Below are 57,671 nucleotides of genomic sequence, written 5' to 3'. Positions count from 1 at the left end.
CGAATTGCCGCTTGCCGCGCTTCGCCTGGAGCCTGCGATCGTCTCTCATCTGAGCAAATTAGGCTTGGAAACGATCGCCGATCTTGAAGCCATGCCGCGCGCCTCGCTTGCGCTGCGGTTCGGGTCGGCGCCCGGCCTAAGGCTCGATCAGGTCTATGGCCGCGTGTCCGAACCTTTCGAGCCGGTCGCCCCGCCCGAAACGATTGAGGTGGAGCGCCGCTTTGCCGAACCGATCGGCGCGCCCGAGACCCTTGCCCGCTACACGCACAAGCTGGTGGACGCCCTATGTCAGCAACTGGAGGAAGCGGGCGTAGGGGCGCGACGGCTGGACCTGCGCTTTCACCGCGTTGACAACCGGATCGAGGCGATTCGTGCCGGGCTTGCCAAGCCAAGTCGGGACAGGAAGCAGATGGGACGACTGCTCTGCGATCGGATCGAGACGGTCGATCCTGGCTTCGGGGTCGAGAAGATGGTGCTGGCAGCGCCTTTGGTCGAGCCGCTTGGGCTCCGCACCATCTCGCATCTGGGCGAGACGCCCACGCCTGATGTGGCAGCGCTCGTCGATATATTGGGGAACAGGGTAGGGGAGGAGCGGCTCTATCGGGTTGCCGCGCGCGAAAGCGATATTCCCGAGCGCTCCGTTACCCGTATTGCCCCCATGGCGGATCCGACCTTGCTACGCTGGCCCGAGCGCTGGCCGCGCCCAGCGCGCCTCTTCAAACGTCCTCAACCCATCGATACCATGGCCCTGTTGCCCGACCACCCACCAGTTCACTTCGTGTGGCGCGGCATGCGCCGGAAGGTGAAGCGCGCGGACGGGCCCGAGCGCATCTATGGCGAATGGCATGTGAGCGATGAGGAGTGGCTGAGCGTCCGCGATTATTTCCTCATCGAGGACGAGACCGGCGCGCGCTACTGGCTGTTCCGTCAGGGCGATGGCATGGACAGAGCGACCGGTAGCCAGGGCTGGTTTCTGCACGGGTTGTTCGCCTGACAAAGAACGGCGGCGATGCCCCGAGCGGCGCGCTGCCGCATGATTGCGCTGTGCGGACCAAGCAGTCATAGGCTGGTTCGCATGGACGAAAAAACAAATTCGACGATTCTACGTGTCATCGAACGCGCGCCGCAATGGCTTAGGCACGATCTGGAAGCAAAAGAGGCTGGCGTGCGGGCACGGGCCGAAGAGACGCTGGCTGCGATGATTACCGATGCTCTGGCGTCAAACGCCCCGTCGTCAGACTGAATCTATGGGGCATCCCCAGCGGCTGGAATGCTACGCGACTGATTTCGCACCGTTCTGGGTAAAGAAGGTCTTGAACGAGGCCACGAGCCGCCTAAGTTAGCAATGTCGCTCTTCCCCCTTTGAGCGACACCTCTCTGAACCTTGGCCCCGCCGTGGAGTTCGCTGAGGCGGGGTTTTCTTTGCCTACCGTGGGTTGCGCAGAGTTTGGCCTTAGGTGATGACGCGCCGTAGAGGGAGGTAGCGACGTCCCGCCGCTATCGGGGTTCACAGATCGTCGTTCGCCCATGGCGATATCGCCTGGGGTTGCCGGCAGCTCATTTTCTACGTTATCTGGCCATCCATTAGCAGGCCTCAGCCTGGGGGCGGCACACGTTTCGAATCGTGGCAGCCCTAAAACTGGCCTTACTGATAGCCGCCTTCCTGCTCGCGATTTTCAGCTGCGTCTCGCTGCGCGTCCTCGAGATTGTCGGCATCCTTGCCTTCATCGTCGGCATCCACATCAACATCGACGTCTTCGTCAGTGCCATCGGCTTGGTCGGTCCCGGGCAGATCATTCATCGATGTACCCTTCATGTCAGCCTGATCATTTTCACCAGGATAGTCGTTGGGGGTCATGGCTCTCTCCTATTAGGCGTGAAGCCAAGCCAACAGGTCAGATGTCCGCATGTTCCCATCATTTCGTATCCGTACGGTCTTTGGAGGGGCGACTGCCTCCTAGATTAGTGCGATGTCATGCCGCTGCACTTTGGCTGGTTTTTCGGCAGCCAGGCGGAGCGCGACATAGCCGGCAATGCCCGCCAGAAGAGAGTCCAGGATGATGGCGAGCGCCGCCACTTCCCGCGTGGCTTCGTCGTCAAAGGCAAGGCTCGAGATAAAGAGCGAGATGGTAAAGCCGATGCCCGCCGTGCAACCGATGGCTGCGATCATCGGCCAGGTGACGTTTTTGGGCGCCTCGGCAATCCCGAAGCGTGTCGCAATCCAGCTGAAGCCGAGAAATCCGACCGGTTTGCCGACGACCAGGCCAGCAAGGATTGCTGGCGCCACCGCCGAGCCGAGCGCAGCGGTGATGAGGTCGCCGCTCATATGCACACGGACATTGGAAAGCGCGAACAGGGGCAACACGATATAGCTGATCCACGGCGTCAACAGGGTGATGAGCCTTTCTCCCGTCTCATGGGTGGCGCCGGTCATTTCATGCAAATAGCCGAGCCGCTCCTCCGCCTTTTGCTCGGCGGCAGAACTTTCCTCCTCGTCATCGCTCTCTTCCGCATGGTCGTGCGCAGCCTGGAATTCATCGACCTTCTGCTGAACCTTGTCGGCAAATTATGCGCGGCGGAGCCGGGGGTGAACCGGCACCAGGAAACCAATGAGAACCCCGGCGATGGTCGTATGGAGGCCCGACTGGAATATCCCGGCCCAGAGCATAAGTGCGAGCAGGACATAGGGCAGGGAGGCGCCCCATTTCAGCCGACGGAGCAGGTAAATGCCGGCAAAGGCAGCGCATCCGACCAATAGGCCCGTAACTTGAATGCCCTGGCTGTAGGCAATCGCGATGACCAGCAGCCCGCCGATGTCGTCAATGGCTGCAAACGCCAGGAACAGCGCCCGGACGCCTGGCGGCAAGGATTTTGCGAAAATCCCGATGAGGGCGAGACCGAAAGCAGTGTCCATCGTGATCACGGTTCCCCAACCTGTCGCAACCTCAGTGCCTCCGGCGATCAGCAGATAGAGGAGCACGGGGACCAGCATGCCGCCTATTGCCCCGGCAATGGGGAAGGCAGCAGTTCGCCAGCGCGAGAGTTCGCCGCGGACCAGCTCTCTTTTTACGTCCGTGCCGATGATGACGAAAAAGAGAGGAAGCAGCGCATGATCGATCCATTCAGCAAGACTATGCCTGACCGAGAGATCGCCCAGAATGATGGTGAGCGGCATATCCCAGAGCCGCTCATAATCCTGTTGGAGGGGGCTGTTTATGCAGACCAGAGCGATGATTGTCGCGAGGAGCAGTGGGCCACCAATGACGTCGCGTCCGGCGAAAAAGGGTGCGATCCGATCGAGAAAGTCGGTTCGGGCTGAGGCATGATGCGCACGTGCCCTGATCGCACCCTTTTGTCGCGGAGAGACATCCATAGCAGACAAGCGAAGCGGGGAAGCGCGAGTTCCGGATTGACACCGCCGGAAACAAAATGCCCCGCCAGCGGGGGAGCTGACGGGGCTTGATGCACCGGGCCTTCATACGGGGGGCAAGTAATGTGACCCGGTATTGGCTCAACGGCTTTTGATCCGATCGGTTCCTCGCACCGGCAGATTGACTTGAAAGAGGAAACGAACAAATAGAGAACAAATGCGTTCGGTCAAAATGAGAGTCAGCAGGTGCCATCGTGCGATATGCTGAACTGCAATGCGCTTCGCATTTCTCGTTCCTGCGCGGAGCATCGAGCTGCGAGGAATTGTTCGGCGAAGGGCACGCCTTTGGTCTGGACGCCCTCGCTATTACGGACCGCAATAGTCTGGCGGGCATCGTCCGGGCGCATGAAGCCGCCAAGGTCACCGGCGTCCGGATGATCGTTGGCTGCCGCCTGGATCTGGTCGAAGGGCATTCTCTCCTCGTCTATCCCATGGATCGGTCTGGCTATGCGCGGCTTTGTCGGTTGCTCAGCCGTGGCAAGAAGCGCGGAGGCAAGGGGAAATGCATCATTGGCTGGGATGATGTGGCGGACCATGCCGAGGGCTTGCTTGCCATCCTGCTGCCGGGCGAGGTGCCAGAGGTAGAAGCTGTGCTGCCGCGCTTTGTCGGGATTTTCTCGAGGCGTGCCTATCTTGCACTGACCCTGCGGCGGCGGCCGGGCGATCAGATGCGGCTCCACAATCTTTCCAATCTCGCGGCACGGCACCATGTGCCGACCGTCATAACTGGGGATGTCCTTTATCATCATCCTCATCGCCGCGTGCTGCAGGAGGTCATGACCTGCACCCGTCATCGCTGCACGATTGACGAACTGGGTGCTCGTCGCGAACTTTATGCCGACCGCTATCTGATGCCCGCTGCCGAAATGTACCGGCTCTACGGCCGCTATCCCCAGGCGCTCGCCCGAACGCTGGAGATCGCCGAGCGCTGCCGCTTCTCACTCGATGAACTCAAATATCAATATCCCCAGGAGGTGAGCGTTGCGGGCATGACGCCGCAGGCCACGCTCGAGAAACTAAGTTGGGAAGCGGCAAAGACGCGTTATCCCGGCGGTGTGCCGAACAAGGTATCCCGGCTGATTGCCCATGAACTGCTGCTCATCGGGGAGCTTGGCTATGCGCCCTATTTTCTGACCGTAAATGCCATCGTCCGCTTCGCGCGGAGCCGGGACATTCTGTGCCAGGGTCGGGGGTCGGCCGCCAACAGCGCAGTTTGCTATGTACTCGGCATTACATCGATCGACCCCGAGCGCTCGGACCTGCTGTTCGAGCGGTTCGTCAGCCAGGAGCGCAAAGAGCCGCCCGATATCGACGTCGATTTCGAGCATGAGCGGCGCGAGATCGTCATGCAGTGGGTTTTCGATACCTATGGCCGTGATCATGCGGCGCTCTGCTCGACGGTCATTCGCTACAAGGCCAAGGGTGCCATCCGCGACGTCGGAAAGGCCCTGGGACTGTCGGAAGATCTGATCACCGCGCTTTCCAGCCAGATCTGGGGCTGGAGCGAGGAAGGGGTGCAGGAGAAGCATGTCGATGAGCTTGGCCTTAATCTCACCGATCGCCGCCTTCGGCTTGCCATCGATCTCGCCCGTGAGCTGATCGGGACGCCACGCCACCTTTCCCAACATCCTGGCGGCTTCGTGCTCACGCATGATCGTCTCGATGAACTGGTGCCGATTGAGCCGGCGGCGATGGCCGATCGCCAGGTGATCGAGTGGGACAAGGATGATATCGACGCGCTCAAGTTCATGAAGGTTGATTGCCTCGCGCTGGGCATGCTGACTGCGATGAAGCGCGGGTTCGATTTTCTGGAAGCTCATAAGGGAATAGAGATGGACCTGGCTACCATCCCACCAGAGGATCCGCGCACCTATGCCATGATCCGCGCGGCCGACACGCTGGGCACCTTTCAGATCGAAAGCCGCGCGCAGATGGCGATGCTTCCGCACATCAAGCCGCGCACATTCTATGATCTGGTGATCGAGGTGGCGATCGTGCGGCCTGGCCCGATCCAGGGCGACATGGTCCACCCCTATCTTCGCAGGCGGGCGGGCAAGGAGAAGGTCGAATATCCCAAGCCTGAACTGGAAAAGGTGCTGGGCAAGACGCTGGGCGTGCCGCTGTTTCAGGAGCAGGCCATGCGGGTCGCGATCGAATGTGCAGGCTTCACCGCGTCGGAGGCGGACCAGCTGCGCCGAGCGATGGCGACGTTCAAGTTCACCGGCGGGGTTTCGAAATTCAAGGATAAGCTGGTGAGCGGCATGGTGGAGCGCGGCTACACTTCCGAGTTCGCAGAGAAGACCTTCGGTCAGCTTGAGGGATTTGGCAGCTACGGCTTTCCCGAAAGCCATGCCGCCTCCTTCGCGCTGATCGCCTATGCCTCGGCCTGGATGAAATGCTGGCACCCTGAAATCTTCTGCGCCAGCCTGTTGAACGCGCAGCCCATGGGCTTTTATGCGCCTGCCCAGATCGTGGCGGACGCGCGGGCGCATCGGGTCGAGATCCGGCCCGTCTGCATCAACGCTTCGCGCTGGGACTGTACGCTCGAAGATGCAGGCGACGATCGGTTCGCGGTACGGCTCGGCATGCGGATGGTGACAGGGCTCAAGGAAGCGGACGCGGCGCACATCGTCTTGGCGCGGGCCGATGCGCCTTTTGTCTCTATTGAAGAGCTCTGGCGCCGGGCAGGCGTAGGGGTCGGTTCGCTCAACCGGCTGGCGGAGGCCGACGCTTATCGTGCGTCCATGCGCTTGCGGCGTCGCGAAGCGCTTTGGGCGATCAAGGCTCTGAGGAATGAGCAACTGCCCTTGTTTGCCGCGGCTGATGCGCGGGAGAATGGATTTGTAGAAGAGATTGTCGAGCAGCCGGTCGCGTTGCGGCCGATGAGCGAGGGGAGGGAGGTGGTCGAGGATTATGGCCATGTCGGGCTGACCCTGCGCCAGCATCCTGTCTCCTTCCTCCGCGACGATCTTTTGCAGCAAAAGATGATGCCCTGCAGCGCGCTCGATACGACGAGGGATGGACGCTATATCTGGCTCGCAGGACTCGTGCTGGTGCGGCAGCGTCCCGGATCGGCCAAGGGCGTCATGTTCATCACCATCGAGGATGAAAGCGGGATCGCCAACCTCATTCTCTGGCCAAGCATGTTCGAGCAGAACCGGCGGATCGTCATGGGCGCGCGGATGCTGGGGCTCTACGGTCAGGTGCAGCGCGAAGGCGAAGTCGTGCATGTGATCGTGAAGAAGCTCATCGATCTGTCGTCGCTGCTGGGATCGCTGGGACAGAGAGGCGAGGCATTCCCGCTATCGCGCGGGCGCGGGGACGGCGCTAAAAATGGTGGCGGTCCTGACCCTAGAGGCATGCCCAGTGGACGGGACATTCTCATAGCTGATCTCCATATCGATGGGATGAAGGAAGCCCGGCTAGGCAAAAGCGGGGACTTTTCATTGATCGGACTGGGTCCACCTGTACATCGCAAGGCATTGAAGTAGCGCAGATGCACTTGCGAGCCTTCGAATGGACAAATGCCGGATAAATTCCGAACAAAGCCGCGCTATCCCAACTGTCAAAATGGGAGCGATAATATTTGACCTGTTGAACATTTCACTCAACATTGGCTGAGTCGGAATATGCATGGATGCTTTGAGGCTTATTCAGGGAGGACCTGATGACCTCATATCAGGGCGACGCCTCTGAAGAAGGTGCGTCGATATTGGCCGAGGTCAAGTCGATCTCAGGTCGCCGTATTGAAGAACGTCGCAGGCGCCATCGCATGACCCAACGGCAACTGGCCGCCGATGTCGGGATCGGCGTGCGATGGTTGCGCGAAATTGAATCGGGTAACCCGAAGTCCCGGTTTGATGATCACATTGCGTGCGCGCACGCCCTCGGGTTGTCCGCCGCGCATCTTCTCATCCCCATGCTGTTCTTGGAGCATCATATGCACTTTCCGCGACATTTCTTCGTTGACGACATGCATGAGATCGAACGCCTCTGTATCGAATTTATCTCAAATCTGAACCTAAGGACCTTTCTCCAGCCTGGGGCTGGAGCGCGAGGACGATCCGGTTCCGGGCCGGCCGGATGAGTAGCGGGCATGGCACCCGAAGCACTGACGGCCGACCGGCTCCACCGCGACATCAAGGCGCTTATCCTACGCGGCTATTTCGGGGCAGGTTTGCCACTCACGGTTCACGCCATGGCAGAGGCGTTTGGCACGAGCATCTCGCCCGTCCGGGATGCACTCAATCGACTGGTGGGCCAAAGATTGGTCGAGATGCAGGGCGGCGGCGGCTTTGCGATACCGGCCATCACCGCGCGGAATACCTTTGATCTTTATGCCCTACATGCCGAACTGATCCGGGCGGCGGTCAAAGATGCGGAGAGTTTTGCAGCAGTGGGGCAGCCGTCTGCGCAGATTGTTGCGCGCGAGCCAGATCACCATAATGTCGCGGATGCCACGGCAAGCTTTTTCATCCGGTTGGCCGGCTGCTCTTCCAACATGGAATTGCAAGACGCGATCATGGGGCTAGGCGAACGACTCGCCGTCCGCCGCTTATGTGAAGGCGCAGCAAAGCGCCATGCCGCAGAGCTTGTCGCACTATGGAATCTGACTGAGAAAGGAAATAAAAGCGCTATACGAGGTGCCATGTGGCAATATCATCGCCGACGTTTACTGCGTGCGCCGGAGATTGCTGATGCCGCATCGAAATGGATATCGTCAGAATTTGACCCAGAAATCCTCTGATCCTGTCACATGGATTTGGGATTGAATTGAGCCGTAGGGCGCATCAAGCTTATAAGCTCCCAATTTGAGGACTTATAAGTTCGGATATAAGCTGGTCCATCTTTACAATCGACCGTGCCGCCAATCCCGGTGGTAGTTCGATGGAGATGAAGATGCAGAATATCCATGACAATGACGAGGTGATCGTCGATCTGGGTATCGCTTCGGTGGAAACGCAAGGTTCCGTCCGGGGCGATGTCGACCAGATCGGCCTGCAGCTGCTCGCAATGGGCATCGCCGACGACTGACCCTCGGGGCGCGCGCCATCACGTGGCGCGCGCCTTTCCGAGCGGGTGGCACCATATCATCGAGAGCTTCGCTATGGGATATCGGATTAGGCAGGGACTTGCCTTCTGTATCACGGGGGGTCGTTCGATCTTCCTGGATGTCGAGGCTGATCGATATTTTGGCCTCCAGCACGACTGGGACCTCGCCTTTCAGGCCCTGGTGGCTGATGGGTCGACAGGTCCTCAGCTTAGCGCACTTGTTAATGCCGGCATTCTGGTTGAGGCGGAACTCCAAGCTGAATTCATTGCGCCAGTAATAGTGGTAGCGAACCAGGAAATGGTCTCAGGCGCGCTGAAGCCAAGCCTGCGCCTCATAGCTAAATTCGTTATAGCGCAAATTCGCGCTGCGAGCGCGCTTCGCACCAAAGCGCTGGCCGAGGTACTGCAAGGGATCGACCAACGCGCTGCTGCTACGAGGGACGCTGCTGCGCCTGAAGCCGAACCGCGCTGGCAGCCATTGGTTGCCGCCTTCTTCGCATCGTCGCATTTGCGACCCAGAAGCGGTCATTGCCTCACAAACTCGATCGCGTTCATGCGTGTTGCCGGGTCATTGGGCTACAAGCCGCAGCTCATCTTGGGCGTTTGCGCCGCGCCTTTCTCAGCCCATTGCTGGGTTCAGGCCGGCGACTATGTTCTTAATGACCGGATAGAGAATATCCGCACGTTCGAGCCGATCCTCGCCCTATGACGCTCTTGCGCTATCTCATCCTGGTCGATCGATCCGGGGCGTCGCTGCCGCAGCTAGCCTCCAGGCTGCAGGAGACATTTCCTTTCCACGTCTCATTGGCCGAACATCATTGTCTGATCCTCATGAACGTCGAGGGCGAGGCGCTTCGGCTTCCCGGCGGAAAGGGCGTGGCGATCGGAACCGTTTTCCCGCGCCATGGTGCAGCGAAGCGGATCGATCACAACGACCATCAGTGGACAGAAGAGCTGGACGGTCCGGAGCCACTCAAAACCTTGCGCGACCACTATTGGGGCGGCTTCATCGCAGTGTTGGCGCGGAACGAGGGGCTCGAGCTGATCCGCGATCCAGGCGGCGCGATGCCATGCTATTTCATGGCGACATCGACGGGATGGGCTATAGCTTCTGATGCAGAGGCGCTTGTTCGCGTGGGTCTCTTGCGGCCACGCATCGCCTGGACGGAAATGCCGCGCTATCTCACTGCCAAGGATCTTCCGTCCACACGGACCGCGATTGAAGGCTTGCACGAATTGTTGGCCGGGACCTCTATCAAGCTTGGAGCGCGGCCAAGCGATCCGATGTGCTTTTGGTCCCCTTGGGACTATATTGGCGAACCCGACTGGTGGGATGGCGTAGACATGGCGGACCGGCTGAGGCGCGCGGTGGATCACTGCACTGCGTCGTGGGCATCCATTACGCAGCAGGTAATTTCCACCCTTTCGGGCGGCCTGGACTCTTCCGTCGTCGTCGCGGCCCTAGCGAGGGCCAACGTCGATCAGCAATGCATAACCCTTGTCACACAAGACAGGCTCGGAGACGAGCGAGACTATGCGCGCGCTATGTCAGCGCATGTCGGTGTGGCCTTGCACGAGCCCTATTTTGATTTGGCAGACGCCGATCTATCACAATCCGTATCCCGACATTTTCCAAAGCCGATCGGCACGATCCACGAAACGGCCTATCATGCCGCTGTTGTCCGCGCCGCCGACGGCATCGGAGCGGACGCTGTATTTACCGGCAATGGCGGCGACAGCATATTTTACAACAGCGCGTCCCTCCGGCCCCTCTTCGATGTCCTCTATGGCCAGGGTCCAGGGCTGCAAGCTTTGCGGACATTCGGGAATATATGCGATGTTACCCAGACGAGCCGGGCCTCCGCATTGCGCGAAACAGTGAAGTTTCTTGCCGTGGTGCGTCGCCCTTATGTCTGGCCTCAGGACATTTCGATGCTCAACGCCGATCTGGCAGCGGACGTCACAGCGCGCCGGGCGGCGCATGACTGGCTCGACAGTCAGCCAAGGGGCAGACCTGGCAAGGTCGGCCATGTCGCGCACCTCCTTAAGGTGCAAAATCATCTAGAGGGCTATATGCGGCCGTTCGGTCTGCCCATGATAAATCCCCTCATGTCGCAACCCGTGGTCGAGCTCGCGCTCAGCATTCCAACCTGGAGAATGCTGGAAGGCGGACGCGATCGGGCGGTAGTCCGCAGGGCTTATGCGGACGCGCTGCCCCCGGTTGTGCGCGACCGTCGTCGCAAAGGCAGTCCGAGTGGATTTGCCATGGCAGTGGTCGCAAGCAAGGAGAGTGAGGTGAGAGAGAGGCTTCTGGACGGCGCCCTCGTACGTCGGGGGTTTGTCGATCCAGAGCTTATCGAAGCGGCTATCCCCAAAGGCCCGGTCACAGGGCGGGCCTATGTCCGCCTGCTCATGCTCCTCGATCTTGAAGCGTGGATCTCGCATTGGCAGGGATTGGGAGGCTGAGGGCAGTCCCTCAGCCTCCATTCGCCCGACGCGACACCGAGGCTTGCTCTTTCAACTTCTTCCAGCCTTGTTGCATTTGCGCCCATCGATCGACCTCGGCAGCCTCCGGATCGCCGGATGCCGGCTTTTTTCCTCGAAGCCAGAAATCGAACCAAGAAAGATTGCGCTGGTAGACGCTGGCCCGGTGCGCTGGATGCCGTTTGATATGGAGCTCATTAGGGTAGACAAAGAGATCAACCGGGCTGCCGATCGCGCGCAACGCACGAACAGCTTCGAGTGCCACCAGATATTCTCCATCCGCCGCTTGCACGAGAAGGGGAAAGGCAACACGGCCGGCGTTGCGGGATAGCGAAATATCCGCCCACATGGCTGATTTATCGTCTGGTGACTTGGGCCACCCAAAACGCTCGTAGGTGGCCTGGATCGACGGGCCAAGCAGCCAGGTCTGGGAGGGTTCCCAGCAGCATCCGCTGACAGCAGCAGCGCTGAAGAGGCTGCTGTGCAGTGCCGCATATTGAACGGTTGTAGATCCATCGCTCAGGCCAGTAATCCCGATCTGTTCTGGGTGAGCCAAGCCGGCATCGATGAGTTGCCTCACCTTGATTTCGATTGCCGACATGATGCTGCGACGTTCGAGAAAGCCTTCATTCTGTCGGCGCTGCCGCTCTGTAGCCGAGAGGCCTTTTCCGAACAGCGGCGACCGGGGCCGCTGAATGCTGAGGACAAGATAGCCCGCGCGCGCGAACAGCTGAATGGGATATTCGTCACCCGTACCGCCCCTCAGAAATCCCCGGCTTTCATATTGGACGACTATCAGCGGATAGCGGTGTTTCGGCCTGTAATCGGGAGGGTAGACAAGATCTCCGAAACATTCGACCCCCTGGTCATTCTTCCAACGCAGCCGCTCCGTTCGGCCGAGGGCCAAGCGCTGAAAGGAAGGGTTGGGATCAAAAACCGTCCAGCTCTTCCCGGAACTGAGTGCAATACGGTCAAGATGGCGCGGCTGCCTCGAACTCTCTCGGCCGCATAGCACATCCTCGCCTATCGGTCCGCAGTTCAGGAGCAGGTCCGGGGTGGAATAACGCCGCCGGGGTTCCTTGCTACCGGCAGACCATTCGTAGATCGCCATTTCGTTGCTGGCCCAGCCCTCCCGACGCACGAACCGGACATCTCCGCTGGCGGAGAGCCATGGCTTGCCGTCGATAGCGGAGCATAGCAGGCTTTCACAGCGCTGCACCTTGCCGGCAACATCAATGGCAATTCGCTCGATGCCGGATTCATCTTCGACGGTCAGTGCACGGCCACCCGTAGGATCTCTGCCCTTTACGTCATCTGTCAGAAGCTGCTTTCGTTCAGCCTCGCTCGCGACGTGAATTACCCCTTCCTTCATACGGATTGTCCGATAATGATAGAGCGGCACACCAGCAGGAAAGGGAAGGCTGGATGCAAATGGGAAATAGCGATCGTCGAACCGGAAGCCTGACTTCGCCTCGTTCCTGATCGCCGATTGCTGCCGCCTGTCGTCTCTCGCTTGATAGACGATGCTATCGCCGTCAGGGGCGAAACGGAAATTCACGACGTCTTCCGCCGCGCTGCTTAATGGCCGGGCTATTTTTGACCTTTTTTCCCACACCCAAAGACCAAGGTGCCCCTCGACCGATTTGAGATAGGCGAGCCACTGGCCGTCAGATGACCAGCGCGGGGTAATCAGCTTCGTTACTCCCGTCGGAAAGCCGCTCTTCCCGTAAAACTCGTCGAAGCGAAAAAAAGAAGCGCCTCGACCTGCGTCGATGATGGTCGGAGTGCCATCTGGCTCAATGAGGATAATACCCGTGCAATAATCGTCGTCGGTCACGCTCGCCCGGCGTATGCTGACCGCGATCATGGTCCGGTCGGGCGACACCGCATAGAAGGGCCCGGATTCCATTTGGGAAATGGGACCGATGTCGAGCAGCTCGATAAGGTCTCGACCCTCAATGGGCCGACGTATGGATGACGGATCGCGCGGCTTCAGAAATTCAGCGCAATCCTGCTTCGCAGGTGCGGCCGGGACTGCGGCCGCACCTGCCCCGGCAATGCTCAGGACAAGGGAAATGAGCATTACCAAGCCTTGGACACGGTCAGACTGACGAGGCGACCTATCGCGGAATAGTTGGTGGCGTCATAGGTCGGGTTGGTCGCACTCGAAGCGATCCTTGATGGCTTCTCATTAAGGAGATTCTGTGCCGCAAGCAGGAAGGACCAGCCGCTGCCAAGGCCACTGCCGTGGGGTTGCCAACTGACCGTTGCATCCGCACTGTGGAAGCCGGAGACTTTGTAGACAGTCGTGGTCCGATTGTCGTCGGTGCCGCCGGTATAATTATAGGCCAGTGTTGCACCAACGCTGCCACGCCGCCAACTGGCGCTTGCACGTGCCCGCCAATGTGGCGGATTGAAGATTGTGCCCGCCCGAATGATGGTCGGCTGTCCTGCACTCAGCTTCTGATCGCTTTTGAGATAACTAGCATTTGCTTCGAGATTGAACGCGCTGCCGCCCGCCGAAAATTCATAAGAGGCCGCAGCATCGACGCCCCGGATATGCTGCTCGGCGGCGTTCTGAAGCTGGTTGAAGATGATAGCGGCGAGGTTTGCCGGGTCGTATGCGCCGGCGGTCTGGTTCTGGACGCCCAAGGGCAAGGAAGCGGTCGCCGCCAGCACCTGTTCAAGCGTGGGATTAAGCAGAATTAGGTCGGCATATTCCGGCCTGAATGCCTGTGTACTGTCCGCAATTGGCCGGATGACACGGTTCTTGTAGCGGACGTTGAAATAGCTGCCTTCGATCCGCAGGCCCGGGATGCTATGCGGTTTGACCTCGGCGGTCAGCGTCAGGGTGGTCGCCTTTTCAGGCTCCAGATCCCGACTGCCGCCGCTGATCTGCAAAACGTTTTGGCCGGTGGGCGGCGCGGGCAGGTAGAAGTCGGGGGCGAGCAGAGCGCCTTGCCGGACGGTGTTTTGCTGGCTGAGGGTAGGGGCTTTGAAGGATTTCCCCCAGGTCGCCTTCAGAATGAGATCACGGATCGGTTGATAGTTGACGCCGATCTTCGGCGTCGCAAGGCCACCGACCTCGTCATAGCGCTCATAACGCACTGCACCTGACAGCTGCAGCGAATTGATGAAGGCTATATCGTTGCCATCTGCGATCACAGGCAGAAATATCTCGCCATAGGCATAGGTGGCAGTCTGGGCGTCGGTATAGCGCAGCAGGGATGTGGTCGCTGCGGTGGTGACGCGCTGGATCGAGGCTTCTAGTCCATTGGATCTAAGCCCCGCCCCAAGTGCGAGGCGGGCGTCGCCGCCTGGCAGAGCAAAAAGCGGCCCTTCGCCGCTGATTTCAGTCGACCAAAGGTCATTCTTATAGCCTACATGGTTGACGGCAGCGCGCGAGCCCCCTGAGTAAATCTCGGCAACGATACGACTGTCGCTGATGGCGCGTGTGGCCCGCGCATCGACATTCCAGCCTCCGGGCAGCTTGAACTTTACCGCAGGGCTGATCGAGTAGCCCTCAATATCGGGGCGGCTGATCGTCCCGAGCTGCGTCACATCGCCCGTCGCGGTGAAGGGCAGGGCGGCAACCGACTTATGCCGATTATAATGCGCGTCGATCTCGAATTGGACTACATCGCCCAACGCCTGATGCGCAGCAAGGACCGCGCTGACCTGACGCTGCGAGGGCAGGAGAGTCATGCTGCGCTGACGCGAACGCATATAGGAGCGCTGCGAAGCCATGATGTCTGTCGCTTTATTATAGTCGCCCGCGATCATGAACCCGCCACCGGACCAACGGCGTCCCGTAACGGCACTGAACTGATGCTGCACGTCGCCGCCGTCGGTTGCGGCACCGAAGCGCGCTGTGGTCAAAAGGCCGTCATAATCGCGCCGGAGCAGGATGTTGGCGACGCCGCCCACGGCGTCTGAACCGTACAACGCGGACGATCCGTCAGCGACGACCTCGACACGTTCGACGGCGGCCAGCGGGATGGCGGAAATGTCGATCCCCTGGCTTACTGCATCATAGGCGACCCGATGGCCATTGAGCAAAGTCAGCGTCGCATCGGCACCGAGGCCCCGAAGGTTAAGGGCTGACGATGAGGTTGTGTTTTCGGATCCGGTCTGCAGGCTGGAGATGACACCAGGATTTTGGCCGCCGCTGAAATTCTGCGGAATATTGCGGACGTAGGATCCAAGGTCGCTATGTCCTAGTTCACGAATTTTCTCGCGGGAGGTGGCGATGACGGGAGAGGTCGGTTGCGCGCCCCGTATGCGCGAGCCTGTTACGAACAGCTGATTGTCCGCCGCGCCGTCTATCTCTTCCGAGCGCGACGGTGCAACTCGCCCCCGCAGGATGATGGTTTGCCCCCTGACCTCGGCCTCGAGACCCGATCGCGCCAGAAGGGCAGAGACGGCTTCTTCCAGAGTGAATTCGCCCTTGAGTGCTGGCGAACGGCGGCCATCCAGGGTTTTCGGGTCTGCGACCAGTTGATAGTCGTTAGCCTGGGCGATTGCGCGCAGGCCTTCGCCCAGCGACTGCGCGGGCAACTCGTAGTGGCGCTTTGCATCCTGCGCCGCCGCTGGCATCGCAGCCGCGCCTATGCACAGTGCGGCGCTGCCGAAAAGTGCGTTCCTAGCCAAACCCATGTCTGCCCCCATCTTTCAAGCCGCCTCTTTTTGAGGTTCGGTCGGGAAAGACAGGGCATGAGGGATTTGAAGCTAACGGCGCGAGATTATTTTTTAGAGGCGAGGATCAGCCTGTGCTTTTGCGACCGATCGATGGGAAGATTAAGATAGCCGCTGATCGCTTCGGCGACCCGCTCGATATCCCTGATGTCGATCTCCCCGAAAATCTCTCGCTCGCCAAGGCTGATCGGGGCGAGTTCGATCTTTGTATCGCTATAGCTGTTCGCTTCCGCGATCACTTCCCTAATCGGCACATTGTCGAAGCTCTTCACGCCGCTCATCCACTGCTGGTCTGACCTGCGCGCAGGCATGACAACAGATTGCGGCCTTTGTCCATGGCGCAGCGCCAGGATCTGACCGGGCTTGAGTGCAATGGTCTTTGGCGGCAGTGCGGCGTTGGCCAAAACCTGGACCACGACGCCGCCTTCTATGAGATGCACCGCGACAGTGTTGCGAAACAGAACATCAAAGACGGTGCCGGTGGCCCGCACCTGAATGCCGCCCGCCCGAACATAGAAGGGGCGTCCGCTGTCATGAGCGACGATGAAGCGGGCCCGGCCGCGCTTGAGGCTGATAGTCCTGCTATCGGCTGCCATGGATACCCCGAGGACCGTGTCGGTATCGAGGATCGCGCGGCTTCCGTCAGCAAGGTGGACAGTTCGCACCTCGCCCAGCCTTGTGACAAAGGTCGACGTGGGCCTGGCTTCGGCCAGCGGCGGGGCGACTTTCGATGGGCTCCGCAAGACCATGGAGGCCGAAGCCAGGAGGCCCAGGATGGATGCCGCGGCCAGTACCAGCGTCGGCTTGGTCCACCAGGGGCGTTGCCGCTGGCGAGAGGGTTGTGCGTGGGTTTGGAAGCTCGCAGCCGCATGTCCGGCGGCCTGAACGTCGTCCATGAAGTCGGTGTAGAGGGCCTGCCGGGTCGGTTTCTCAGCGATCCAGTCTGCAAGGGCCTCGGCATGGAGGTCGGGCTCGTCCAGCATGCGCAGCACCCAGATCTCGGCGGCCTGCTTGTCCTGCGGCGTGATTTGCTCGTTGACGTCAGTCATTGTCCGCCTCCTTGTGGGCGGTGATCAGGCGAATGGCCTTCAGCATATGTTTCTGAATGACCCAAAGGGGCTCCTCGAGATCATTCGCGATCTGACGGTAGCTAAAGCCTTCGACCCGATTGAGAAGAAAAATTTCCAGCGTTCTCGGCGGGAGTTGTTGGAGGATCGCCGTCCAATGGGCAAGTTCCTGGCGTGCTTGCAACTCGCGGTGGGGGTCGAGGTGGGAGGTGCCATGATAGCCCTCGTCCAGTTCGGTCGATCGGCGCGATAGCTGCGTTGAGCCTCGCGCTGCATGATTACGTAAGAGATTGGTGGCTATTCGTGTCAGATAGGCGCGGGGGCTGTGCAGGTCTGGGTGAGGGGCCGCGCGCACGAAACGCGTCAACGTTTCCTGGCTAAGGTCGTCGGCGTCCGCCGTGTTGCCAAGCTGTCGGTTGAAGAAGCGCAACAGGCGCGGTTTTTCACGTCGGTAGAAATCGGAGAAACTGAAGCGCTCGCCGCTGTCGTTGCTCGTGATTTGAAGATCGATCCTTCGACCTTCGCGCTCGCCTTGGCCCATTCGTCGCACCTATGTCCACTCGGGGCGACGGCCAAAGCCGGATGTTGGAAACCTGTCTTGCGGCAGGCGCATGCGCCTTTACCGTTGCCGGCTGGACATGCGCGCATGCCACCCGGCCCCAGTGAAACTGTGACCGAGCTGCAAGAAAGAGGTTTCCACGCCCCACTTCCGGGCTTTTTCCGAAAGCGGTCCCAATGTGCCGGAATGTCTGGTGAGCGCAACCCTAAAGAGTGGATCTGTGACGTTTTGGGAAATCGAGCTGAGAGAATTGAGGGGAAAGAGAGAAGGTGGGCGGCTGCCCGCTGTGCGGTCATCGCGCTCTTGCCTGCGCGGCGTGCCGCCGCGCAGGCCGGGCTCGGCTGCGCCGATCCCCGCCCTTGGGGCTGCGATCGCTGCCGCAAGGATGGGCTGGTGATGGGGGTGTGGAATGGGTGGGAGACATGATGCTGAGAGTGGTTCAGGCACATGCTGCTGGATCGGGCATCACGGCGGCGACACCTCTATCAACTGCGCCATCCGGACGTGCCGAAGGGGAGGGGAGGATTGGAAAGGGATAAAAATCTCTTTCGAGGAATATCCGTCATGTCCATCTTCCACCATGCCAGCCGGTTTCTCGCTTATGCCCTTGTTGAGTTACGAAACCTGGCTGGCGACGAGCGCTGTGCCGCGCGGATCGACCGATATCTTGCGCGATGCGGTACGGGCGACATAGCCGAACCGATCGGTCTGGGAGGCGGCGAGGCAGGCGCGCGGGTAAGGGAAGCCTCGGCGCAGATGCCGCCGTTGACGCGGGCTGTCCTTGCGGTAGTGGTTGGCCGCAGAATGACCGTGGCGCAGGTGTCGCGCGGGTTTGGCATAAGTGAAAAGCGGGTCTGCTGGCATTTTCGTCGCGCGATCTCGATAGTGGCGGAACATCGAGATATGAGCTGAGCCTGCTCTTGGAGGCGCTGTGGCGGACCAACCGCACAGCAATGAGCGCGGCCCAGGCTGTATTCTATTTCGGGTGGAAGGGCGGGTCGGCCAGTCTGACTTTCGGCAAGGACTGGGACTTTGCGCTCGGTCCGCTTCAGAGCACATAGCCCAAGAAAGCTGACGCTCCCGATATACAGATTGCCGTCAGTGCTTTGGCTGCAATGCGCCCCATTTTCGGTCATTCGAGCCACTGCGATCCGATCCCGAAAGCTGACGGAGCCGCTTAGCCACGGATGTCGCTTCAAGAGGGTAACGGGCGCCCTTCGCAATGAGCAATGAGCGGGGCCCCTGAAACGTGGATGATGATGCTCTAGCCAGTCGCTCGAGCCGCAGTCATCGGTTCCCGCAACTCGACAGAAGACTGCGCAAGGTCATCGTCGGTTACCATTGATCGCCCTGAACCCTGGTCGGTAGCTGCCGGATCTTTTGGAGCTAGATGCGCGGGAGAAGGATTTCCGCAGGCGCGGCAAACTTGATGCCGTGGCGCTGTTAGTCGCGTCCCTTCAATCCGATCAGGAAATGCTCGGCAGCGCTGTCCGCATCCACGCCATCCGCAACCATCGCTTCGGCAATGACCTGAAGGCGATCGACATCGAGCAGTTCAGATAGGCTCGCCCGATTCACGGTATAGGTCCGCTGGCTCACCATGTCGCCAAAGGAGAAGGATGTTCCTTCGCCCGTGAAGGTGCGCATCAGCCAGGGTGCGAAGCCCGGCTCGTCGAAATGCTCTGAGATCCAGTCGTGCACGGTCTCGACGCTCGTCAGCCGCGCCCATGCCCACATCATACCGGCCGCGTCGTCGAACTCCTGCAAGGCGCCCGACTGCGCATCGCGCGCAAGCCTTGCGGCAAGTCGCTGTTCGAGATCGACGACCGCCTCGAGCGACAGGCCGCGCTCATCCTCCGGCTTCGCCTCCTTGTCTCCGGCCCGGCCATGTTCAACACTCATCGAAGTGACCATATAGGTCGCGAAGTTGAGCGAAGGGCCATCGATCGCCTCCCCCAGCAAAGCCGCCCGCTGATCGGGGCTGAGCTTCTCAAGCACCGGCTCAATTGCGAAAGAGATCGCCCAGCGCACCGGCAGATCCTCGGGCGTGCGCCAACCATCAACGGGATTGAAGAACAGGTCGGCCGCCGCCAGCAGCGCGCGCGCCGTCCGCTTGGCTTGTGATTCAGGCACATCCCCTGCCTGCGCCATCAGGGTGTTGAGCAGAACACTCGCGCGAGTGCCGCCGGTCCGGCGCTCGGCGGCGACATAGGTCTTGATCATGTCCCGCGTCTTCCCAGGATCGTCATATGTCGCGCGCAGAGCGTCGAGTTCCGCACTCGCGATGATGCCGTCACCCAGGCCGAGGTTGAAATAGACCGGGAACCGCCGCTTGGAAGAGGCTCGGCGATCCCGCTCGATCTTGCGCCAGTCACCGCCGTGCCACGTATTTGCGAAAATGGCGTCGAGACTGGGGAACACATAGGGCAGCGCGCGCTTGACGCGCGCCCGGCGGCTTCCGTCGACCGTCGCCAGCAACTGGTCGCCGAATGCCTGCCGGTCTTCCTGCCGCCCTTGCTGAGGCTCGGCACCGGTCAACTCATCGGGATGGTTCCGGATGAAATGATACAGCGCCGGCTCGAACAGCCGCATCGTCTCGATCGCGACGAAGTCCGACACATCGACTTCCCCTTTGACGGCCGGCCACGCCATAGCGATCGCATTAGCCAAGCGCCCGACATCGCGCGCCGTGCGCAGCCAGGGTGCCACCGCACCGTGGAGAATATTGCCCCATCGCACGACATCCGGCACCGGCTCGTCGCCCACGATGGCACTGAGACGCTGCAGGAAAAGGCGATTTAGATCGGTCTGCGCTACCGGCGGCAGGTCGAACGAGGCTTGGACGATCTTCTCAAGCCATTCCGGCCCATCCGGGTCCGACGGCCGCTCGAGCGCCCGCACCGCAATGTCGCGATCGAACACCAGCAGATAGGTAACTCGCGGCAGGTCGGCGACCGACTTCACCAGCCTAAAGATCTGACGGACCTCATCAGCGACCAGACGATCAACGTCGTCGATGATGACCACGATATTGCGCTTCTCTGCCCGCAGCGCGTCGGCAAGCGTGTCACGGACATCCTCGAGGCTGCGCTCCTCGGGAATTTCCTCACCCGCAGCCTTAATCGCATCAGCCACCGGCTTGGCGAGGCCGCCGACCGGCGTGAAGGCAAGGGCCGCCGAGACCAAATCTGTCGCGCCCGTCACTTTCCTGGCGATCAGGCGAAGCCCATCGCGCACGCCCCTCGAGAGCTTTTGGCCGATCGATGCGTTCAGCTCACCGAAAAATGCCCGCGTCAGGTCCTTCTGTTCGGAAAACCACCAAGGGTTGAACCGCACGATAATCGTTTTCGCGTCCTGATCGAGCGCGCCTTCGCCCTTCTCGAGCGCGTCGACCACCATGTTGACCGCCGACGTCTTGCCGCTGCCCCATTTGCCATGGATTGCAATCACAAGCCCGTCATCGCCGGCCCGCGACATAAGCCCCGCGGCAATGGCCTCGGCAAAGTTGCAATAACCGAGTTCATCTTCGACCAGCCGCGTTCGCGGCCGATCGGCCGTCATCGAAACCGCAGGCTTATGATCGTCGGAAGCGGCTCCGGTCATGATCTGCAAGTGTCCCCCGAATATTGGTGATGATCATTGCCGAGATAGTTTCGGACGAGCTCCCCACAAGAGCGACAATCTAATAGCGCGCTCTCCGCGCGGGCTGTTTGTACGAGGTCGCGATGCTATGTCACAAAGATGCAAATCGATCCAAACTATATGGCACTCTCCGACGCCCTGTTCGGCTATGCGCTCTCGCGCACCGCCGAACTTGGCAGTCCGGGAAAGAAGCTCGCCCACTACACGAGCGCCGAAAACGCGCTGAACATCCTGACCGGCAAGAAGATTTGGCTGCGCAGCGCCGCGGTCATGAACGATCATTCCGAAATCGAGCATGGCCGCGCTATCCTGGCAGCCTGCCTCGACACCGACCTAGGCCAGCGCTTCTGGACCGTGCTGGACAGAGGGCACGCTGGCTTGGCGAAGCGCGTCCGCGACCGCGTGGCTGCGTCGCGGCAACGGCCGCGGGATCGCATCTTCATGGTGTCGCTCAGCGAGCATGACGAAACCGATCGGCTCGGTCGCCTATCGATGTGGCGGGCATATGGTGGGCCGACGGCGGGAGCGGCGATCATCTTCAACACCGAAATTTTCGATGATGCCCAGATCAACCTGATGTCGTTCGCAAGCCCCGTCCTCTATGGCGGCACTCAGGTGTTCGCGCCGCAATTCGAAGCGGTGATCGCAAAGCTGGAGGCGGGACCGCATCTTCTGAACGGCGTCTCGGCCGACGTCGCGTTCAACGCCGTCGCTTCGGCACTCGATTTTGCGATCCTGTCGACCAAGCATGTTGGCTTCGGCGAGGAACGCGAATGGCGCGTCATCCACCTTCCGTTCGATTACGCCTCGGCCTCGGTCACCGAAAGACTGGTCACCATCCGTGGCACCCCGCAGCTCATCTACGAGCTGCCGCTGGTCAACCAGCCGGGGATGAACATGCCCAAATTGACCTTGGACCGTCTGATACACACAATCATCATCGGCCCCGCGCTGCACGCCGAGACATGCCGTTGTGCGCTGGTGGAAGCTTTACGCATGAACGGGGTCCAGCAACCAGAGAACCGCGTCGTTGTCAGCGATATTCCTCTGCGCCAATGGGGGTAATGTCCCTTCGTCACTGGTGGGCCACCATAACATCCTTTTCGAGCGATTGGTTTACCGGACTGACAAACCCCCTTTTGGAATTCCCCCGTGAGAACGTGAGGACCAGTTGAGGACATCGAGCACAGGGGAAACCATGTGAAGACAGTGCGCTTCGCCATAACGCACGGATTCCCGGTGCAGATGGAGGGAGGGGGACGCATGAGCATGCGATTCAGGGTCATAGATTGGCTGGAAACGGTCGAACTCACTATATGAGTTTGCCGTAAATCATGCAATGAGAGGGGCTGTTTCCTGGACTCGGTCGGCGACTTCGCAGCGCTTTTGTCTATGATGGCCAGGATAGTCGATGTCGGTCCCCCTCCACCAGGGACCATGATGGCGGAGACTGCAGGCCGGGTGTCCAAAGCCCGGCCCCGGCCGCCCAAGCAGGAGATATTTGATGGCAACCTCACCCCAGACCCGCAAAGCAATCGCCGACAGCGAGAATGCGCTTCGCGACACGCTCTGGACCGACGCCGCCGACCGGCTCTGGGCGCACAAGACAAGTGGCGGGTTCGTTATCACTCCCAAGACCATGCCCTATGTCTGCCGCATACTTGACGAGATGTCGAAGGACCATCCGCTCGCCTCCACCTATGAAGCGCTCTGGTCCTACACCTGGGCGAACAACGCCTTCCTGCGGTTCAATAAGCCCGATGACCTCACCTTCGCCGCCGGCTTCAGCGGCCAACGAGGTCGGCGGACCCTGCTGGAGCGCATGCGCCGGCTCCAGCTGCTCGGTTTCATCGAGACCCAGCCCAACGGCAACGAGACGTTTGGCTTCATCTTTCTCCCAAACCCGCACGCCGTGCTGTTCAGGCATCAGGCGGGCCAGGGTACACCCTTGCCCGACCCGGCACCTAAGGGCCTCAGCACCCATATCTTGCCGGCCAGTTGGAACGCGTTCGTGGCGCGCGCGCTCGATCTCGGCTGCAAGGATGTGAAGCTGCTGCTCAATCCACCGCCGCCAGCACCGGTATCAGCGGCCGCACCTGCCGTGCCGGCGGCACTGACATCTCCCAAAGTCCTGCGCCGTCGTCCCAAAGCTGCAACCAAGGCCTGACCATTATGGCGGTATCGAAGGTTCTGACGCCCGCGGGGCAGATCAAGGGAGCGATTCTCACGCTCAAGGACAGTGGCGACAATGGGTTCGAAGGCCTGATGGCGGCGCTGCTCGGCGCCGTGACCCACTTGCCGTTCCGGCTGGCCGTTTCGGGAAGCCAGGACGGCCAGGATGGTCGCGGTGACGGGGTTGACGGATCGATTGCGTTCGAGGCCAAACTCTACACGTCGAAGCTCACCAAATCAGTGGTCAACAACAAGGCGACCGAGGTGCTTGCCAGCGCCGATCCGCCCGATCTCTGGATCCTCGGCGCGACCGTCGGCGCGTCCGCTCAGATTGTCACGACCCTGCGCGCCGCCTTCGCCAAGGTCGAGACCAGTCTGCTGGTGCTCGACTGGCCGGCCAACACATCGCTGCCACCGCTAGCCTTGCTGTGCGCCATGGCACCGGACACCTGCGCCGATTTCATCGACCGTCATAGTCAGACTGGCATCGACCGGGCCGCATTGCTGGCTGCGCTCAAGGCGCTGGCAGCAGCGCCGGGTTTTGCCGCGCGTGCCACCGACCTCCGCAATAGGCTGGCCGATCCGTTGCTCGGTCTCGCAACGGCCCGCGCCGCCAATCATGCTACCTATGGGCGGCTCTTCGCGAGGACAGACGAGGCCCGGCATCGTTTCGGACAACCACTGGCGCCTGCGGCCAGCCACGCTCTTGCACCGATAGATCGAGCGCGACGCGTCGAGCTCGATACAATTCTGACAGCGCCGCCGGTCCCGGGGATCATCGCTGTGACCGGCGACCAGGGCTGCGGCAAATCCTGGCTCGTTGCGCAAGCCTGGCTCGCTCTGGCGGATGCCCCGTTCCTGATCTTTCTAACGGCGGCCGAAGCGGTCGCCGCAATGACCTGCGCGCCCCAGGAACTTGTCGCACGCCAGTTGATCGAGCATTCGGACGGGGTGCCAACAAGCGCGAGCCTCGATCGCTGGGCAAAGCGCCTTGCACGATGGCGCGCACGGCCCGCGACCGCGCCACGGCTGCTGCTGGTGATCGACGGGCTGAACGAGCGCGCGCGGACCGACTGGGCACCTTGGCTGTCGCGCCTGACTGGCTACGTCGCAACGATCGGCGGATGCGTGATCGTCACCAGCCGGGCGCGCTATTTCAAGCGGATCGACGACCGTTTCACCGTACCGCGGCGCACGATCACGCTTGGTGACTTTACCGATGCCGAACTCAATGCTGCACTCGCCGCGCATGGGATCGCACCCACACAAATCGCCAAGCGGGTCCGGTCATCGCTGCGCAATCCGCGTATCCTGGGGATCGCGCTCGAGCTCCTCGGCACGGCGCAGATCGGCGTCGCCGAGGAACTCAGCATCGAACGGCTGTTGTTCGAGCATGTCCGCACTCATGCCAGCGACCCCGCCGACGGCGAGACGCCCTGGCAGTTCAAGACCCTGCTCGCCGATCACGCCCGGCTGATCCGCGAACGGATCGAGGGTCAGGTCACCGACGACCGGCTGATCTTCGCCCATTATGACTTCGCAGATGCGCCGCGCTTCGATCTGCCGCGCGACCTCTTGCCAGTGGTCGAGGAGCGTTTCTTTGTCGGGGTCGAGGGCGATAGCGCCCTCTACCAGCTGACCGAGGACGGCCTCGTCTATGCGCTCGCCATCGCGACGATCCGCGAGCTTCAGAAGGCCGAGCGCAATGCCCGGTCAGTCACCGAGCGCCTCGCCGAAATAATCGAGCCGGTCGCCGCGCTCGACCTCGTGACCCATGTCCTGTTCGCCGCAGCGCTCATCGCCAGCGTCGACGCCGAAGTCAGTCCGGCAATCGGTGCCGCCTTGCTGGCGCGTCACGCGATGCAACAAAATGCCGATGAGGACAGCTATCCCGCTTATTGTGGCATTGTCCGCAACATTCCGGCGGCGGCGCTCGATGCGCTGTTCGCGCTGGCCATCGGCGAGCCCCATGTCCAGCACAAAGAATGGCTGGTCGATGCGCTGCGCCGTGCGCGCGCCGACCGGGCAGCCTGGGGGATCATCGCGGCGCGGCTCGATGCATGGCTGCGCATCTATTCGCTCAACGCTGCGCATGGCCTTATGCCGGGCGAACGCGATGCCACGAAGCGCGCCGAAGCAAAGGCGGAGACCGAAACCAAGATCGCGACCCGGCTTGGCGACATGACGCCGTGCGAGCGCGCGATCCTCGCGCGGATGACCCGCGACGATCGCGTCGATGGAACCGCGCTTAGCGAGGATATCTTCGCGATCCTGGCCGGCATGCCGCTGCTCGATTTCGCCGACGGGCTGATGTGCTGGGCGTTCGCCCGCTCGATCAACGGTGGCTATCATGTGCCGTGGAAGGACTTCGCCTTCGTCGTCCAGCATAACCGGATCGACTGGTTCGAAACGCGCGAGGCGCTGCTCGCGGCCGCCGCCTGCTTCACCGCCGCCGATGCCTCGCGTACCGGCCAATGGGCGCTGGTCTCGATCCTGCGGGCCACCGGCGATGCCGACGATGGCAGCCGTGCGGAGATCATCGCCAATGCGCTGATGCCCGAATGGGAGCATTTTCAGGGCTGGCGGCTGGTCGAGCGCTATTGTGCGACCGATCCGTGTGATCCAGCCTCCGAACGACCCGACATGATCGATGACACCGCCGAGCGCATGGGGGCGCTCGATCCCAAGGCCCTGGTCAGGAACCGCTGGACCGGCGAGCATGAGCACTTCCTGAGCGACGCCGCACCGGGTCTCGCACGCTTCGCACCCGATAACGTCGTCGCGATCAACCGGGCCGTGGTCAGCGACATGCTCGAGCGCCCGAGCAATATCGCGACGCTCGGCGTTCCGTTGCTTGGCAGTGCCACCGTGCTTATCGAGCCGGATACAGTCGAGGCAATGGCCGCGCGTGCCGCCGCGCTGTCCCATCCCAAGGAGCCGGTAGGGGATGCCGACACCAAGGACTGGGTCGTTTCGCAATATCTTCTGGTCACCGCCTTCGCCCATCTCGACGGCGACGCCCAGGTCCAGGCGCTCATCGATCTGCCCGAACACGGACCGCCGCTGGTCCAGCTCGACAGCGTGTTTCATCCGGCGAGCGCCGACATGGTCGATCGGCTGGTCGACCACGCGACTGCCTCGAGCGAGGAGCATCGGCTGCTGATGGCGCTGGCGTTCGTGCGCGGGTCGGACTCACCGATCAGCCGGGAGACACTCGCGAAAATCCGGTTGTTGACCGATCATCCCAAAGGGTCGGTTCGCGGTCTCGCGCTCCAGATATCGGCGGAGCATCCCGACGACGCACAGCTTATCGCCTTCGTGGCGAGCGGCTGGAGTGCCGCGACCCATCACCCGCGCGAGCATTTCTACGAACGCTGGCATGGCTCGTCGATGATCATCGCCGCGGCGAAGCGGGGCCTGTTGAGCGGAGCCGAAGCCGTCGCGCGTATCAGCCCCGATCGCTATGGCGCGGCAGCGGAAAAGCTTGGTGCCGCCGCCGTCGGTACGTCACTCGCCAGCCTGATCGGTCAGGCCACCGCGCGCGTGCTCGAAGCGGTGATGCCGTTCCGGCCACCGCGCGTTTCGTTGAGTGACACTGCCGATGCCGACGCCGTCGCCCGCTTCTCGCTCGAGGATGACGACGCCGATTTGCCGGATGACCAGCGCTTCGCCCGGATCAACGAAAGCGACGAGGCGTTCGCCGCGCGCCAGAAGGCCGGGTGGGATCGCTTCCAGGCGTTCGAAGCTACGCTCACCAAAAGCGGTGCCGAGCTGATCCTGCGCGATATCGGCTCGAATGCGATGCGCGCGATCGCCGAAACCGACCTCGCCGCGCTTCAGGCCATTGCCAGGCAGTTGCTCGATGTCCCGACCAGCCGGTTGCCGCGCATCGCCAATCTCGCCTCTCGCGTCGCCCGGGCGCTGTCCACCGCAGACCCGGATCTCGCCGTCGCGCTGTTCCGCCGTTGCGCTGGCCACGAGGCCTTTGTCCGCATCACGCGTTCGGCGGGTTCGATCCCGCTGATGACCTGGGATATCTGGCACAGCGAGGATTCTGGCGCGATGGAGGCGTTGCGTCGCGACCGGCTCGCGCGCTGTTCGAGTGACCACGCGCTGGCAAGTGAAGTGCTCGCCGCCTGCCATGCCGGACGGCAATCCTGGCTGGAAGATTATGCAACGCGCGAGATCGCGACCGGCCATCCCGTCGCCACCTCTCGGGCGCTGACGATCCTTGGCTTCGCCGATGAGAGCGAGACCGCCGGCGCGACGATCGCGCGGTTCGACAATCATGGCGGAATGGTCGGGCGGGCCGCCGAGGCAGCGCGGTTCGCCTATGATCGCAACCGCTGGTCACGCATCTGGTATCAGCGCCTCGCCGAGACCGGCGACCGCGTCGACTTCTGGCGTTATGGCACCTTGCTCGCCAAGATCGCCGATGCCCGCATGGTGTTGTGGACCGGAGACTATGTGGAAGGCCCGCTGCTCGACCGGTTCGGCTATTCGCTCAACCGGCCGATCGAACGCCGCATCGAGGCGTGGAAGAAAAAGCGCGACGGCAAATTGTTCGGCCAGGACCAGCCACGAGATGTCTATCTCGAACCCGCGCCCGACGGCTTCGATCTGAGCGAGGAATGATTTGCGGTCCTGCGAAATGGTCGGAGCTGGGCGTCGCTATTCGGCGAAGCTTTCGGTGGATGAATAGAGATACTGCCAGGCGTTCTTGATCGTCATGCGATTGATGCCGGCGATCTCGTCCGCGTCCGGCTTGCGAGTCACCGGTCCGAAATTCCGGTGCGCGGGGTCGTTCGACAGAAACAGGCAATGGCGGCTCGACAGCGGCAGCAGCATCGTCGGCTTGTTGGTGAAGTCGATCAACGGATTGCTGGAGGTCAGGAACCGTTGGTCGCTGCCCGGCGGGATCACGTTGAGCGCATAATAGAGCGGAACATAGCTCTCCCAATTGTCGAGTGCGGTCTTCAGCCGGACCACAAGCCAATAATCCTCGCTCCAATGGCCGACCTTGTCGGGATGGACCGTCTCCAGCTCGCGCCGCAATCGAGGCTGGTTATGGTGCATGAACGAAATCGCCATGGCGAGCTTGCGGATATCGGCCGGGAACTGACCCTCGAGAATCTCCGTGATGACCTTCGACGCCATACCATCGATCACCGCGATCTGCTTCTCCGCCCAGTCCGGCGCATAGCCGGGCGGTGGATTGCGCAAGCTGTTCCAGCGCTTCTTGAACCCGAAGCGCTCATGATTGCCCTTGGTGATCTTCCCCGTCTCGCTGTCGAGCCGCCACAGCGCGCCGGCCTCGGTCTCGAACCGCTTGAGATAATAGCGCGGCGTATAATGGTGCCGCTTCGAGACCGTCATGGCATCGCCTCCGGTTCATCGGCAGGGGCTTCCGGCGCCGCCGACTTCCGTTCGCACTCGCGTGGTCCGTCCCACTTCGGCTTGTCGGGACGCGGGCCGAAAATCAACTGACCGAACGCATAATAGCCGCCTTCGGGCGCCGGCACGCGGTCGAGCTGTGCCACCGGCGACAGCGCAGCGGTGCCCGCGATCAGCGACGCTTCGCGCGTATCGGACGCGAAGATCGTGTGGTAGCCGAAGCGGCAGATCAGCCGGTTGATCCTGGCAACCGCCTTGCGGTCGGTGATCGTGCGGTGGCCGATGTCCGGCCGGCGCGGACGGCTGCGACCGCGCAGGACCATCCGGGTCGTCACCGGAAACAGCAGCTCGATCCGGCCGGCTTCCTGCGCAATATTATAGGGTCGCATCGCCGGCGTCGGGACGCGCGGGTCATAATAGATCACCGGATTGTCGCTGGTGAGGAACGCGTGATCGGACGCGTTGTGCAGCACATCGAAGCTGAGCGTGGCGAACAGCTTGCCCATGTCGTTGAGCGCGTGCGCCATCATCTCGAGCGATTTTTGCGGGTCGATGGTGACCTGGATCTTCTCCATCAGGTCCGGGAAGCCCTCGGGGAGCGGCGGCAGCTTCCCGGCGGCGTGCATGAGCAGCGCCTGTGTGTGCACCGAGTGGCCGAGGTGCAGCTCGGCGGGATCGCGGAACGCCGGCACCCGCACGCGCATGAGGCCGAGGAAGGTGATGATATGCGGCGCGGCTTCAAACATCGCCTCGCGGTTGGCGAGGGCTGTGACGATTGTCGGCCACTTCGTCTCGATCTCGCTGAAGATCGCCTCGAGTCGATCGTCGTCGCGCGTACCCTCATCGTCGAACTGCGAATAATAATAGCGCTCGAAGCCGGTCGACTCCGGGCGCTGCCGGAAGGGCCGGGCAGAATCGTCCTTGCGGAAGACCTGCAGCTGCCCCGAGCCATCGCAGAAATTTTTCAGATAAGTGACCGGGACATAATGGTGACGTTTCGGCATCGAGAAGAACATAATCAAAACATCGGCGCGCTGCGAGGCTGATTCTGGCCGCGTCAATCATTTCGTATCAAATTGAACGGCTTAGGCGCTGCGGAAAAGGCGGCGTGCGCATCTATAACGGCGCGGCACGCTGGGCGATCCGGCTCGATGCCGGTGACCTCATTTCAGACCGACTATAAGGCGTGGCTGGCGGCCGATCCGCCGCACTACATCGTACTGCTGCGCGCGCAGGTTGCCTTGGCTTGGCTCGATCGCGGCCGGGCTTTGCGCGGTCTGGTCGAGAAAGATGTAACGGAGGAAGACATGCCTGAATCCGAAGATCGGGCACCGCAGATTATCGGCTGTGGCTAGACGAGCGCAACTGGGAAGTCTTCAAAACGATAGACACTGATAACAAGCTCGGCATCGGCGGCAACGGTCAGAAAAAAGTTGGGTGGACCTCGTTTGAGATCGCCGGGAAGTGACATCGCCGTGCCTCGCGTTGCGGTCACAGTGGGACCTGTATCCTTACGTTGTCGATCGAAGCCGCCATTCGGCGTGCGGCCTCGTTTTGGGCATCCAGAATGAGAAAGCAGACCGACCGCAGCTGGGAACGGAAAATCGATGGCTGAAGGGCAGCAAAGGGTCGTTCAAGTAGGCGCTTCCATGCTCAATAAACGCTATTCGACCTGCCTTATGGTGATGATGTTGCCGCTAGAAAGCGGTAAAAAAGAATCTATGACGGAAAATGCTCTGCCGCGTCTCTTTGACCTGAGAGAGGAGAAAGAACACGGAACGCGAGGCATTGGCGCGATGGGTTGGGCGAGAGATATTGCCCCATGAACGCGACCTGCGCATCTGGTTGCGGCGACAGGTCGTTGCCGCCGCAGATGTGGAGGATGTTGTGCAGGAATGCTATTGCCGCCTCGCCCAGTTGCACGACGTGTCCCACATCACCGCGCCCCGTGCCTATCTTTTCATCATGGCGCGCAATATCGTGCGTCGTCAGCGCGAGCGGGCGCGGGTCGTGCGGATCGATCCTCTTGCCGCGACGATGGAGGCTGAGGCCGATTTTCTGACGCCCGAGCGCGTGGCGCAGGCGAGGCAGGAGTTGGGCCGGGTGCAGGCGGCGCTCGCTACGCTCTCCGATCGCGCGCGCAGCATCTTCATCATGCGCCGGATCGAGGGGAAGAGCCAGAAGGCGATTGCGCAGGCATTGGGCATAAGCGAGACGATTGTGGAGAATGAGGCGAGCCGGGGTCTGCGCACGCTTCTGAGGCACATGACGCAGGCGGATACGGAACAGGGTCAACCCGAAGCAACGGGAGGCGCGCATGTCAGGCAGCGTTGAGGATATGGCGGCGCGCTGGGCCATGCGCTATCCGCTCGATCCCGATCAGCAGGCAGCGTTCGACGCTTGGCTGGCGCTGGACCCGCGACACGCAGGCGCGCTGCTGCGAGCGCAGGCCGCTCTTTCCTGTATGGACGACGCGCTGGTCGCTGATGCCGATCACTCTTCCAACGCCCCCTTCTGGACCCGCCGCACATGGCTAGCGGCCGGGCTGGGAGGCAGCATTGCGGCTGTGCTTGCGGGCGGCCTTGGCCTGTCCCGATGGATGGGGCAGCATGTTGCGACCGAACGGGGTGAAATCCGCCGCTTGCCGCTTGGCGACGGATCGGTGGCGACGATCGACAGCGACAGCGATTTGCACGTCGCGCTGGGTGACGAAGCGCGCCGCATCACGCTCGCTAGGGGGCAGGCCTGGTTTCAGGTCTCCAAGGATCGCCGTCGCCCCTTCATCGTCGATGCAGGTCTGGCACAGGCGCGCGCGATCGGCACTGCCTTTTCCGTCAGCCGCACCGACAAGGGCGTACAGATTGCCGTCACCGAAGGCACCGTCGCGACATGGGCGAAGGATGGTGGCGGGTCGATGACAATCCTCAAGGCAGGCGATTTCGCTACCTTCGAGGCCGGCGCACTGGTGCCCGTCACCGGCAATGCGCCACAGGCGATCGAGCGCGGGCTCGCATGGCGCATGGGGGAAATCGCGCTGGAAGGCGACACACTGCGTGACGCCGTGGTCCGCTTTAACCGCTACAATGCGCAGCAGCTCGTCATCGTCGATGAAAGCCTCGCCAACGAAAAGTTGATCGGCCTGTTTCGCATCGACAATCCGGCGGGGTTTGCCCGCACGCTGGCCGCCTCGCTCGATGTGACGGTCACGGTCACACCCGACGCCATCCGCCTGTCTCGCAAAAAAATCGATACGATCTGACGGAAAGTCCATCTGCCCGGCTCTTGGTTCATAAGAGCGCACCAGCAAGCAGGGCGCCACGACAGGGGAGGACATATGAAGACCGCGCTCGCCCATCTTCTTGGCACCGGGGCTGCGATCATCTGTTGCATCGGTACGCCCGCCGACGCCGCTGCGCAGATCCGCCGTTTCGACATTGCGCCCCAATCAGCCCGCACCGGCATCCCCCTTTTCGCTAAGCAGGCGCGAATCGAGATATTGGTAACGGGCGCTGCGGCGGAAGGCGTCAGCCTGCGCCGTCTTCAGGGCACCATGGATGTGACGCAGGCGCTTCGTCATCTACTGACCGGCACCGACCTCGTCATCACGAAGGCGGGGACCGCCATCGTCCTGAAGCGCGAGCGGCCGGCGACCCCCAGTGCCGCCGCCTTCATGGTCGCGGCTCCTGCCTTCGCCCCCGCGACGCAAGAAGGCGATGCACCTGCCGCCACCGTCGCCGAACCCGCCACGCAGGACATCATCGTCACCGGTATCCGCGCCTCGCTCCAGGAATCTATCAACGTCAAACGTGCCGCTGGGAACATCGTCGACGTCATCACCGCGCAGGACATCGGCAAGCTGCCCGACCAGAATGTGGCTGAATCGATGAGCCGCATTACCGGCGTCCAGATCACCCGCCGCGAAGGCGACGGTTCCAACTTTACCGTGCGCGGAATTTCCCAAAACCGGCTGGAAATCAACGGGCGTACTTTTCTAGGGCCGGGGGCTGGCGGCAGCGCATCGCTCGAATCGATCAGCCCGGAAATCATCGGCAGCATCGTCGTGTCGAAATCGCCGACTGCCGATATGCCCGAGGGCGCGCTCGGTGCGACCGTCAACCTCAAGACCAAGCGGCCGCTCGACCTGGACGACCTTGTCAGCGGCCGGTTGCAAGGCGCCTATACTGATCAGGCCGATCATCTGGGCTATCGCGGATCGGCGCTGATCTCGAAAAATTTCGACGACCGGCTCGGTGTCCTGGCCAGCGTCGCCTATTCCAACACGCATACGCGCGGCCAGTCCTTCGATTCAGGCGGCTGGACCCGCACCGACGCGATCGATGGCAATGGCGACGGCATCAACGACCCCGGCCTTTTCCGGCCCAACCGCTTCATGGCGCGCATCTACGACCGCAAGGAACAGCGGCTGACGCTCAACAGCGCGATCCAGTTTCGCCCGGCGGACGATTGGGAGATCATCCTCGACGGCACCTATTCGCGGCTGAAGCGCGAGCGCAACAGCGCTAACTATCAGGTGCTGTTCAACAATAATGACGTCAACGCCGTCGCGGACAAAAATGGCACGGTCGTCAGCGGCACCTTCACCGGCGTCACGCTGCGCCCGCTCATCTATGATGAGCCGACGGAGTTCCGCTCCACCAACATTGGCTTCTCGACCAAATATGACGGCGATATCGTCAAGATGTCTGCCGATGCGTCCTACAGCAAGGGAAAGGGAACGGACGGCGGGCCGGGTGCGTCCTTCACCTATGTTGTCGTGCCGCGCACCGGCAATACCACCGACGCCAGCTATGATTTCTCGCGGGGCGGCCCTGTGCCCGACCTGTCTCTTCAAACCGATTTCGACCGCGACGACCCGTCGCAATATCAGCTCGCCTCGATCTTCGAGAATGATTTCCGCACCGACAATAGTGGCTATGACGCCCGGCTCGACTTCGACATCCGAACCGATTGGGGACCGCTCAGCTCCATCCAGGTCGGCTCACGCTATGAGAATATCAAATTTTATTCGGAATCGCCGCAAAACGTTCCATCGGCTGCCAGCTTGCTGGCGCGAGGGGACAAGAATGGGGACGGCATCATCACCGTCGATGAAATGCCGGGCCTCAATTATGACAACAGCATGGGCAGTTTCTTCCCCGGCGTCTCCGGCAATTTCCCGCGCGACATTTTGACCGGCACCGTGGACAAAGAAGCAGCGCGCGACGCCTTTGGCCTGCCGATCCCGCGCGCAGACACGATAGCGCTTGGCCGTGTTTCCATCCGCGACGTCAATCAGGACACGCTGGCCTTCTACGTTCGCGCTAATTTCAAGAGCGATATCGGCGCCATGCCCGTCTCCGGCAATGCTGGGGTGCGCTATATCTCGATCGAGCGCACATCGGCGGGCTTCCTCTCCGACACGCAGCCTACGGCCAGCAAGTCCCGCTTCGACTATTTCCTGCCGAGCGCCAACCTCTCGGTCGAACTTACACCCAGCCTCATTTTCCGCGCGGCCGCGGCGAAGGTCGTCGCCCGCCCCAGCCTCAGCGATGTGGGCGTCAGCTTCGTACCGCTCATCGTCTCGCGCACCGGTTCGCGCGGCAACCCCAATCTGCGTCCATTCGAAGCGACCCAATATGACGCGACGCTCGAATGGTATTTCGCCCCTTCGAGCGCGCTGACCGTTGCGGGTTTCTACAAGGACGTGGATTCCTTCACGATCAACACCACCCGCGCCGAGTTCGTCCCTGGACTCTCTACCGGGGCTGACGACCTGTTTCAGATCACCCAGCCGACCAACGGCCGGTCGGGCACGATTAAGGGCGTGGAGCTCGCCTATCAGCAATCGCTGCGTTTCCTGCCAGCCCCCTTCAACAATCTCGGCATCCAGACCAACTATACCTATGTCGACAGCAAGACCCCGCTGGTGGACGAAGCGACCCAGCTTGCGTTGCCGCTGCCGGGCCTGTCGAAGCATAGCTACAACCTCATCGGCTTTTATGAGGACAAGACGCTGTCGGTTCGCGTCGCCTATATTCACCGCAGCAAATATCTTCAGGGTCAGGGAAGCGCGGCATCGGGCGGCAGTTCCTACATGCAGGCGCGCGGCCAGCTCGACGCATCGGCGCAAATCAACCTGACCAGCAATATCCGACTGACAGCGGAGGCGATCAACCTCACCCGATCGATCGAGCGGCAATATCTGCAAGACCCCGCGCGCCTGTTGAGTTCGCTGCGCGAAGATCGCCGCTTCTTCTTCGGCGTGGCGGCGACCTTCTGATGCGGACCCGCTTCAAGCATCTGCTGCTCGCCGCCGCCGCGCTCCTCTCCGGCGGCGCCAGCGCCGATACGAAAGGCGCCGCATCCCGATCGGCGGATATCGTCATCTATGGCTGCACATCGGCGGGCGTCATCGCCGCGATCGAGGCGCGACGGCATGATCGCAGCGTGCTGCTCGTCTGTCGCGACGCCTATGTCGGGGGCATGACGACCAATGGCCTCAGCTGGTCGGACACGGGCAATCATCGTGCGATCGGCGGCCTCTCGCTGGAATTTTACCGCCGGGTGAAGCGCCATTATGACGATCCCGCCGCCTGGAACCTCGCCAAGCGGCCCGCCAACGCCCCCAATTTCATCGATGACGGCGCGATGTGGCAGTTCGAGCCAAAAGTCGCCGAGCGCATCTATGAAGATTGGCTGAAGGACTCAGGGGTCCCCGTGATCCGGTCCCGCCCCATCGATCGCCGCCCCGGCGCGGTCGAGGTGAAGGGCGGCAAGATCGTTGCATTCCGCGCCGGGAGCGGCGAGCGTTTCACAGGGCGCGTCTTCATCGATGCCACATATGAGGGCGATCTGATGGCGGGTGCGGGCGTTCGCTTCGCCGTGGGTCGTGAGGCCAACGCCACCTATGGCGAGACCCTGAACGGCGTGCAAATGGCGAACAGCAACAATCACCAGTTCATGCTCGACGTCGATCCCTATGTCGTCCCGGGCGATCCCGCCAGCGGCCTGCTGCCGCGCGTCACCGCCGACAAACTTGGGCAGGACGGTTCGGCAGACAACCGCATCCAAGCCTATACCTTCCGTATGTGCCTGACCGATGTGCCTGCCAATCGTGTACCCTTCACAAAGCCTGCAGGCTATGACGCGCGCCAATATGCGCTGCTCCAACGCTATATGGATGCAGGCTTCCGCAACTTCTTCCAGAAGTTTGATCGCATCCCCAACGGCAAGACCGACACCAATAATTTCGGTGCCTTCTCCTTCGATGATATCGGCATGAACTATCGCTATCCAGAGGGGAGCGATATGGAGCGCGCGGCCATCATCCGCGAGCATGTCACCTATCAGCAGGGGCTGCTCTGGTTCATGGCCAACGATCCGGGCGTGCCGGCGGAAACCCGCACGGAAATGGCGCGCTGGGGCCTGTGCAAGGATGAATTTACCGGCAACGGCAACTGGCCGCGCGAACTCTATGTCCGCGAAGCACGGCGCATGGTGTCGGATTTTGTGATGGCGGAGCCGCACCTGCGCGGCGCCAAGTCCACCCCCCGGCCGATCGGGATGGGATCCTACAACATGGATTCCCACAATGTGCGCCGCATTGTCGACGCACGCGGTTTTGTTCGCAACGAAGGGAATATAGAGGTCAGCCCCGACCGCGCCTACCCGATCAGCTACGACGCGATCGTGCCGAAGCGTCAGGAGGCGACCAACCTGCTGGTGCCGGTGGCGCTCTCCGCGTCGCACATCGCCTACGGGTCGATCCGCATGGAACCGGTGTTCATGATACTTGGCCAGTCTGCCGCTGTGGCAGCCTCGCTCGCGGTTGATGGCGACATCAGCGTCCAAGATATCGCTTACAAACGTCTGCGAAAAATACTGCTCTTGGAAAGTCAGGTCTTAGATACATTCCACGGAGACAAGTAGGGCTCGTTCGACCAAAGCGGACCTTCGGGACGTGGGGCAGCGATTTAAGTCACTGAACTACTGGGAAGGGTCGGTTGTGATGGCCAGGACTGAGACAGTCCTGACGTTCCCCTCCAATATTTGCTTCAGCGTCGCGACGCGCTGTGGCGTCAGCCGCGAGACATGCGATGGACAAGTAGATCGCGAGCGCCGCTAATCACTCGGCGGTCGAATGCTCACAATAGGCGATCGCTTCGCGACAATTCCTTGTAATCGCGTAGTTGATCGTCGTGCGTGCGCGGCTTGTGGAGCTTGTTACAAATACCGGGCCGCGTCTGAAACTACGGTTTCCCGGAATAATATCTACATCCCGGCTATTCGCTGGCAAGGTCCGCGCGATCTGGGTCACGGCCTTGCTGACGGTCCAGCGACCGCATGATCGGCGTGACCGTCAGGCCATGGAGTATGATGGAGAAGAGAACGACCAAACCTACCAGTCCCCATAGTCGATCCGCATTTGCGACATTCATATGGTTGAGGCCATAGGCGAGATAATAGATCGACCCCACGCCGCGAATGCCGAAAAAGGCCAAGGTCAGTTTCTCAGTCCGATCAGCCTTCAATCCGCCAAGGCCTATCCATCCTGCAAGTGGCCGAACCATCAACAGGATGATCAGCGCTACAGCGACATCCATCCACGTCACGGGCGACAGCAGGCCGCTGACCAGGGCGCCGCCAAACAGGAGCAGCAACACCATCATGGCGAGCCGTTCGATCTGTTCGGTCACGTCATGCATGTCGTGGTGAAAATCATGATCCCGGTGCGTGCTCCGGAATGTCAGGGCGGTGACGAACACCGCGAGGAAGCCATAGGAATGGATGATTTCGGTCAGGCCATAGGACACGCATGTCGCTGCCAGCGCAATTAGGCCATCCCCGGTCTGCGCAAGCTTGGATTCAGCCGAGACGTGGAAGGTCAACCAGCCAAAAAGCCGACCGATCGCCCATCCGCCGCCTATGCCTGCCAAGACCTCCCACGCGACCCTGTAGCTCAGCCATTCGCCAAACCACGGCTGGTCTGTGCCAGCCACGGCGCCTAGCGCAATAGCGAGATGGACGAACGGAAAAGCCAGCCCATCATTTAATCCCGCCTCCGACGTTAAACCAAAGCGCACCTCATCTTCATCGCCCGCTTTTGGTGGTCCCACCTGAATGTCGGCGGCCAGGACCGGGTCTGTAGGTGCAAGGCTGGCACCAAGTAGCAGGGCGACGGCCCAAGGCAAACCTAATGCCCAGACTGTAAAAAAGGTGATAGCCAGGATGCAGAGCGGCATGGTGATAGCCAGCAGTCGCCACGTCACCAACCAATCACGCCAGCGAAAAATCCGATCGATTTTCAGGCCTGCGCCCATTAGCGCGATGATCACCACAAATTCGGTGAATCGCTCTGTGATCTCGGGGTAGAGGTTAGGGAGCGGTCGCAAAGTGACCTGCGGCAAAGAGAAAAGCGCTGCCCCCAGCGCAATGCAAACAATTGGCAGGGACAAGGGCAATTTCTTCAGGACGAGTGGCAACCAGACCACCAATGCGGTCAGGAGGCCAAATCCGGTAAGCAGTAAGATATAGGGGTCGGGAAGCGGCCAGTGGAGGTTCATCGAGATAGCACCGCTTCCATCATGGCATCAGGCGGCCGCAATCGTCTTTTCAATATCGGACATCGCATGGCCGGTCAGATCCTTGGAAATCTCGCCGACCAGCACAGCCGATAGTGCCTTGTGATAATGTTTGCGCAGTTCGCCCAATGTACGCGGTGCGGCGACGATAACGAGATCGGCGATCTTGCCGTCCAGCACCTGCTTGTTAAGGAATTCGGCCGTTCCAGCCGCGAAGCCGTCTTCTTGAAGCTGGCTGTCAGACGGATTGGCAGAGCTGCTTCCATGGCGTCCGCCCGACCCGTGATTGTCGGACGATATCGCCGCATCGGGCAATGCCGTGAGCTTGGGCGCGTTTTCGTCCCCACTATTATGGAACAGGTTCAGCTTTGCGCCATCGACTATGGCGATGGTCGCGTTCTTGGGTATTTTCATGAAAATGTCCTTTTTATCGACCGATATATGGCCGCGCGCGACGAATCAAAACGCCCCGACCTGTAAAGGCCGGGGCGATTTGGTGGCGAACCAACGATCAAATTACGCCGGACGATGAACCATAGAGCGCCCGGTCCCGCTCGACTTCCGCGCGGGTATAGGGTTGCGCACTCTCGTCGAACCGGCTCCAGCCCGTATCGCGATAGGCCTGACCCCGCGTGGCGGCGTCGACTGAGCGATGACGCTCAAGAACGGCTTCCGCTTCGATCACCCTGTCGTCGGGCACCTTGGCGCTGACCAATGTGCCACCACGACGGACGCTTTCGGAATAGATTTCGGCGTCTTCCTCGGAATGACCAGCATTTTTGAGCGCGCCGACAATGCCGCCGGTCGCCGCGCCGCCCGCAGCCCCGATCGCTGCGCCTGCTGCCGTTGCAGCAAGCCATCCTGCTGCCACGATCGGACCCAGGCCCGGAATCGCGAGCAGGCCAAGGCCTGCCAGCAACCCGCCTGCCCCGCCAAGCGCCGCTCCGGTCGTAACACCGCGAGTGACATCGCCATCCTCGTTGACGCCGTCACCGTCATGGCTGCCGTGCGCGCCATCGTTGTTGTTGGCGACGATGCTGAGATCGTCATGGGCAATGCCGATGGCTTCCAGGTCGCGCACGGCGTTGGTCGCATCGGCATAACTGTCGAAAAGGCGTGTGACGGTCTGAGACATGGGTCTCTCCTAAATTATGTAACTGTTAGCGAACGGTGACGTTGCCCTTAAAGTCGAGCATGACCGTCTGCTGTTTTCCGCCCTTGCGAGCCATGCTGTGCCACAAACCGTCCTTCTTGGTCAGCTTGCCGACCTGTGTGTAGCCTGCCTTCATGAAGCGGCCGCGGGCCTGGTCTTCGGTGAAGGAGTTGGCGCCCTTTGCCGGTGCAGCCATTTTGTGGGGCGCGCTGTCCTTTACAGCGGGGTTGTGGGACCCGTCCTGGTGCGTCTGCGCTCCAGCGGCGGTCATGATGAATCCGGTCGCGCAAAGGGCGACGATCTGGCGTAGCATGTCTGATCTCTCCTGATGATCATGACGGATGTGGACGCACGACGCGCTTCACGATCCGTCGTCAAATTATGTATTGGAATCGAAAGAGCGGGCACCTGCCATCCCGACGGATGGCAGGCTTCCGGGTCAGGCTTCTTCGGCTTCCGCCTTCGAATTGACGACAGTTTCAGCCAGTTTCGTCATATATTCGTCGCCACCATAGATGTCCTTGGTCGCGTCGCGCAGCTTCTTGCTGTCATCCTTTAGGCCCAAGGCCTTGGCATAGGCGGCCGCCGTGCCGAAGCCGGCAATGCCATAATGGGTCATACGCTGATATTGCGCGACGATGATGACGTCGAGCAACGGGCCTTTTTTCGGTCCTTCCTCGATGATATGCTTGGTCGCTTCCTCCACAAGGCCTTCCATGCCCTTGCAATGTTCCTTGGCGACCTTCTCGTCCTGACCCGCGATCAGTTCTTTCAAGAGATCGGTATGGCCGGCGATTCCTTCCTGCGATTTCGACAGCATGTCCTTCAGGCCTTCGTCGCTGGCCTTGGTCGTGATCTTCTTGAGCACACGCGCCATCTGGTCATTAGCTGACCAGAGATCCTTCAGCTCGTCGGTGTAGATATCCTTGAAATCTTCGGGCGTCGACATGTGCGTTCCTTCATCGGTGATGGCTGGGCCGCCCGCGTCCTGAAAAATGGATCAGCCAACGGTGATGGCAAAGAGAGAACGTGGGACGACGCCATCCGGGCCCGGCTGAGCAAAAATGTTTTCTGCCTTACTGCTCAAGCACCCGCAAAATGTGGGAGTAGCTACGGAGAACCTGACCTTCCGCAGTTGGGAGCCAGAAATTTGCAGCTGAGGGTCCGATAAGGGTCGGTTTCCGATGAATTGTCGTTTCATAGCGAACATCGCGTGATGCAACTCTGCTCAGACATCGCGCGGGAAACCGGATGCCCGATGGTCTATAAGCACCCGAACCGCAGGAGGGAGACCTCGCCGCGTCGTAAGACTAGATGCACGATCCCCTGTAGTCCACGCCAAGCCGGCAGCACGCGGACCAGCCTTCCCAACTGCAATGCTTCGCGGCAGACATGATCGGGCAGGATCGCGACACCCAAGTCCTGAATGGCCGCGTGCCTGATGGCCGCCATTTCGGCGCACCCCATGCGCGGGGGACATGGATGCTCCACCTACGACCGTCCTCCTTCTCGAGATGCCATTGCAGATCATCGGCCTGTCGTGCATTGCCAGCGCCGGCGTCAAGGCAAGCGGAGAGATACCTTCCAGTTGGCTGGCTAACTGGGGACTTGTGACCATTGCGGGTCGATTTAACTAATGGCCGCATAGTCAGCGCAGAGTCGCTGTCGAGCGTGGCGCGGACGCATAGGGCTAGGTCAATCCGCTCCTCGATCAGGTCGACCGCGCGATCCGTCGCCACCAGTTGTAGCCGCACCTTGGGTTTTTGAAGCCCTGTCAGGGATAATCCTATCCGTCGATCCTGCTACGAAAAACCGTGACAGAGCATATCTATCCAGATCGGCGAGGATTTAGCTGGCGGCACAGGGCATTTCGCCTGATATTCACATGGAGGGAACCGTTATGCCGCCAGATGTCCGCTTGACGCTTGATAGGCTGATTGCAGCCAGCGGTGACAATTATGCATTCATCTCCACTTTGATCGGCAGGAACACTGCCTACATCCAGCAGTTTATAAAGCGCGGCGTCCCAAGGAAACTGGCTGAACGTGACCGTATTATTCTGGCGCGCTATTTCAATGTTCCGCAAGCCGTGCTGGGGGCACCCGACAATGCTGGTCCGTCCGATAGCCACTATAACATCATCATGGTCCCGCGCCTCGCAATTGGCGCATCGGCAGGATTCGGTTCGGTATGTCCAAGCAACTTGTCAGAACAGCTCATTGCGCTCGATGCCGGCTGGCTTCGGAGTCTGAGCGCGCATCCGCACCGTCTGTCGCTAATCCGGGTGGATGGAGAGTCGATGCATCCAACCTTACAACATGGCGATGACCTGTTGGTGGATCGTGAGGATGCCCATGAGCAGTTACGAAACGGCATCTACATCTTGCGACTGGATGACGCGCTCATGGTCAAAAGGGTCGTGACAGAGCCGTCAAACTCCTCGCCCCATATCGTTAGCGATAATCCGCTTTATCCAGGCTGGATCGCTTCCGATGCGATCAGCATCGTAGGTCGAGTGATTTGGGCAGGGCGTGTTTTGCGCTGATGCCGCCAGCACCCCATGGATCGTACGATACGCCCGCTGCTCCATCCAAAAAGTCGGACCGACTCGTCATCATAGCATTTCATGGCCCCTTAATCCGCCCATCCCTCCGAAATGGATGAAACGTGCGCCATCCAGATTCTCAAGCGAATTTCGCCAGCCTAGAATAGCTTGCGCGCTTTCCAGATGACCCGGCCTACAATTTCCACCCGTTTCGTATCAATTTCGTTAAACGGATTGACGTTCGCATCATCGGTCTGGATCGAGAAGCGATAACTAGCATCGCGTGCGACATTCCGGATCAGCAAAGCCTGGTCCAGCCGCAGGACGAACAGGCCAGCTTTCCCTGTCACATCATGATCGCCGTGATCGACCATTATCTCGTCACCACTCAACAATGTGGGAGCCATGGCGTCATCCTCGACGCGGCAGAAGGAGATATTCTCTGCTGTAACGCCCAATTGACCAAGCCATGCAGGATCGACATTGACGGCACCTAAATTGGCACCAGGGCGGGGCGCCGCATTTTTGTCGCCCAGCATCAGGCAGCGAACGCTGCGGAACGCGGGACCTGAAGCGCCGGCCACTTCTGTGGCACCGCCCGTTAACAGCTCCTCCGCAACGCCGAAATGCGCTGCCAGGATCCGGCGATCACCCTCGTTCAACCGACGAGGCGTGCCCCTTTTGATGAATTGCTGGAGATACGACCGGTTTCGCCCCAGCAATATCGAGACGCTGGAATAGGATTCCCCCCTCTCCATAATAAGGCTCTCAAGGACCTGACGCGATTGCTGCACTATCGTTCATCCCTGTCTTCCTCTTTGTTTTACAGATGGGTAATGCGCTTGGCAAATCTGTACGTTAGGGAAATAAACTGAGGCGTCCCGTATATTCAAAATCTGCGTCAGAAGAACAGCGGCAATTGCCTAACGAAAAATACTGGGATGAGCGGATAAGGATTTGGCGCCGGTCGCCGCTTCCATCCACCGATCCATTGCCTGACCAGCTTTGTCGGTCAGGGCCAGATAGATGCGCCGATGATCTCGCTTGTCCGGCACACGATGCACCAGACCTGCATCTTCCAGTCCCTTGATATGCCGCAGTGCCGTAGTTGGAGGTACAGCAGACGCGATGCACGCGCTGCTTATGGAGATGTTCTTCTGGTTGAGCCTGGCGCGATAGAGATCAAGGAGGATGTCCCAGGCCGGGTCGGCAAACAAATCTTTGGCAAGCAGATCTTCCCGATAACGACGCAGTGCATAGAGATGGTCGACGAACCTGGTGCCTCCAATCTCCCATTTTGGACCAATGTCCCGGGGAGGCAGGGGAACTGACTTTCCTATTGGCGCAGTGACCGCAGAATATCGCATCCACGCATTCTGCATCAAATATTCAAACTCCGCGCCCATCTTGCGTGCAAAGGATTCAAACGACGGCGGAGTCGGTTGAACTGCTTTAGGGGACCCATTTTCCATTATCGCCTCCTGATGGCGCCGATCGCGCGCAGGCCTGCATTCGCGCCGTTGGTATCGGCTTACGTTTCAATCCCGGATCGCAAAGGCTTATATTTCCAAAGGTCCGCGCCGCGCGCGTGCAGCGCGGCGGTCAAGGGCAATGCCGCGAACCATGAAAAGCTGCATGGGTATCGCCCAGAAATTCTGAAGCGATTGATAAACAAGAGGTGTGACATGCGGCTGCCAGATAGTCGCCAGATGGATCAGCACCGCCAGCATTTCACAGGCCGCAGACCAGATCAACCAATAGCGGTCGGATTTGAGGACAAGCGTGAGCAGCGCCGAGAAGCACAGCATTTCTATGACCAGCAAAGGCCATTCGGTGCCTTGCCAGCTATGCTCGAGCAGTCCTGCGACCAGGGTCGCACCCGATCGCAGGAACATCAATGCCCCGGCCAGCCGTCCAATGTGGCCGCCTGCCGCTACCGCATAGATGCAGCAGCATAGTGTCATGATCCAGTAGAGCTTCAAGAGCATGGCTGTGGTGATCCGGCTTCCTCCGATTGACCACAGCACATGATCCGGGCGTTAGGCAACCAGCTGGAACGAAGGCTGCGCGCTGACGGGGCAGGCTGGCCCGGGCGAGCAGCCGATTTCGACATGACGGAGTTCGGAATCCATCTTCATCTCGATCAGTTCCCGATGGGCATCGACGAACGCCGCGCGACCGGCGACGATCGTGGAGAAACCCTTAGCGAGATATTCCAGGGCAGGCTGGGTAGCTACGTCGCTCAACTTGGCCTCATCGAACGCATCGAGGACACCGGCGGTGAGATCGGTCATCTTCTTGAGGGATGCGTCGATGGCATTCTGGGCGCGGCCCAGATTGACGACGACCTTACGTGCAACTTGAACGCTGACTTGGGACATAGAGCCTCCGTTTGCAGCCCGATGGGTCTGCATTGCAGTTGTTGAGATTTGGAAGTGAGCCGTATCTCTGGCTCAAGAAAGAAGATTGAACGCACCCCTGGCAATGACGATGATGGCGGTCGCCGCGATCATCAGAAAGACTGCCGCACGTCCAATTCCAAGAAATTTACCTAAGGCACCCAGTTCATCGGTTGACCCCCATGTTGGCGGAAGACCGAGCCGAGAAGGCTCTTCAGCCGGCGCCTCCATCTGGAAGGCAACATTCTCTGGTTCGGACGGTTCTGCAACGGCCGGTGAGTTATATATAACTCTGTTATACAGGCACTGCCCCTCGAAATCCGCGAAAATCCTTGCGGCATCACGCCGGTTTGTAGCTCCCAAGGTTGATGCGGCGCGGCTTAGATATATGTTCACGGTATTGTGGCTCAGGCCGATCACCGGCGCGATCTCCTTCGAACTGCGCCCCGCAGCTGTCAGGCGCAAACATTCTTTTTGCGGGTCGGACAGCTTCGAGATGCGATCCTCCACCATTCGTCTCCCAGGCGAATATCCCATTAACCATATTTTGAAGGAAAATTCCTTCAAAAGGTAGCGCCAATTCGGTTCGGAATCGGTTTTTTATCATAGCGCAACCCGACCTTGGGAAATGCTGGTCCAGCGCGGGCGAATGAGCCTTGCTCCGCTGCGAGGGCAGACCGACGGCTTGGCTTGGCCAATCAGCCGGGTGGAACCCAACGGCGGACCCTTCGATAAGGTGCGCGATTCTCTTTTGAGCGTTTCCTCTTTTGGCCATTGTGGCCGCAGGAGAAGTGTCATGGGATTATCAGAATTTGATCCCGCCGCTCGGGAGCGAGTTTCGTGGAATGCGGGGCGCAAAGTCGGAGCGAAGCGAGCGCTCAAGCCGCGCCAGATTTGGGCTGTGCGTTTCTTTCTTGATCAGCATGGACGGCTTCGGGATCGTGCACTTTTCGATCTCGCAATCGATAGCAAACTGCGGGGCTGCGATCTGGTGAAGATCCGGATTAGCGACATCGTTTGCGATCGGAAAATTCGGACACGAGCCACCGTCGTTCAGCAAAAAACAGGCAGGCCTGTTCAGTTTGAGCTGATGGACGATGCTCGCGCCAGCCTCCTTAAATGGCTTGAGCTTCGGGGTGGTTCGCTGGAGGATTACGCCTTCCCGAGCCGGACCAATCATTCTGCCCACATAAGCACAAGACAATATGCACGGCTTGTCGATGAATGGGTGACAGGAATTGGTCTGCCCGGTGAGGACTACGGTACTCATTCTCTTCGGAGAACCAAGGCGTCGATCATTTATAAAGCGACCGGAAATCTCCGCGCCGTCCAGATTTTGTTAGGACACACCAAGATCGAAAGTACGGTCCGCTATCTCGGAGTGGATGTGGAAGACGCTTTGACATTAGCAGAAGGTACAGAAATTTAAAACTGATGGTTCCCCGCTACGGCGGGGAGCCCCAGAGCCTCTGGTCGCAGTTGTTCCATGCCATTCGCAAGCTTTAATGATAGAAAACGAGACTGTCCGCAGCTGAGAATGGAAAAAGGGCGGTTGAGCGTTTGGGAAGGGTCGATCACAGGAAGTCGGCTTAAAGGGTCGGTCTGGCATTTGACGCTGCCATACTTCCGGTGTCGACCGTTCCCATTCATGGGCAAACGATCGGCACTCTTATTCCCGCCTCCGGCCGAGCTTTTCATAGCCTGACCTTATACAAGTGCAAACCTCGTTGCCGGGGCATGATGCGTCAGTTCAGCGATTTCGCCATCAACCGCTCCAGCCGCTCAGCAAAAGCGCGAGGGTCGGCGGGCGCCTGACCTTCGGCGATGCGCGCCTCGTCGAGGAGCAGGAAGGCCAGGTCGCTTCTTTCTTCGTCGCTGGCCCCGGTCTGGCCGAGCTTGGCGATCAGCGCATGGCCGGCATTGACCTCCAGCACCGGCTTTGCTCGCTCGGGCGCCGGTCCGGCCGCGGCCAGCATCCGTTCGAGCTGCAGATCCATCGCGCTTTCCGACGCGACGAGGCAGACGGCGCTGGTCGTCAACCGGTCGGACACCCGGACGTCGGACACCTGGTCGGCTAAAGCTTCCTTGGCAAAGCTGATGAAGCTGCTCACATCCTCGCTAGGCGCGACCGTCGCTGCGCTGCCTTCAGCCAGCGGGACCAGGCTGAGGTCCGCCGCGCCTTGGGTCACCGACTTGAAGGGCTTGCCGTCATAATCCACACCGACGGTCGTCCAGAAACTGTCGACCTGGTCGGGGAGCAAAAGAACCTCGATCCCTCGCGCCTTGAAGCCCTCGAGCTGCGGCGATTGGGCGATCCGATCGAGATCGGTTCCCGTAGCAAAATAGATCGCGGTCTGGTTATCCTTGAGGGAGGCCGCATAGTCCTTGAGCGAGCGCCATTCGCCGTTCGACGTGCTGGTCTTGAACCGAGCAAGGTCCAGCAACTGTGCGCGTCGCTCGAAATCCTCATAGAGGCCTTCCTTGAGCACCGCCCCGAAATTCTCCCAGATCGCGTGATAGCGGTCAGCATCGCTGGTTGCTATCTTGTCCAGTTCCGACAGGATGCGGTTGCTCACGCCCTTCTGAATCGCGGACAGAACTGGGCTGTCCTGGATCATTTCACGCGACATATTGAGCGGCAAGTCGGCAGAGTCGACAAGGCCCCGCACGAAGCGCAGGTAGCGAGGCAGGATTTCCGCCTCGTCGGTGATGAAGACGCGGCGGACATAGAGCTTGATCCGTCCCTTACGATCGGGATCGAACAGGTCGAACGGCTTGGTTTCGGGGATGAAGGTCAGCACGGAATATTCGTGCCGCCCCTCCGCGCGATAGTGGAGCGTCAATGCGGGCTTGTCGAATTGGCCCGCGACGCTGCGGTAGAAGTCGGCATAATCCTCTTCGCTGATATCCGACTTCGCCTTTGTCCAGAGCGCCGCCCCATCAGCGACCTGGCACTCTTCCTCTTCGCTACCCAGCTCCTTGATGAAAATGGGCACGGGGACATGGCCCGACTGCGCCTTCACGATCCGCTCGACCGTGTAACGCTCGGCATAGGTCTTTGCTTCATCCAGCAGATGGAGGGTCACTCGCGTGCCGCGGGTTGGCGCCTCCGCTATGTCCACTGGCGCGATCGTATATGTTCCCAGGCCATCCGACGACCAGCTGGCCGCCTCATCCGTTCCCGCGCGCCGCGACACGACATCGACATTCCCAGCCACCATGAACGCGGAATAGAAGCCGACGCCGAACTGGCCGATCAACTGCTGGCCCTCGCCATTCTTGTCGGCGGTCAGCTTGTCCATGAAGGCCTTGGTCCCTGACCGCGCGATCGTACCCAGCGTCCCTCCCATGTCGGCGGCGGTCATGCCGATACCATTGTCCTCTATGACGATTGTGCTGGCCTCTTTGTCGAGCACCAGCGTGATGCGCGGCTGCGGATCGTCGCCGAACAGGGCCGGATCGGAAATTGCCTCATAGCGCAGTTTCTCGCATGCGTCGGCCGCGTTGGAGATCAACTCGCGCAGGAATACGTCCTTGTCGGAATAGACCGAGTGCACCATCATGTGCAGCAACTTGGAAACGTCCGCCTCAAAGGCATGCGTTTCAGGGGCGCTCACGGTGTCGGTCGTCATGGGTCTTAGCTCTCTCATGTTGCAGGCTGTGCGACGGTCAGATGGATCGAATGCGATTTCCATTCAAGAGGCGAGCTTGAAAGCTCCGCCCTACCTGGCCCTGCCTGTTAAAGCCGGTGCCTGCCGGTATTTCCTCGCTACCTTTGTGTCACGGCAAGTTTGCGCAAGGATTCCTCGATCTCACTGCCACAATAGGCATACCCATTCCCTGATTGACGCCTTGTTCAGTTGCACCAGGGCAGGCTCATTTTGCAACCGGGCGACATGGATGCGACGTGCGGCGCTACCTCGTTCAAAGTGATGGCGATAACGGAAAAGCGATCCGCCGTAGTGGTCCCTAAGGTCGAGGTAACGATTTCGGCCATGCCAACGCTGTCTGTTCCAAGCAGATATCACGTCTCCTTCCTCAAACCATGACGTGCCCCAGCCGCTTTCCAAATCGCCATCGGCCCCGTTGCGCCGTCTCCTGGAGTGAAACGCAGACCAAACCGGACCGACCGCAGCTGAGGAGCAAAAATTACAGGCTGAGCGTCCGATAAGGGTCGGTCATGCGCGGGATGCGACAGGAAGGGGTCTGAATGGCTCATCGCTAAATCTAAATGAGCCAGCAAACATTTCGCCATAGGCTAGACCTATAGTGCGGGCAAAATTCCATATTTGACCTCAGATTGAAGAGGATGCGACCAAAGTGGCCAATTAGGAGATGGATTGATGCACGCCGAGCACACCCAAAGCGCCCGTAGGCTACGCGTCCGTCTCTTTTCAATCGCCGCGCTGTCGCTCTCATCCCTTTTCATCTCGCCTGCTGCTGCCGAACAGTCGACGAGCGATCTTGACGCCGCCGTTGATCCAACGCGGTTGCGTCGGATCGCCACGATCGATTCCCGCTTTCAATCCTACAATGTCGAGATGATCGAGGTGACGGGCGGCGCATTCTGGAAGCCCTATGGTTCGACCGGCAGTTCCTCGCCCACCTCTGACGGTGCCCAACTTGGTGTAGACAGGAGCCAATTCGACTATCGCCCGCCGATCGATCTTGCCAATGCCCGCCTCCGTCTCCTCGCCCGATCGCTTGGGCCTGCCTATGTTCGGGTCGCTGGCACCTGGGCCAATAGTGTCTATTTCGCCAACAGCGACAAGCCGCCTGAGAAAACGCCCGATGGGTTCGAGGGCGTGCTCACCCGCCAGCAATGGCGTGGTGTGATTGCGTTTGCCAAGGCGACAGATGCTAAGATCATGACGTCCTTCGCTATCAGCACTGGCGTGCGGGATCATGGTGGCGCATGGACTCCGGATATGGCCAAAAGCTGGCTCACCTACACTCGTGCGCTTGGAGGCACCATTGCTGCCGCCGAATTCATGAACGAACCATCGATAGCCGGCATAAGCGGTGCCCCCAAAGGATATGACGCAGCCGCTTATGGCCGTGACTTCAAATCCTTCCGCGCATTCGCTAAGAGACACGCGCCTGGCATGCTGATCCTGGGCCCTGGCTCGGCAACGGAAACGCCCGGGGCCTGGGGCATGCCGCCTGATATTCCTGGATCGATACCCAGCGCCGACCTGCTTGCACGCGGTGGATCAGACATCGATGCCTTCTCCTATCATCATTATGGCGCTGCCTCGGTCCGATGCGAAGCGTCTCATATGCCGCAAACCCGTCTGGAGGACGCGCTGTCCGAACAATGGCTGGCCCGCACCAGCGACACGCACGCCTATTATGCGTCCCTGCGCGACCGTTATGCGGCAGGGAAACCAATCTGGATGACCGAGGGTGCCGACGCGGCTTGTGGCGGAAATCCTTGGGCAGGAAGCTTCGACGACAGCTTTCGCTATCTCGACCAACTCGGCCGGTTGGCAAAGCAGGGCGTCCAAGTTTCGATCCATAATACGCTCGCCGCCGGAAGCTACAGTCTGCTGGATCCGGAAGATTTCAGCCCCAAGGCCAATTATTGGGCCGCTCTGCTCTGGCACAAGCTGATGGGTGAGACCGTCCTCGACGCCGGAGTTCCACTCCAGTCTGGCCTTCATGTCTATGCCCATTGCCAGACCGGTCGGGCAGGCGGCGTCGTGATGCTTATCATCAATAACGATGCCGCCCGTTCCGCATCGATCAGCGTGCCCCGCAAGCGCTGGCGCTACACGCTTTCCGCGCCGGATACGCCCTCAATGGGCATCAAGCTGAATGGAAAGCTGCTGCAACTCGGCGCGAATGACACACTTCCCGCGATTGCTGGGATCGTTGAAAAATCGTCCTTCGCAAGTTTCGCGCCACAAACCATTAGCTTTCTCGCGATGCCCGAGGCTGAGAACCCTGCCTGCAAGCAGCATTAATACAGGCCTGCAATCGGCCAGTCTGGGGGCAGAAATTGAATAGCTGTCCTTCCGCTCTTGGTGCCCAAATTTTTGCTGTTAAGGGGCCGGAAAGGGTCGGTTTTGCCACGCGCCGGACGATGCATAGTGGCTAAGTCGGCGTTCATCGGCGCTGCTATGGACGACATCTCTCGACAAAAACAGATGTTAAAAAAATCTTGGAGTTGCAGCGTTGAAAAGGAAATCGCGCAAAGGCTCAATCTCCGTCGGCCTCAAGGTCTAGCGGTGTTCTAGATTTGCAGTGGCCAACGGTATCTCAAGGGTGTGTAGGACAACTACGTCACCGACGGCGAGATGATTTTTGATGTGCCGTGCTCTGAGATGGCACCACTCCGGCATCTACGCATTCTTAGCCGAATGACCGCATCCATTGCCTTTGTCGGTGCCGGACCGACCACCCTTTATACGCTTAAGGCGTTTGTTGAGCATGCAGCCCGCCCCGCGCGGATCACCATCTTTGAGCAACAGGCGCGCGCTGGTCTTGGTACGCCGTATCGGCCGGGGTGGAACGATCCGGCCATGCTTTCGAACATCGCGAGCGTTGAAATCCCACCGCTGTGCGAGACGCTTCTTGCCTGGCGCAACCGTCAAAGCCGCAAACGGCTCATAAGTTTGGGAATCGATCCCAAGGACGTTGATGACCGCGCTTTCTATCCGCGCGTTGCACTGGGGCGATACTTCCTCGACCAGTTCGACAGGCTCGTGGACGAGGCGCGTGATAGAGGGTTCATGGTCGATATTCGAACCGGGCATCGTGTTCTGGACATGTCCGTCCAGGGCAATGGCGTTCAATTGGAGATTGAAGGGGAGGACGAGGACATAGCCGACAATCGTTTCGACTTTGTCGTCATGGCGACTGGCCATCAGTGGCCGGAGGAGCCTGAGGCACGGCCTGGCTATTTTCTCAGCCCATGGCCAGCTTCGGCCCTTAAGCGCATCAACGCCGTCAACGTTGGCATTCGCGGGAGCTCCCTAACGGCGATCGACGCCGTCGTCGCCTTGGCCACCGCGCATGGCGCATTCATCGATGGTGCGGATGGCAGCGTTGAATATCGGATCGGAGCGGGTTCGGAAGGACTTCGACTGACGATGATGTCGCGCAAGGGGCTGCTGCCTGAAGCCGATTTCTACCATCCGATACCCTATGAGCCACTGGCCTTTTGTTCGCATGAGGCGATCGCAACACTGATCGAGGCTCAGACCGAGGATCTTCTCGGGCAGGCCTATGCGCTTTTCAAGCAGGAACTGGCGCACGCCGATCCTGCTTATGCCGATCATGTCGGGCTGGCTGATCTGGCCTTGGAAGATTTCGCGGAGCGCTTCTTCGCCGACCGCGTAGATGCTGATCCGTTTGAATGGGCCGCCTCAAATTTGCGGGAGGCGCAAGCCAATTTCGATCAAAAAATCACGGTGCCTTGGCGCTACGCGATCCTGCGGATGCACGAGGTGCTGGCGCTGATCATCCCGCATCTTGACGAAGAGGCGCTGGATTCGTTCGGCAAGCATTTGAAGCCTGCCTTCGTCGATGAATATGCGAGCGTGCCCCATCTCTCCATCCAGCGACTCCTCGCTTTGCATCGTGCGGGCCATCTTGACGTGCTCGCGCTTGGGAACAACTACCGCGTGGAAACGCACGGCGCAGAACCCGGCGTCAATGTCGTCATTAATGGAAAGCGGCGTCACTATAACGTGTTCATCGATGCGACGGGCCAAAGCCCGCTCGAAGCCGACGATTTCCCATTCCCTACGCTTCTTGAACAAGGCATCGTTCTGGACGCGCAAGATGCAGGCGCAGGTGCCACCAAGGGTATCTCGGTGGATGAGACATTCCACCCTGCATCTCCTGATCCGCGCGCGGAACGGCTATTCTGTCTCAGCCTTCCCTTCATCCTGGGACGTCATCCCTTTGTACAGGGGATCACCAGTTCGCACGAGATGGGCGGTATCGTGGGCGAGGAACTCGCTCGCATGATTGCTGCCCCTGTTCGGGCTGACGCGGCATGAAATTGTTCGCAATCTACATCGGCGGCGAACATCCTGCCGCTCACATAGAAATTCATGATGTACGGTTCATAGTCGCACCGTCTTTGAAGGCGACCCATGATGCGCTTCGACGCCAGTGGTGGGGCACGCCTGGCACGCTGCATATCGATTGCTGGGCCGAGATCGACCATGCGGACGGTTACGACGTTCAGCTGCGGCCGGAGCCATATAAGGGGCGCGAACGGCTCTATTTCGTCAATCTGGGTGGTTACGATCCGGCTGACTTCGCCGAACAGCATCGCAATATGTTCGTCGTCGCTGAGAATGTGACTCAGGCCAAAGCACGCGCGATGGCAACGATTCCTGCGTGGAAGGAAGGCCATCGCGACGATCTATATGAGGCTGAGAAGGCGTTCGCTCTCAATGAAGTTATTGGCGAAAAACTTCACATCCACTTGATCGTCACCGAAACGGCGCGACCACCGAAGTTTGCCTGCCGTTACACCCCTCTAAAGTAAAAAAATAAGAAAACGCCGCCCTTTAAGGGGCGGCGTATCGTTTGGCAGAAATCAAAAATTACTTCGACCCGGTGCCTGGCTCAGAAGTCTTAGGCGCTTTGCCATCTTCTATCCGGCCCTCATTGCGCAAATCGCGTCCTTCCTGTGCCTTCTTTTGGCTTTCGGCAGACTTGCCGTGCTCGAACGCCTCTTCCTTGACATAGCCAGCCGCTTCTTTCGCTTTTCCTTCGATGCTCATCAGGCTCTCCTATATGATACTGCTTTGATAACGAGCCGAGTTAGTCAGTGTTCCCTTGATTGATTGGAACGTGACACACAGGGATTTTAGATTAAATTTTCGCCGATGATCTGGAGAAAGACCGCCGTTTTGGGCAGGCCTCTCCTTACCGCCCTGTTTCGCAGTGCGAACGCCGCGAAGGAACCCAGGGCTATTAAAATCATTACGGCTTCGCCGTAAGCCTAACCAATCGGTTTTGAGGGGGGAATGTGACAAACGACTGGCCTGACGTTTTCCCTGGCGATTCCAAAATGAGCGCCATCATGCGAGCCCATGATTGGAACGTATCTAACTTAGGTCCCCCTGATCGATGGCCCGAAGAGCTCAAGGCGTCGCTACGGCTCATGCTCCTGTCTCGGTTTGAGATGTGGCTCGGCTGGGGAGAAGACCTCAACTTCTTCTACAATGACGCCTATATTCCCACCCTAGGCTCCAAGCATCCCACAGCGCTGGGTCGGCCCATGTCACAGGTATGGAAGGAAGTCTTTGAGGACGTCCGGGATCGCATCGTCTCAGTTATGCAAGATGGGGTTGCGACCTGGGACGAACAGTTGCTTCTCCTCCTTGAGCGCAACGGCTATCCTGAAGAGACGTATCACACATTTTCATACAGTCCGCTGATGGGTAGTGGGGGCGCTATCGAAGGTCTGATGTGCGTCGTTCGCGAGGAGACCGACAGGGTTATTAGCGAACGGCGCATCAAGCAATTGAATGATCTGGCCGCCGCGTTGCTCCGATCGCAAAGTCGATCGGATGTTGTCGGCTCGGTTCGCGCCCAGTTTGATAGGGAAAGCCGGGACTTTCCGTTCGCCAACCTCCAATTGTTCGATTTACCAGACAGCCCCTATCCCGCCATGGGAGAAGCGACGCCTTGGCCGGTGACGGCCATTCAACCAGGCGAAAAGCAGGCTGTGGTCGCACTGGAACCTGCCTCGCAGGATTTGCCGACCGGACCATGGGAGATACCGCCGCGTGATGCATTGATCGTCGCGGTGGAACAGCCTGGCGAGGCCCAAGCCATCGGTGCTCTCGTGCTGGGCTTAAACCCATACCGCCTGCTCGATGCAGCAACCCGTGATTTTGCTAACCTTATCGCCGCGCAGATCGCAGGTGCGCTGGGCACCATCGATGCCGTTTCGGCCCAACGACGCGACCGCGATCGACTGTGGTCACTTAGTCAGGACCTGATGCTGGCTTGCGACTTTGATGGCGTCATTCGCTCGGTGAACCCATCAGCGACCCGGCTCTTGGGGTGGCAAGAGGATGAGATGGTTGGACAGGTCCTGGCCGACTTCGTCCATCCCGACGATTTATCTGCCACGGTCAAGGAAGTCGAAAAGCTGGCTCAGGGTGTGACGACCCTTCTCTTTGAGAACCGTTATCGCTGCCGCGACGGGAGCTATCGACTGCTCGACTGGAATGCGGTGCCGGACGCGGGCCGCATCCATGCCGTGGCACGTGACATAACTCAGGAACGCCAGCTTGCTCGCGACCGGGAACGGATCTGGGCGCTCTCCCCGATCGTCAAGGTGGTGGCGACGACCCAAGGCGTCATCAACGCGGTCAATCCATCCTGGACGAAGACACTCGGATGGAGTGAAGCCGATACCGTCGGTCGCAATCTCCTGGAATTTGTCGCGCAGGACCAGGAAGCTGCGCAGGGTCGATTGACCAAACTGTCGCGGCCCAATGCTGCAGTCGTGGATTCGCAAAGCGTTTTTCGCGCGCAGGACGGCAGCCACCGAAGCTTCGCCTGGACCACTGTGCCGGAAGGCGGAATGCTCTACCTGTTCGGCCGGGATATTACCGCCGAAACCGAAGCGGCCAACGCTCTTGCCGCGACCGAGGAGGCGTTGCGCCAGAGCCAGAAGATGGAGGCGGTGGGACAGTTAACCGGTGGCATCGCCCATGATTTCAACAATCTGTTGGCCGGGATCCTCGGCAATCTGGAATTGCTGGAACTGCGTATTTCCCAAGGCCGCCTGGAGGCGATCGGTCGCCATCTCGAAACTGCGCAAGGCGCTGCAAAGCGGGCTGCTGCGTTGACGCAGCGACTGCTTGCCTTTTCCCGCCGACAGACGTTGGATCCCACAGCCGTCAATGTAAACCGGCTGATTTCTGGCTTGGAAGACCTCATACGCCGCACCGTAGGGCCTTCCATAGAGATTGAAGTGGTTGGATCGGGCGGGTTGTGGATGACATTGGTCGATCGCTACCAGCTGGAAAATGCACTTTTGAATCTATGCATCAATGCGCGAGATGCGATGCCGGATGGCGGACGGCTGACGATCGAAACAGCCAATAAATGGCTAGACGACCGCATGGCCCGCGAACGAGAGTTACCTCCTGGTCAATATGTGTCGCTATGCGTGAGCGACACCGGAACTGGCATGCCCCCCGACGTGATCGCCCGCGCTTTTGATCCGTTCTTCACGACCAAGCCGCTGGGCGAAGGCACGGGTCTTGGTCTCTCGATGATCTATGGCTTCGTGAGACAATCGGGCGGGCAGGTACGGATTTATTCGGAAGTCGGCGAAGGCACGACCATGTGCCTCTACCTTCCAAGGCATATGGGACCGGTAACCGAGATGGAGCAGGAGTTGCGACCGACGCAACTTGATGCTGGGGGGCATGGAGAGACCGTGCTGGTCATTGATGACGAGGCCTCCGTTCGCTCGCTCATCGTCGATGTTCTGACCGACGGGGGATATCACGTCATTGAAGCTGCGGATGGTCCCAGCGGTCTAAAGGTGCTTCAGTCTGATCTACGTATAGACCTTCTCATCACGGATGTGGGTTTGCCCGGGGGAATGAATGGCCGTCAAGTCGCAGACGCCGGCCGAGTGGGACGTCCCAAACTCAAGATTTTGTTCATCACTGGCTATGCGGAAAATGCCGTCATCGGCAACGGATTGCTGGAGCATGATATGCATGTGATCACCAAACCCTTCGGAATCGAGGCCATCGTCAGCAAAGTTCGTGAGATGATAGACGAAGGTGACAAATTAGGCAGCCGATCGGCGACCGGCCAATCTGATTCTTAAGCGGTCGCCTTAGCGCGCGTCTTCCCGCCTTTCATTTTTGAACCGGACTTTTTGCCGTTGGCGGAACCCGCGACATCTTCACGCCGTTAGCTGCCCACCTGTAGGAGAGCGCATGGTGGAAGAGAAGAGAATGGGCCAGAATCCGGAAGCGGATCAACGGCCAGCAGTGACGGGCAGCCTCTATGAGCAGGCCGCTCCGAAATCCAACGCTCTCCCATCCGAGAAAGAACGGACGATGACTGCGACCGCGCGTGCGCGCGCAGATCGCGACCGGGAGGCGTTGCGTGCGACGGGCCATGGCGATCATCAGGGCGAAGAAGGCTTTTGATTCGGCTTAGTGTCGGACCTAATATGGTCGATGTTAGCGGCGCGGTGGAGAAATGAGCACGTCACAGGGAATTGGCAAGACCATATTGATGCTGCTCGACGCGCTGGACGCGGGCGATCTGCTCTATCTGGCCGACGACGAGCAAGAGGCCGAAGCGGTAGCCAGTGCGCTCATGTCCTTGGTGCCTGACAATCATGTCGTCTTTCTGCCGTCGAGTGATACCTTGCCCGGTGACGGCGCGCCAGCGACCCCTTCCAACATCGGGAAACGTGTCGCCGCCTTGCGACACCTTCGGCGGCTTGGGGAGGAGTCCGAGGGCCGTCCTCTTGCAACCATCATGAGCGGCGAAGGGTCCGCGCGGCTTTATGCGGCTCCTACTGCCTTCGACGCCGCGCCCCCCAGCTTGCAGGTTGGCGAACCGATCGATCCCATCCAGTTCGCCGCTGAAATGGAACGGCTTGGTTATATCGCCGACGATCGTGTCGACGAACCAGGCGAGGTGGCGGTTCGCGGCGAGGTCATCGACATTTTTCCGGCCGATGCCGGGCTGCCGGCGCGGATCGATATCGCCCATGGGCGGGTCGTTGGCATCCGGCGCTATGATCCGATCACGCAGCGTACGCAGGAGCCGTGCGAGATGTTGGAGATAGGTCGCGCGGCCGAACCAGCGTCGGAGCGGAAAGTCACCATATTAGCCCACCTGCGGCCAGGGCGACTTTACGTCTCGGCAAAGGCCGAACAACGCCGCGCGCGTTTCATTCGCCTGGCCAACGAAGCCGCCGGCAGTTCGGGTTCGGCGATCGATGCCGCATCCCAGTCACTATGGGCGAAGGATCTTGCGGCCTGGCGTTCAGGCGATCCGGCGGATTTCGCCATATCGCCCATCCCCCGCTTTGCGGAGCAGCGCTCACCTCTATCGGCGCTGAAGCGCTTTGCGGCACCGCATGTGCAGGATGGTAAGCGTCTGCTGCTCGTCGGCAGCGAGCGAGATGTCCGTTTCCTCCGCCCCAAGATCGCCAAGACGTTCAAGGCTTCAGTCGAAACCATCGACGCGATCGCAGCTGTCGATACGCTTGCGCCGGGTGCGATAGCTGCGCTGGTTGCACCGATCGACCGGGGCGCTGTTGGCGCAAAGCTCGTGATGTTGGCTGCCGCCGATCTTCTGGGTAGCCGGGCGTTGATTAGCGAAGCGCAAGACAGCGTTGACGTTGGGCTTGCCCAGGCGGGCGGCGACATTCGTGCAGGCGATCTCGTGGTGCATGAGGATCATGGCGTCGCGCGTGTGTTGGGCCTGGAACCGCCTCCAGGCGATGGCGACGCGGAACTGATTGCGCTTGAATATG

Annotated in this window: 50 protein-coding genes (2 of these 50 cut by a window edge); 26 read left to right on the top strand and 24 right to left on the bottom strand. The window is 60.2% G+C overall.

The genetic code is table 11. The features are described 5' to 3' along the window. Both AC07UX_RS16140 and AC07UX_RS16135 read left to right on the top strand, forming a co-directional pair. Positions 1–994, top strand: partial view of a Y-family DNA polymerase gene (locus AC07UX_RS16140; protein WP_495193006.1) — the 3' portion only. The gene continues 527 nt to the left of window position 1, outside the view; only the last 994 of its 1,521 coding nucleotides appear in the window; its start codon lies beyond the left edge, outside the window; it ends in the stop codon at positions 992–994. Positions 995–1,075: 81 nt separating this feature from the next. Next, the gene (locus tag AC07UX_RS16135; RefSeq protein WP_495193005.1) at positions 1,076–1,243 is read left to right on the top strand and encodes a DUF6771 family protein; all 168 of its coding nucleotides are present in this window, start codon (positions 1,076–1,078) and stop codon (positions 1,241–1,243) included. Positions 1,244–1,645: 402 nt separating this feature from the next. On the opposite strand, the gene AC07UX_RS16130 is transcribed toward AC07UX_RS16135, so the two are convergent. From AC07UX_RS16130 to AC07UX_RS16120, 3 genes are all read right to left on the bottom strand, one after another. Beyond that, a complete protein-coding gene (locus AC07UX_RS16130) occupies positions 1,646–1,858 on the bottom strand; it encodes a hypothetical protein (RefSeq protein ID WP_495193004.1) in 213 nt (70 codons plus the stop codon). 99 nt (positions 1,859–1,957) lie between these two features. Next, positions 1,958–2,434 carry a Na+/H+ antiporter NhaA gene (locus AC07UX_RS16125; RefSeq protein WP_495193003.1) on the bottom strand — a complete coding sequence of 159 codons (477 nt, stop codon included), beginning with the start codon at positions 2,432–2,434 and terminating at the stop codon, positions 1,958–1,960. A 132-nt stretch (positions 2,435–2,566) separates the two neighbouring features. Continuing rightward, positions 2,567–3,373: a Na+/H+ antiporter NhaA gene (locus AC07UX_RS16120; RefSeq protein WP_495193002.1), complete on the bottom strand. Its 807-nt coding sequence runs from the start codon at positions 3,371–3,373 to the stop codon at positions 2,567–2,569. A gap of 248 nt (positions 3,374–3,621) precedes the next feature. On the opposite strand from AC07UX_RS16120, the gene AC07UX_RS16115 reads away from it, so the two are divergent. The 6 genes from AC07UX_RS16115 (at position 3,622) to AC07UX_RS16090 (ending at position 10,948) form a co-directional block, all read left to right on the top strand. Then, the gene (locus AC07UX_RS16115; RefSeq protein WP_495193022.1) at positions 3,622–6,921 is read left to right on the top strand and encodes an error-prone DNA polymerase; all 3,300 of its coding nucleotides are present in this window, start codon (positions 3,622–3,624) and stop codon (positions 6,919–6,921) included. 176 nt (positions 6,922–7,097) lie between these two features. Continuing rightward, positions 7,098–7,517 (top strand): helix-turn-helix domain-containing protein, encoded by a 420-nt coding sequence (locus AC07UX_RS16110; protein WP_495193001.1) that lies wholly within the window; start codon positions 7,098–7,100, stop codon positions 7,515–7,517. Positions 7,518–7,526: 9 nt separating this feature from the next. Further along, the gene (locus AC07UX_RS16105; protein WP_495193000.1) at positions 7,527–8,177 is read left to right on the top strand and encodes a GntR family transcriptional regulator; all 651 of its coding nucleotides are present in this window, start codon (positions 7,527–7,529) and stop codon (positions 8,175–8,177) included. A 152-nt stretch (positions 8,178–8,329) separates the two neighbouring features. Then, positions 8,330–8,464 (top strand): benenodin family lasso peptide, encoded by a 135-nt coding sequence (locus AC07UX_RS16100; RefSeq protein WP_495192999.1) that lies wholly within the window; start codon positions 8,330–8,332, stop codon positions 8,462–8,464. 22 nt (positions 8,465–8,486) lie between these two features. Then, on the top strand, positions 8,487–9,191 hold the full coding sequence (locus AC07UX_RS16095; protein WP_495192998.1) for a lasso peptide biosynthesis B2 protein: 705 nt from the start codon (positions 8,487–8,489) through the stop codon (positions 9,189–9,191). Then, positions 9,188–10,948 (top strand): asparagine synthase-related protein, encoded by a 1,761-nt coding sequence (locus tag AC07UX_RS16090; protein ID WP_495192997.1) that lies wholly within the window; start codon positions 9,188–9,190, stop codon positions 10,946–10,948. The genes AC07UX_RS16095 and AC07UX_RS16090 overlap by 4 nt, the downstream gene beginning before the upstream one ends. A 10-nt stretch (positions 10,949–10,958) precedes the next feature. Here AC07UX_RS16090 and AC07UX_RS16085 read toward each other — a convergent pair whose 3' ends face one another. The 4 genes from AC07UX_RS16085 to AC07UX_RS16070 all read right to left on the bottom strand — a co-directional run bounded on the left by AC07UX_RS16085 (position 10,959) and on the right by AC07UX_RS16070 (position 17,269). Next, positions 10,959–13,049 (bottom strand): Atxe2 family lasso peptide isopeptidase, encoded by a 2,091-nt coding sequence (locus tag AC07UX_RS16085; RefSeq protein WP_495192996.1) that lies wholly within the window; start codon positions 13,047–13,049, stop codon positions 10,959–10,961. After that, on the bottom strand, positions 13,049–15,634 hold the full coding sequence (locus tag AC07UX_RS16080) for a TonB-dependent receptor domain-containing protein (protein ID WP_495192995.1): 2,586 nt from the start codon (positions 15,632–15,634) through the stop codon (positions 13,049–13,051). The genes AC07UX_RS16085 and AC07UX_RS16080 overlap by 1 nt, the downstream gene beginning before the upstream one ends. A 74-nt stretch (positions 15,635–15,708) precedes the next feature. Next, entirely contained in the window at positions 15,709–16,710 is a 1,002-nt protein-coding gene (locus AC07UX_RS16075; RefSeq protein ID WP_495192994.1) for a FecR family protein, read from the bottom strand. Next, positions 16,703–17,269, bottom strand: coding sequence for an RNA polymerase sigma factor (locus AC07UX_RS16070; protein ID WP_495192993.1), 567 nt, complete (start codon positions 17,267–17,269; stop codon positions 16,703–16,705). Before AC07UX_RS16070 ends, AC07UX_RS16075 begins: the two co-directional genes overlap by 8 nt. Positions 17,270–17,734: 465 nt before the next feature. On the opposite strand from AC07UX_RS16070, the gene AC07UX_RS16065 reads away from it, so the two are divergent. After that, positions 17,735–18,199, top strand: a complete 465-nt coding sequence (locus AC07UX_RS16065; protein WP_495192992.1) for a sigma factor-like helix-turn-helix DNA-binding protein — start codon at positions 17,735–17,737, stop codon at positions 18,197–18,199. Positions 18,200–18,730: 531 nt separating this feature from the next. Here AC07UX_RS16065 and AC07UX_RS16060 read toward each other — a convergent pair. Then, complete coding sequence (locus AC07UX_RS16060) at positions 18,731–20,890, bottom strand: KAP family P-loop NTPase fold protein (protein WP_495193021.1); 2,160 nt, start codon at positions 20,888–20,890, stop codon at positions 18,731–18,733. Positions 20,891–21,028: 138 nt separating this feature from the next. Here AC07UX_RS16060 and AC07UX_RS16055 point away from each other — a divergent pair, with 138 nt between their 5' ends. The 3 genes from AC07UX_RS16055 (at position 21,029) to AC07UX_RS16045 (ending at position 27,736) form a co-directional block, all read left to right on the top strand. Further along, positions 21,029–21,994, top strand: coding sequence for a DUF2971 domain-containing protein (locus tag AC07UX_RS16055; RefSeq protein ID WP_495192991.1), 966 nt, complete (start codon positions 21,029–21,031; stop codon positions 21,992–21,994). Between the two features lie 439 nt (positions 21,995–22,433). After that, positions 22,434–23,096 carry a hypothetical protein gene (locus tag AC07UX_RS16050; protein WP_495192990.1) on the top strand — a complete coding sequence of 221 codons (663 nt, stop codon included), beginning with the start codon at positions 22,434–22,436 and terminating at the stop codon, positions 23,094–23,096. A gap of 5 nt (positions 23,097–23,101) precedes the next feature. After that, on the top strand, positions 23,102–27,736 hold the full coding sequence (locus AC07UX_RS16045) for an NACHT domain-containing protein (protein WP_495192989.1): 4,635 nt from the start codon (positions 23,102–23,104) through the stop codon (positions 27,734–27,736). A gap of 36 nt (positions 27,737–27,772) precedes the next feature. Here the strand turns inward: AC07UX_RS16045 and AC07UX_RS16040 are convergent, their stop codons facing one another. After that, positions 27,773–28,477 carry a DUF4238 domain-containing protein gene (locus tag AC07UX_RS16040; RefSeq protein WP_495192988.1) on the bottom strand — a complete coding sequence of 235 codons (705 nt, stop codon included), beginning with the start codon at positions 28,475–28,477 and terminating at the stop codon, positions 27,773–27,775. Next, positions 28,474–29,511, bottom strand: coding sequence for a DUF4238 domain-containing protein (locus tag AC07UX_RS16035; protein WP_495192987.1), 1,038 nt, complete (start codon positions 29,509–29,511; stop codon positions 28,474–28,476). The genes AC07UX_RS16040 and AC07UX_RS16035 overlap by 4 nt, the downstream gene beginning before the upstream one ends. A 141-nt stretch (positions 29,512–29,652) precedes the next feature. Here AC07UX_RS16035 and AC07UX_RS16030 point away from each other — a divergent pair, with 141 nt between their 5' ends. The 6 genes from AC07UX_RS16030 to AC07UX_RS16005 all read left to right on the top strand — a co-directional run bounded on the left by AC07UX_RS16030 (position 29,653) and on the right by AC07UX_RS16005 (position 36,424). Then, on the top strand, positions 29,653–29,850 hold the full coding sequence (locus AC07UX_RS16030; RefSeq protein WP_495192986.1) for a hypothetical protein: 198 nt from the start codon (positions 29,653–29,655) through the stop codon (positions 29,848–29,850). Between the two features lie 252 nt (positions 29,851–30,102). Then, on the top strand, positions 30,103–30,321 hold the full coding sequence (locus tag AC07UX_RS16025) for a hypothetical protein (protein WP_495192985.1): 219 nt from the start codon (positions 30,103–30,105) through the stop codon (positions 30,319–30,321). Continuing rightward, a complete protein-coding gene (locus tag AC07UX_RS16020; protein WP_495192984.1) occupies positions 30,311–30,829 on the top strand; it encodes an RNA polymerase sigma factor in 519 nt (172 codons plus the stop codon). Before AC07UX_RS16025 ends, AC07UX_RS16020 begins: the two co-directional genes overlap by 11 nt. Further along, positions 30,813–31,754, top strand: coding sequence for a FecR family protein (locus tag AC07UX_RS16015; RefSeq protein ID WP_495192983.1), 942 nt, complete (start codon positions 30,813–30,815; stop codon positions 31,752–31,754). Before AC07UX_RS16020 ends, AC07UX_RS16015 begins: the two co-directional genes overlap by 17 nt. Before the next feature lie 75 nt (positions 31,755–31,829). After that, positions 31,830–34,775, top strand: coding sequence for a TonB-dependent receptor (locus AC07UX_RS16010; RefSeq protein WP_495192982.1), 2,946 nt, complete (start codon positions 31,830–31,832; stop codon positions 34,773–34,775). After that, positions 34,775–36,424: an FAD-dependent oxidoreductase gene (locus tag AC07UX_RS16005; protein WP_495192981.1), complete on the top strand. Its 1,650-nt coding sequence runs from the start codon at positions 34,775–34,777 to the stop codon at positions 36,422–36,424. Before AC07UX_RS16010 ends, AC07UX_RS16005 begins: the two co-directional genes overlap by 1 nt. A 353-nt stretch (positions 36,425–36,777) precedes the next feature. On the opposite strand, the gene AC07UX_RS16000 is transcribed toward AC07UX_RS16005, so the two are convergent. From AC07UX_RS16000 to AC07UX_RS15975, 6 genes are all read right to left on the bottom strand, one after another. Further along, positions 36,778–38,058, bottom strand: a complete 1,281-nt coding sequence (locus AC07UX_RS16000) for a cation:proton antiporter (RefSeq protein WP_495192980.1) — start codon at positions 38,056–38,058, stop codon at positions 36,778–36,780. A 27-nt stretch (positions 38,059–38,085) separates the two neighbouring features. Next, on the bottom strand, positions 38,086–38,490 hold the full coding sequence (locus AC07UX_RS15995; RefSeq protein ID WP_495192979.1) for a host attachment family protein: 405 nt from the start codon (positions 38,488–38,490) through the stop codon (positions 38,086–38,088). 97 nt (positions 38,491–38,587) lie between these two features. Further along, positions 38,588–39,211, bottom strand: a complete 624-nt coding sequence (locus AC07UX_RS15990; RefSeq protein ID WP_495192978.1) for a hypothetical protein — start codon at positions 39,209–39,211, stop codon at positions 38,588–38,590. A gap of 25 nt (positions 39,212–39,236) precedes the next feature. Then, entirely contained in the window at positions 39,237–39,542 is a 306-nt protein-coding gene (locus tag AC07UX_RS15985) for a hypothetical protein (RefSeq protein WP_495192977.1), read from the bottom strand. Positions 39,543–39,668: 126 nt separating this feature from the next. Next, entirely contained in the window at positions 39,669–40,178 is a 510-nt protein-coding gene (locus tag AC07UX_RS15980; RefSeq protein ID WP_495192976.1) for a YciE/YciF ferroxidase family protein, read from the bottom strand. 314 nt (positions 40,179–40,492) lie between these two features. Next, positions 40,493–40,681 (bottom strand): LysR substrate-binding domain-containing protein, encoded by a 189-nt coding sequence (locus AC07UX_RS15975; RefSeq protein ID WP_495192975.1) that lies wholly within the window; start codon positions 40,679–40,681, stop codon positions 40,493–40,495. A 433-nt stretch (positions 40,682–41,114) separates the two neighbouring features. On the opposite strand from AC07UX_RS15975, the gene AC07UX_RS15970 reads away from it, so the two are divergent. Then, positions 41,115–41,774: a S24 family peptidase gene (locus AC07UX_RS15970; RefSeq protein WP_495192974.1), complete on the top strand. Its 660-nt coding sequence runs from the start codon at positions 41,115–41,117 to the stop codon at positions 41,772–41,774. Positions 41,775–41,932: 158 nt separating this feature from the next. On the opposite strand, the gene AC07UX_RS15965 is transcribed toward AC07UX_RS15970, so the two are convergent. The 5 genes from AC07UX_RS15965 to AC07UX_RS15945 all read right to left on the bottom strand — a co-directional run bounded on the left by AC07UX_RS15965 (position 41,933) and on the right by AC07UX_RS15945 (position 44,740). Continuing rightward, positions 41,933–42,436 carry a S24 family peptidase gene (locus tag AC07UX_RS15965; RefSeq protein ID WP_495192973.1) on the bottom strand — a complete coding sequence of 168 codons (504 nt, stop codon included), beginning with the start codon at positions 42,434–42,436 and terminating at the stop codon, positions 41,933–41,935. A gap of 261 nt (positions 42,437–42,697) precedes the next feature. Then, entirely contained in the window at positions 42,698–43,246 is a 549-nt protein-coding gene (locus AC07UX_RS15960; protein ID WP_495192972.1) for a hypothetical protein, read from the bottom strand. An 87-nt stretch (positions 43,247–43,333) separates the two neighbouring features. After that, positions 43,334–43,762, bottom strand: a complete 429-nt coding sequence (locus tag AC07UX_RS15955) for a hypothetical protein (RefSeq protein WP_495192971.1) — start codon at positions 43,760–43,762, stop codon at positions 43,334–43,336. 51 nt (positions 43,763–43,813) lie between these two features. Further along, on the bottom strand, positions 43,814–44,155 hold the full coding sequence (locus tag AC07UX_RS15950) for a hypothetical protein (protein ID WP_495192970.1): 342 nt from the start codon (positions 44,153–44,155) through the stop codon (positions 43,814–43,816). A 72-nt stretch (positions 44,156–44,227) separates the two neighbouring features. Next, positions 44,228–44,740, bottom strand: coding sequence for a helix-turn-helix domain-containing protein (locus tag AC07UX_RS15945; protein WP_495192969.1), 513 nt, complete (start codon positions 44,738–44,740; stop codon positions 44,228–44,230). Positions 44,741–44,969: 229 nt separating this feature from the next. Here AC07UX_RS15945 and AC07UX_RS15940 point away from each other — a divergent pair, with 229 nt between their 5' ends. Beyond that, complete coding sequence (locus AC07UX_RS15940) at positions 44,970–45,602, top strand: tyrosine-type recombinase/integrase (RefSeq protein WP_495193020.1); 633 nt, start codon at positions 44,970–44,972, stop codon at positions 45,600–45,602. A gap of 316 nt (positions 45,603–45,918) precedes the next feature. On the opposite strand, the gene htpG is transcribed toward AC07UX_RS15940, so the two are convergent. Next, the gene (htpG, locus tag AC07UX_RS15935; protein WP_495192968.1) at positions 45,919–47,805 is read right to left on the bottom strand and encodes a molecular chaperone HtpG; all 1,887 of its coding nucleotides are present in this window, start codon (positions 47,803–47,805) and stop codon (positions 45,919–45,921) included. Positions 47,806–48,029: 224 nt separating this feature from the next. Beyond that, complete coding sequence (locus AC07UX_RS15930; protein WP_495193019.1) at positions 48,030–48,194, bottom strand: hypothetical protein; 165 nt, start codon at positions 48,192–48,194, stop codon at positions 48,030–48,032. Between the two features lie 322 nt (positions 48,195–48,516). Between AC07UX_RS15930 and AC07UX_RS15925 the strand changes: the two genes are divergently transcribed. From AC07UX_RS15925 to AC07UX_RS15915, 3 genes are all read left to right on the top strand, one after another. Beyond that, positions 48,517–50,139 (top strand): hypothetical protein, encoded by a 1,623-nt coding sequence (locus tag AC07UX_RS15925; RefSeq protein WP_495192967.1) that lies wholly within the window; start codon positions 48,517–48,519, stop codon positions 50,137–50,139. Positions 50,140–50,535: 396 nt separating this feature from the next. After that, complete coding sequence (locus AC07UX_RS15920) at positions 50,536–52,182, top strand: FAD/NAD(P)-binding protein (RefSeq protein WP_495192966.1); 1,647 nt, start codon at positions 50,536–50,538, stop codon at positions 52,180–52,182. Next, positions 52,179–52,679, top strand: a complete 501-nt coding sequence (locus AC07UX_RS15915) for a DUF1543 domain-containing protein (RefSeq protein ID WP_495192965.1) — start codon at positions 52,179–52,181, stop codon at positions 52,677–52,679. The genes AC07UX_RS15920 and AC07UX_RS15915 overlap by 4 nt, the downstream gene beginning before the upstream one ends. A 58-nt stretch (positions 52,680–52,737) precedes the next feature. Here AC07UX_RS15915 and AC07UX_RS15910 read toward each other — a convergent pair whose 3' ends face one another. Beyond that, positions 52,738–52,917 carry a hypothetical protein gene (locus AC07UX_RS15910; RefSeq protein WP_495192964.1) on the bottom strand — a complete coding sequence of 60 codons (180 nt, stop codon included), beginning with the start codon at positions 52,915–52,917 and terminating at the stop codon, positions 52,738–52,740. A 383-nt stretch (positions 52,918–53,300) separates the two neighbouring features. Here AC07UX_RS15910 and AC07UX_RS15905 point away from each other — a divergent pair, with 383 nt between their 5' ends. The 3 genes from AC07UX_RS15905 to AC07UX_RS15895 all read left to right on the top strand — a co-directional run. Continuing rightward, positions 53,301–56,000, top strand: a complete 2,700-nt coding sequence (locus tag AC07UX_RS15905) for a PAS domain S-box protein (RefSeq protein WP_495193018.1) — start codon at positions 53,301–53,303, stop codon at positions 55,998–56,000. Between the two features lie 112 nt (positions 56,001–56,112). Then, positions 56,113–56,328, top strand: coding sequence for a hypothetical protein (locus tag AC07UX_RS15900; RefSeq protein WP_495192963.1), 216 nt, complete (start codon positions 56,113–56,115; stop codon positions 56,326–56,328). Between the two features lie 52 nt (positions 56,329–56,380). After that, on the top strand, positions 56,381–57,671 hold the 5' end (the start) of the coding sequence (locus tag AC07UX_RS15895) for a DEAD/DEAH box helicase (protein WP_495192962.1). 1,844 nt of this gene lie beyond the right edge of the window; only the first 1,291 of its 3,135 coding nucleotides appear in the window; the start codon lies at positions 56,381–56,383; the stop codon falls past the right edge of the window.

This window comes from Sphingobium sp. GW821-FHT02B05, from assembly GCF_059421905.1.
This window is presented reverse-complemented; position numbering and strand designations above follow the sequence as displayed.

What these genes read in the sequence shown, in the direction of transcription:
- AC07UX_RS16065 (WP_495192992.1), top strand. Translation starts at nt 17,735, where the DNA reads ATGCTGCTGGATCGGGCATCACGGCGGCGACACCTCTATCAACTGCGC.
- AC07UX_RS16130 (WP_495193004.1), bottom strand. Translation starts at nt 1,858, where the DNA reads ATGACCCCCAACGACTATCCTGGTGAAAATGATCAGGCTGACATGAAG.
- AC07UX_RS15910 (WP_495192964.1), bottom strand. Translation starts at nt 52,917, where the DNA reads ATGAGCATCGAAGGAAAAGCGAAAGAAGCGGCTGGCTATGTCAAGGAA.
- AC07UX_RS16075 (WP_495192994.1), bottom strand. Translation starts at nt 16,710, where the DNA reads ATGACTGACGTCAACGAGCAAATCACGCCGCAGGACAAGCAGGCCGCC.
- AC07UX_RS15940 (WP_495193020.1), top strand. Translation starts at nt 44,970, where the DNA reads ATGGGATTATCAGAATTTGATCCCGCCGCTCGGGAGCGAGTTTCGTGG.
- AC07UX_RS16055 (WP_495192991.1), top strand. Translation starts at nt 21,029, where the DNA reads ATGCAAATCGATCCAAACTATATGGCACTCTCCGACGCCCTGTTCGGC.
- AC07UX_RS16070 (WP_495192993.1), bottom strand. Translation starts at nt 17,269, where the DNA reads ATGGGCCAAGGCGAGCGCGAAGGTCGAAGGATCGATCTTCAAATCACG.
- AC07UX_RS15980 (WP_495192976.1), bottom strand. Translation starts at nt 40,178, where the DNA reads ATGTCGACGCCCGAAGATTTCAAGGATATCTACACCGACGAGCTGAAG.
- AC07UX_RS16025 (WP_495192985.1), top strand. Translation starts at nt 30,103, where the DNA reads ATGGCTGAAGGGCAGCAAAGGGTCGTTCAAGTAGGCGCTTCCATGCTC.
- AC07UX_RS16100 (WP_495192999.1), top strand. Translation starts at nt 8,330, where the DNA reads ATGCAGAATATCCATGACAATGACGAGGTGATCGTCGATCTGGGTATC.
- AC07UX_RS16110 (WP_495193001.1), top strand. Translation starts at nt 7,098, where the DNA reads ATGACCTCATATCAGGGCGACGCCTCTGAAGAAGGTGCGTCGATATTG.
- AC07UX_RS16135 (WP_495193005.1), top strand. Translation starts at nt 1,076, where the DNA reads ATGGACGAAAAAACAAATTCGACGATTCTACGTGTCATCGAACGCGCG.
- AC07UX_RS15985 (WP_495192977.1), bottom strand. Translation starts at nt 39,542, where the DNA reads ATGCTACGCCAGATCGTCGCCCTTTGCGCGACCGGATTCATCATGACC.
- AC07UX_RS16105 (WP_495193000.1), top strand. Translation starts at nt 7,527, where the DNA reads ATGGCACCCGAAGCACTGACGGCCGACCGGCTCCACCGCGACATCAAG.
- AC07UX_RS16085 (WP_495192996.1), bottom strand. Translation starts at nt 13,049, where the DNA reads ATGCTCATTTCCCTTGTCCTGAGCATTGCCGGGGCAGGTGCGGCCGCA.
- AC07UX_RS15920 (WP_495192966.1), top strand. Translation starts at nt 50,536, where the DNA reads ATGACCGCATCCATTGCCTTTGTCGGTGCCGGACCGACCACCCTTTAT.
- AC07UX_RS15915 (WP_495192965.1), top strand. Translation starts at nt 52,179, where the DNA reads ATGAAATTGTTCGCAATCTACATCGGCGGCGAACATCCTGCCGCTCAC.
- AC07UX_RS15950 (WP_495192970.1), bottom strand. Translation starts at nt 44,155, where the DNA reads ATGTCCCAAGTCAGCGTTCAAGTTGCACGTAAGGTCGTCGTCAATCTG.
- AC07UX_RS15970 (WP_495192974.1), top strand. Translation starts at nt 41,115, where the DNA reads ATGGAGGGAACCGTTATGCCGCCAGATGTCCGCTTGACGCTTGATAGG.
- AC07UX_RS15955 (WP_495192971.1), bottom strand. Translation starts at nt 43,762, where the DNA reads ATGCTCTTGAAGCTCTACTGGATCATGACACTATGCTGCTGCATCTAT.
- AC07UX_RS15900 (WP_495192963.1), top strand. Translation starts at nt 56,113, where the DNA reads ATGGTGGAAGAGAAGAGAATGGGCCAGAATCCGGAAGCGGATCAACGG.
- AC07UX_RS16000 (WP_495192980.1), bottom strand. Translation starts at nt 38,058, where the DNA reads ATGAACCTCCACTGGCCGCTTCCCGACCCCTATATCTTACTGCTTACC.
- AC07UX_RS16090 (WP_495192997.1), top strand. Translation starts at nt 9,188, where the DNA reads ATGACGCTCTTGCGCTATCTCATCCTGGTCGATCGATCCGGGGCGTCG.
- AC07UX_RS16080 (WP_495192995.1), bottom strand. Translation starts at nt 15,634, where the DNA reads ATGGGGGCAGACATGGGTTTGGCTAGGAACGCACTTTTCGGCAGCGCC.
- AC07UX_RS15925 (WP_495192967.1), top strand. Translation starts at nt 48,517, where the DNA reads ATGCACGCCGAGCACACCCAAAGCGCCCGTAGGCTACGCGTCCGTCTC.
- AC07UX_RS16060 (WP_495193021.1), bottom strand. Translation starts at nt 20,890, where the DNA reads ATGACCGGAGCCGCTTCCGACGATCATAAGCCTGCGGTTTCGATGACG.
- AC07UX_RS15905 (WP_495193018.1), top strand. Translation starts at nt 53,301, where the DNA reads ATGCTCCTGTCTCGGTTTGAGATGTGGCTCGGCTGGGGAGAAGACCTC.
- AC07UX_RS16045 (WP_495192989.1), top strand. Translation starts at nt 23,102, where the DNA reads ATGGCGGTATCGAAGGTTCTGACGCCCGCGGGGCAGATCAAGGGAGCG.
- AC07UX_RS16040 (WP_495192988.1), bottom strand. Translation starts at nt 28,477, where the DNA reads ATGACGGTCTCGAAGCGGCACCATTATACGCCGCGCTATTATCTCAAG.
- AC07UX_RS15975 (WP_495192975.1), bottom strand. Translation starts at nt 40,681, where the DNA reads ATGGCGGCCATCAGGCACGCGGCCATTCAGGACTTGGGTGTCGCGATC.
- AC07UX_RS16120 (WP_495193002.1), bottom strand. Translation starts at nt 3,373, where the DNA reads ATGGATGTCTCTCCGCGACAAAAGGGTGCGATCAGGGCACGTGCGCAT.
- AC07UX_RS15960 (WP_495192972.1), bottom strand. Translation starts at nt 43,246, where the DNA reads ATGGAAAATGGGTCCCCTAAAGCAGTTCAACCGACTCCGCCGTCGTTT.
- AC07UX_RS16010 (WP_495192982.1), top strand. Translation starts at nt 31,830, where the DNA reads ATGAAGACCGCGCTCGCCCATCTTCTTGGCACCGGGGCTGCGATCATC.
- AC07UX_RS15995 (WP_495192979.1), bottom strand. Translation starts at nt 38,490, where the DNA reads ATGAAAATACCCAAGAACGCGACCATCGCCATAGTCGATGGCGCAAAG.
- AC07UX_RS16035 (WP_495192987.1), bottom strand. Translation starts at nt 29,511, where the DNA reads ATGTTCTTCTCGATGCCGAAACGTCACCATTATGTCCCGGTCACTTAT.
- AC07UX_RS16050 (WP_495192990.1), top strand. Translation starts at nt 22,434, where the DNA reads ATGGCAACCTCACCCCAGACCCGCAAAGCAATCGCCGACAGCGAGAAT.
- AC07UX_RS16015 (WP_495192983.1), top strand. Translation starts at nt 30,813, where the DNA reads ATGTCAGGCAGCGTTGAGGATATGGCGGCGCGCTGGGCCATGCGCTAT.
- AC07UX_RS15990 (WP_495192978.1), bottom strand. Translation starts at nt 39,211, where the DNA reads ATGTCTCAGACCGTCACACGCCTTTTCGACAGTTATGCCGATGCGACC.
- AC07UX_RS16125 (WP_495193003.1), bottom strand. Translation starts at nt 2,434, where the DNA reads ATGACCGGCGCCACCCATGAGACGGGAGAAAGGCTCATCACCCTGTTG.
- AC07UX_RS16005 (WP_495192981.1), top strand. Translation starts at nt 34,775, where the DNA reads ATGCGGACCCGCTTCAAGCATCTGCTGCTCGCCGCCGCCGCGCTCCTC.
- htpG (WP_495192968.1), bottom strand. Translation starts at nt 47,805, where the DNA reads ATGACGACCGACACCGTGAGCGCCCCTGAAACGCATGCCTTTGAGGCG.